The organism is Rhodococcus sp. EPR-147, from assembly GCF_001647185.1.
Taxonomy (GTDB): Bacteria; Actinomycetota; Actinomycetes; order Mycobacteriales; family Mycobacteriaceae; genus Rhodococcoides.
Map to the genome: position 1 here is coordinate 1 of NZ_LVCU01000208.1, position 48,342 is coordinate 48,342.

51 protein-coding genes and 1 tRNA gene are annotated in these 48,342 nt (G+C 64.6%); 32 read left to right on the forward strand and 20 right to left on the reverse strand.

All coding sequences use genetic code 11. The annotated features are described in order from the left end of the window. Positions 1-119 precede the first annotated feature (119 nt). The 4 genes from mscL to A2J02_RS10160 form a co-directional block, all read right to left on the reverse strand. Entirely contained in the window at positions 120-593 is a 474-nt protein-coding gene (mscL, locus tag A2J02_RS10145; RefSeq protein ID WP_068049748.1) for a large conductance mechanosensitive channel protein MscL, read from the reverse strand. 43 nt (positions 594-636) lie between these two features. Beyond that, positions 637-1,299, reverse strand: coding sequence for an SAF domain-containing protein (locus A2J02_RS10150; RefSeq protein WP_068049750.1), 663 nt, complete (start codon positions 1,297-1,299; stop codon positions 637-639). A gap of 89 nt (positions 1,300-1,388) precedes the next feature. Then, on the reverse strand, positions 1,389-1,733 hold the full coding sequence (locus A2J02_RS10155) for an FmdB family zinc ribbon protein (protein ID WP_068049753.1): 345 nt from the start codon (positions 1,731-1,733) through the stop codon (positions 1,389-1,391). Positions 1,734-1,886: 153 nt separating this feature from the next. Beyond that, positions 1,887-2,480, reverse strand: a complete 594-nt coding sequence (locus A2J02_RS10160; RefSeq protein WP_068049755.1) for a 5-formyltetrahydrofolate cyclo-ligase — start codon at positions 2,478-2,480, stop codon at positions 1,887-1,889. 107 nt (positions 2,481-2,587) lie between these two features. Here A2J02_RS10160 and A2J02_RS10165 point away from each other — a divergent pair, with 107 nt between their 5' ends. The 13 genes from A2J02_RS10165 to A2J02_RS10220 all read left to right on the forward strand — a co-directional run bounded on the left by A2J02_RS10165 (position 2,588) and on the right by A2J02_RS10220 (position 12,929). Beyond that, positions 2,588-3,541 (forward strand): UTP--glucose-1-phosphate uridylyltransferase, encoded by a 954-nt coding sequence (locus A2J02_RS10165; protein WP_037192236.1) that lies wholly within the window; start codon positions 2,588-2,590, stop codon positions 3,539-3,541. A 33-nt stretch (positions 3,542-3,574) separates the two neighbouring features. After that, a complete protein-coding gene (gene glp / locus A2J02_RS10170; RefSeq protein ID WP_032395737.1) occupies positions 3,575-4,834 on the forward strand; it encodes a molybdotransferase-like divisome protein Glp in 1,260 nt (419 codons plus the stop codon). Positions 4,835-4,939: 105 nt separating this feature from the next. Continuing rightward, positions 4,940-5,587 carry a GNAT family N-acetyltransferase gene (locus A2J02_RS10175; protein WP_068049757.1) on the forward strand — a complete coding sequence of 216 codons (648 nt, stop codon included), beginning with the start codon at positions 4,940-4,942 and terminating at the stop codon, positions 5,585-5,587. A 137-nt stretch (positions 5,588-5,724) separates the two neighbouring features. Then, complete coding sequence (sepX, locus tag A2J02_RS10180) at positions 5,725-6,594, forward strand: divisome protein SepX/GlpR (RefSeq protein WP_068049759.1); 870 nt, start codon at positions 5,725-5,727, stop codon at positions 6,592-6,594. A 55-nt stretch (positions 6,595-6,649) separates the two neighbouring features. Further along, a tRNA-Ala gene (locus A2J02_RS10185) sits at positions 6,650-6,722 on the forward strand. Between the two features lie 368 nt (positions 6,723-7,090). Beyond that, the gene (locus tag A2J02_RS10190) at positions 7,091-7,933 is read left to right on the forward strand and encodes a glycosyltransferase family 2 protein (RefSeq protein ID WP_068049761.1); all 843 of its coding nucleotides are present in this window, start codon (positions 7,091-7,093) and stop codon (positions 7,931-7,933) included. Beyond that, on the forward strand, positions 7,930-8,574 hold the full coding sequence (locus A2J02_RS10195; protein ID WP_068049763.1) for an acyltransferase: 645 nt from the start codon (positions 7,930-7,932) through the stop codon (positions 8,572-8,574). Before A2J02_RS10190 ends, A2J02_RS10195 begins: the two co-directional genes overlap by 4 nt. A 166-nt stretch (positions 8,575-8,740) precedes the next feature. Then, entirely contained in the window at positions 8,741-9,604 is an 864-nt protein-coding gene (locus tag A2J02_RS10200) for a glycosyltransferase family A protein (protein ID WP_176460589.1), read from the forward strand. Positions 9,605-9,972: 368 nt separating this feature from the next. Further along, the gene (locus A2J02_RS10205) at positions 9,973-10,425 is read left to right on the forward strand and encodes a GyrI-like domain-containing protein (protein ID WP_068049769.1); all 453 of its coding nucleotides are present in this window, start codon (positions 9,973-9,975) and stop codon (positions 10,423-10,425) included. A gap of 11 nt (positions 10,426-10,436) precedes the next feature. After that, positions 10,437-10,859: a GyrI-like domain-containing protein gene (locus A2J02_RS10210; protein WP_082899497.1), complete on the forward strand. Its 423-nt coding sequence runs from the start codon at positions 10,437-10,439 to the stop codon at positions 10,857-10,859. A gap of 188 nt (positions 10,860-11,047) precedes the next feature. Further along, on the forward strand, positions 11,048-11,722 hold the full coding sequence (locus A2J02_RS10215) for a ScbR family autoregulator-binding transcription factor (RefSeq protein WP_068049771.1): 675 nt from the start codon (positions 11,048-11,050) through the stop codon (positions 11,720-11,722). 58 nt (positions 11,723-11,780) lie between these two features. After that, positions 11,781-11,951, forward strand: coding sequence for a hypothetical protein (locus A2J02_RS28225; RefSeq protein WP_176460553.1), 171 nt, complete (start codon positions 11,781-11,783; stop codon positions 11,949-11,951). Between the two features lie 75 nt (positions 11,952-12,026). Beyond that, the gene (locus A2J02_RS10220) at positions 12,027-12,929 is read left to right on the forward strand and encodes an SDR family oxidoreductase (RefSeq protein ID WP_068049773.1); all 903 of its coding nucleotides are present in this window, start codon (positions 12,027-12,029) and stop codon (positions 12,927-12,929) included. On the opposite strand, the gene soxR is transcribed toward A2J02_RS10220, so the two are convergent. Beyond that, entirely contained in the window at positions 12,845-13,345 is a 501-nt protein-coding gene (gene soxR, locus A2J02_RS27215; protein ID WP_068283494.1) for a redox-sensitive transcriptional activator SoxR, read from the reverse strand. The genes A2J02_RS10220 and soxR overlap by 85 nt on opposite strands. Positions 13,346-13,409: 64 nt before the next feature. On the opposite strand from soxR, the gene A2J02_RS10225 reads away from it, so the two are divergent. Continuing rightward, positions 13,410-14,648 carry an arginine deiminase gene (locus A2J02_RS10225; protein ID WP_068049779.1) on the forward strand — a complete coding sequence of 413 codons (1,239 nt, stop codon included), beginning with the start codon at positions 13,410-13,412 and terminating at the stop codon, positions 14,646-14,648. Positions 14,649-14,652: 4 nt separating this feature from the next. Here the strand turns inward: A2J02_RS10225 and arsC are convergent, their stop codons facing one another. Next, a complete protein-coding gene (gene arsC, locus A2J02_RS10230; RefSeq protein ID WP_068049781.1) occupies positions 14,653-15,000 on the reverse strand; it encodes an arsenate reductase (glutaredoxin) in 348 nt (115 codons plus the stop codon). Positions 15,001-15,062: 62 nt separating this feature from the next. Between arsC and A2J02_RS10235 the strand changes: the two genes are divergently transcribed. The 3 genes from A2J02_RS10235 to A2J02_RS10245 all read left to right on the forward strand — a co-directional run bounded on the left by A2J02_RS10235 (position 15,063) and on the right by A2J02_RS10245 (position 16,599). Further along, positions 15,063-15,731, forward strand: coding sequence for an NAD(P)H-binding protein (locus tag A2J02_RS10235; protein ID WP_068049783.1), 669 nt, complete (start codon positions 15,063-15,065; stop codon positions 15,729-15,731). Between the two features lie 10 nt (positions 15,732-15,741). After that, positions 15,742-16,110: a GntR family transcriptional regulator gene (locus A2J02_RS10240; RefSeq protein ID WP_068049785.1), complete on the forward strand. Its 369-nt coding sequence runs from the start codon at positions 15,742-15,744 to the stop codon at positions 16,108-16,110. 66 nt (positions 16,111-16,176) lie between these two features. Further along, positions 16,177-16,599, forward strand: coding sequence for a DoxX family protein (locus A2J02_RS10245; protein ID WP_068049787.1), 423 nt, complete (start codon positions 16,177-16,179; stop codon positions 16,597-16,599). Between the two features lie 4 nt (positions 16,600-16,603). Here the strand turns inward: A2J02_RS10245 and A2J02_RS10250 are convergent, their stop codons facing one another. Further along, the gene (locus tag A2J02_RS10250; RefSeq protein WP_068049825.1) at positions 16,604-18,115 is read right to left on the reverse strand and encodes a dolichyl-phosphate-mannose--protein mannosyltransferase; all 1,512 of its coding nucleotides are present in this window, start codon (positions 18,113-18,115) and stop codon (positions 16,604-16,606) included. A gap of 107 nt (positions 18,116-18,222) precedes the next feature. Between A2J02_RS10250 and rsmI the strand changes: the two genes are divergently transcribed. Continuing rightward, positions 18,223-19,047, forward strand: coding sequence for a 16S rRNA (cytidine(1402)-2'-O)-methyltransferase (gene rsmI / locus A2J02_RS10255; RefSeq protein WP_068049826.1), 825 nt, complete (start codon positions 18,223-18,225; stop codon positions 19,045-19,047). A gap of 4 nt (positions 19,048-19,051) precedes the next feature. Here rsmI and A2J02_RS10260 read toward each other — a convergent pair whose 3' ends face one another. Both A2J02_RS10260 and A2J02_RS10265 read right to left on the reverse strand, forming a co-directional pair. After that, on the reverse strand, positions 19,052-19,480 hold the full coding sequence (locus A2J02_RS10260; protein ID WP_068049789.1) for an SRPBCC family protein: 429 nt from the start codon (positions 19,478-19,480) through the stop codon (positions 19,052-19,054). 14 nt (positions 19,481-19,494) lie between these two features. Then, the gene (locus A2J02_RS10265) at positions 19,495-20,514 is read right to left on the reverse strand and encodes an alpha/beta hydrolase (protein WP_068049791.1); all 1,020 of its coding nucleotides are present in this window, start codon (positions 20,512-20,514) and stop codon (positions 19,495-19,497) included. Between the two features lie 171 nt (positions 20,515-20,685). Between A2J02_RS10265 and A2J02_RS10270 the strand changes: the two genes are divergently transcribed. Continuing rightward, complete coding sequence (locus tag A2J02_RS10270) at positions 20,686-22,065, forward strand: WS/DGAT/MGAT family O-acyltransferase (protein WP_068049828.1); 1,380 nt, start codon at positions 20,686-20,688, stop codon at positions 22,063-22,065. A 71-nt stretch (positions 22,066-22,136) separates the two neighbouring features. Here the strand turns inward: A2J02_RS10270 and metG are convergent, their stop codons facing one another. Then, positions 22,137-23,681, reverse strand: a complete 1,545-nt coding sequence (metG, locus tag A2J02_RS10275) for a methionine--tRNA ligase (protein WP_068049793.1) — start codon at positions 23,679-23,681, stop codon at positions 22,137-22,139. A 21-nt stretch (positions 23,682-23,702) separates the two neighbouring features. Between metG and A2J02_RS10280 the strand changes: the two genes are divergently transcribed. The 3 genes from A2J02_RS10280 (at position 23,703) to rsmA (ending at position 26,754) form a co-directional block, all read left to right on the forward strand. Further along, complete coding sequence (locus tag A2J02_RS10280; protein WP_068049794.1) at positions 23,703-24,530, forward strand: TatD family hydrolase; 828 nt, start codon at positions 23,703-23,705, stop codon at positions 24,528-24,530. Between the two features lie 102 nt (positions 24,531-24,632). After that, the gene (locus tag A2J02_RS10285) at positions 24,633-25,760 is read left to right on the forward strand and encodes a resuscitation-promoting factor (protein WP_068049795.1); all 1,128 of its coding nucleotides are present in this window, start codon (positions 24,633-24,635) and stop codon (positions 25,758-25,760) included. 118 nt (positions 25,761-25,878) lie between these two features. Continuing rightward, a complete protein-coding gene (rsmA, locus tag A2J02_RS10290; RefSeq protein ID WP_068049796.1) occupies positions 25,879-26,754 on the forward strand; it encodes a 16S rRNA (adenine(1518)-N(6)/adenine(1519)-N(6))-dimethyltransferase RsmA in 876 nt (291 codons plus the stop codon). Between the two features lie 10 nt (positions 26,755-26,764). Here the strand turns inward: rsmA and A2J02_RS10295 are convergent, their stop codons facing one another. Together A2J02_RS10295 and A2J02_RS10300 are read right to left on the reverse strand one after the other, a co-directional pair. After that, positions 26,765-27,580: a DNA/RNA non-specific endonuclease gene (locus tag A2J02_RS10295; protein WP_068049797.1), complete on the reverse strand. Its 816-nt coding sequence runs from the start codon at positions 27,578-27,580 to the stop codon at positions 26,765-26,767. Between the two features lie 12 nt (positions 27,581-27,592). Then, entirely contained in the window at positions 27,593-28,582 is a 990-nt protein-coding gene (locus A2J02_RS10300; RefSeq protein WP_068049830.1) for a helix-turn-helix transcriptional regulator, read from the reverse strand. 182 nt (positions 28,583-28,764) lie between these two features. Here A2J02_RS10300 and A2J02_RS10305 point away from each other — a divergent pair, with 182 nt between their 5' ends. The 4 genes from A2J02_RS10305 (at position 28,765) to A2J02_RS10320 (ending at position 33,337) form a co-directional block, all read left to right on the forward strand. Next, positions 28,765-29,700 (forward strand): 4-(cytidine 5'-diphospho)-2-C-methyl-D-erythritol kinase, encoded by a 936-nt coding sequence (locus tag A2J02_RS10305; RefSeq protein WP_068049832.1) that lies wholly within the window; start codon positions 28,765-28,767, stop codon positions 29,698-29,700. Then, positions 29,700-31,496 carry an ABC-F family ATP-binding cassette domain-containing protein gene (locus A2J02_RS10310; RefSeq protein ID WP_068049798.1) on the forward strand — a complete coding sequence of 599 codons (1,797 nt, stop codon included), beginning with the start codon at positions 29,700-29,702 and terminating at the stop codon, positions 31,494-31,496. Before A2J02_RS10305 ends, A2J02_RS10310 begins: the two co-directional genes overlap by 1 nt. A gap of 113 nt (positions 31,497-31,609) precedes the next feature. After that, positions 31,610-32,293, forward strand: a complete 684-nt coding sequence (locus A2J02_RS10315) for a DUF4166 domain-containing protein (RefSeq protein ID WP_068049799.1) — start codon at positions 31,610-31,612, stop codon at positions 32,291-32,293. Positions 32,294-32,338: 45 nt separating this feature from the next. Beyond that, positions 32,339-33,337 carry an enoyl-CoA hydratase/isomerase family protein gene (locus A2J02_RS10320; RefSeq protein WP_068049800.1) on the forward strand — a complete coding sequence of 333 codons (999 nt, stop codon included), beginning with the start codon at positions 32,339-32,341 and terminating at the stop codon, positions 33,335-33,337. A 10-nt stretch (positions 33,338-33,347) separates the two neighbouring features. Here A2J02_RS10320 and A2J02_RS10325 read toward each other — a convergent pair whose 3' ends face one another. The 3 genes from A2J02_RS10325 to A2J02_RS10335 form a co-directional block, all read right to left on the reverse strand. Next, positions 33,348-34,007 (reverse strand): hypothetical protein, encoded by a 660-nt coding sequence (locus tag A2J02_RS10325; RefSeq protein ID WP_068049833.1) that lies wholly within the window; start codon positions 34,005-34,007, stop codon positions 33,348-33,350. 147 nt (positions 34,008-34,154) lie between these two features. After that, positions 34,155-34,808 carry a nicotinamide riboside transporter PnuC gene (pnuC, locus tag A2J02_RS10330; RefSeq protein ID WP_068049801.1) on the reverse strand — a complete coding sequence of 218 codons (654 nt, stop codon included), beginning with the start codon at positions 34,806-34,808 and terminating at the stop codon, positions 34,155-34,157. A gap of 6 nt (positions 34,809-34,814) precedes the next feature. Continuing rightward, a complete protein-coding gene (locus A2J02_RS10335) occupies positions 34,815-36,509 on the reverse strand; it encodes a peptide chain release factor 3 (protein ID WP_037192020.1) in 1,695 nt (564 codons plus the stop codon). A gap of 146 nt (positions 36,510-36,655) precedes the next feature. On the opposite strand from A2J02_RS10335, the gene A2J02_RS10340 reads away from it, so the two are divergent. Further along, entirely contained in the window at positions 36,656-38,290 is a 1,635-nt protein-coding gene (locus A2J02_RS10340) for a fatty acyl-AMP ligase (protein ID WP_068049803.1), read from the forward strand. Positions 38,291-38,383: 93 nt separating this feature from the next. Here the strand turns inward: A2J02_RS10340 and pth are convergent, their stop codons facing one another. The 3 genes from pth to A2J02_RS10355 form a co-directional block, all read right to left on the reverse strand. Continuing rightward, positions 38,384-38,986, reverse strand: a complete 603-nt coding sequence (gene pth, locus A2J02_RS10345) for an aminoacyl-tRNA hydrolase (RefSeq protein ID WP_231911432.1) — start codon at positions 38,984-38,986, stop codon at positions 38,384-38,386. A gap of 90 nt (positions 38,987-39,076) precedes the next feature. After that, the gene (locus tag A2J02_RS10350) at positions 39,077-39,754 is read right to left on the reverse strand and encodes a 50S ribosomal protein L25/general stress protein Ctc (protein WP_068049809.1); all 678 of its coding nucleotides are present in this window, start codon (positions 39,752-39,754) and stop codon (positions 39,077-39,079) included. A gap of 242 nt (positions 39,755-39,996) precedes the next feature. Continuing rightward, entirely contained in the window at positions 39,997-40,575 is a 579-nt protein-coding gene (locus A2J02_RS10355; protein ID WP_068049811.1) for a TetR/AcrR family transcriptional regulator, read from the reverse strand. A gap of 73 nt (positions 40,576-40,648) precedes the next feature. On the opposite strand from A2J02_RS10355, the gene A2J02_RS10360 reads away from it, so the two are divergent. Continuing rightward, entirely contained in the window at positions 40,649-41,581 is a 933-nt protein-coding gene (locus A2J02_RS10360; RefSeq protein WP_068049813.1) for a DMT family transporter, read from the forward strand. Here the strand turns inward: A2J02_RS10360 and A2J02_RS10365 are convergent. Next, positions 41,559-42,728 carry an aminotransferase class V-fold PLP-dependent enzyme gene (locus A2J02_RS10365; RefSeq protein ID WP_068049814.1) on the reverse strand — a complete coding sequence of 390 codons (1,170 nt, stop codon included), beginning with the start codon at positions 42,726-42,728 and terminating at the stop codon, positions 41,559-41,561. The two genes, A2J02_RS10360 and A2J02_RS10365, sit on opposite strands and share 23 nt — an antisense overlap. A gap of 147 nt (positions 42,729-42,875) precedes the next feature. On the opposite strand from A2J02_RS10365, the gene egtA reads away from it, so the two are divergent. Genes egtA through egtD form a run of 4 tightly spaced genes read left to right on the forward strand, consistent with a single transcriptional unit; the run spans position 42,876 to position 47,152 of the window. Beyond that, entirely contained in the window at positions 42,876-44,132 is a 1,257-nt protein-coding gene (gene egtA, locus A2J02_RS10370; protein WP_068049816.1) for an ergothioneine biosynthesis glutamate--cysteine ligase EgtA, read from the forward strand. After that, on the forward strand, positions 44,129-45,433 hold the full coding sequence (gene egtB / locus A2J02_RS10375) for an ergothioneine biosynthesis protein EgtB (RefSeq protein ID WP_068049817.1): 1,305 nt from the start codon (positions 44,129-44,131) through the stop codon (positions 45,431-45,433). The genes egtA and egtB overlap by 4 nt, the downstream gene beginning before the upstream one ends. Continuing rightward, positions 45,434-46,174: an ergothioneine biosynthesis protein EgtC gene (egtC, locus tag A2J02_RS10380; protein WP_068049818.1), complete on the forward strand. Its 741-nt coding sequence runs from the start codon at positions 45,434-45,436 to the stop codon at positions 46,172-46,174. Positions 46,175-46,183: 9 nt separating this feature from the next. Then, the gene (gene egtD, locus A2J02_RS10385; protein ID WP_068049819.1) at positions 46,184-47,152 is read left to right on the forward strand and encodes an L-histidine N(alpha)-methyltransferase; all 969 of its coding nucleotides are present in this window, start codon (positions 46,184-46,186) and stop codon (positions 47,150-47,152) included. A 104-nt stretch (positions 47,153-47,256) separates the two neighbouring features. Here the strand turns inward: egtD and A2J02_RS10390 are convergent, their stop codons facing one another. Beyond that, on the reverse strand, positions 47,257-48,114 hold the full coding sequence (locus tag A2J02_RS10390) for a DUF559 domain-containing protein (protein WP_068049821.1): 858 nt from the start codon (positions 48,112-48,114) through the stop codon (positions 47,257-47,259). Positions 48,115-48,342 lie beyond the last annotated feature (228 nt).

Genomic DNA, 48,342 nt, shown 5'->3' on the forward strand with positions numbered 1-48,342 from the left:
CTTCCGCTGTCGACGTTCACCAACTGAGTTCTGCTGGGTCACCCCCACAACGAATGAATGCGCCATTCACGCTGTCAGACAACGTGAATGGCGCATTCATTCGTCGAAGCAGACGTGCGTCAGTCCTTGGAATGTTTGCCGAGATCGGGGGCTGCGTCCATGGCCTCGCCGCTACCGCCGGTGGTGTCGGCTGCGGTCGACAATTTCTGTCCCGCAGCGGTTCCACCCGCGAGGATGTCGCGAATCTGCACCAGCACGTCGACGTCGCTCAGTTCCTTCTCCGGCTGGCTCACGAAGCGTTTCTTCGCCGTGTTCACCGGCAGGATCAGCACGAAGTAGACCACCGCCGCGATGATGACGAAATTGATGACCGCGGTGATGACGGCACCGACGTTGACGAACGATTCCGGCGACGACGTGATCTGAAACCCAAAGCCGTATTCGTTGCTGCCACCGAGAGCGGCGACAAGGGGGTTGATGACGTTCGTCGTGAATGCGGTGACGATAGCGGTGAATGCTGCGCCGACGACGACGGCGACTGCGAGGTCCACCACGTTGCCGCGGAGTAGAAAGTCCTTGAAGCCCTTCAGCATGAGCCCTTCTCCCAACGTTCGGTTTGTTCTGTCTCGAGAGACGTTAGTGCAGGGTGACCGTGAGCGCGCTGACCAAGGAGGCGGCCGCCACCGTCGTAGCGTCGTTCGTCGGTAGGGCCAGTAAGACGACTCGGTCTCGCTGCCGATTGCCACCGGCGTCGGCGGAGACGAGCACAACCATCGCTCCCGACGCCAGCACCCGTGCCGCGGGCACCGCATTCGGGTCGTCCTGAGCCTCGACCGTCAGCACGTCGACGCGATCACCTTCACGCAGTAGATCGGTCACCGCGGCATCGGCGAGATGTACCGGTACGACGCGTGCCTCGGTCCCCAGCGTCGTCGTGGCGGTCCGAGATCCGAGCAGGCGCACGTCGGTGAGCAGTTCGCCCGCTCGGACCGGCCCGGTGAGCGTCTGGCCGTCCACGGCCTCGGATTCGACGAGTGCGCCCTCGGGGACGTTCGCCCCGTCCCACTCTGCGACGGCGATATCGGCCTGCGTCAGTACGGTGCCGGGTGTCAGGTCTCGTCCGGCCGTGATCACCCGTACGCGGTCGTCGCCGGCGGCGTCGTCGAGGAACAGCACCAGTGCAACCGCGACCAGAACCCCGGCCGCGATCCGCCTGAATTTCGTGGATCCGACCCATGCCGGACGCAGGGTGACGCGATCGAGCAGCGTCGAGTCGAGTCGATTCTTGCCTGCAGCCATGGCGCTAACGGTATCGGTGGCCGAGCCGGAACAGGCACCGAAAAGGCCGGGCTGTGGATAACGGCCCGGCCTGTGGATGAAGCGGAAAACTACTGGCTGGCAGCAGCTTTCGTGGTCGAAGACGAAGAGGAACTGCTCGACGACGTCGAATCCGAAGATTTCTTCTCGGCGGGCTTCGAGTCGGTCTTGCTGTCCGATTTCGTGGCCGCCGCATCGGACTTCTTCTCGCCTGCGCCCTCGCTGGAGGTGCTGGAGCCGCCGCGGCTGTCGGTGCGGTAGAAGCCGCTGCCCTTGAAGACGATGCCGACGGAGTTGAACAGCTTGCGAAGCTTGCCCGAGCACGCGGGGCACACCGTCAGTGTGTCGTCGGTGAAGGACTGAACGATGTCGAAGCGGTTGTCGCACTCGGTGCATGCGTATGAGTAAGTGGGCATCGTGTTTCCTCCGCGCTGTTCACCGAGGAAATTCGCCGCTCTGCTGGCCGAGGCCGAACACCGCCGGTGTCTTGTCTGTTCGTCGAAACTGTCGAAACTGGGGAGAGCATTAGCACTCTACAGTCAGGAGTGCCAACGAATCGAATCCTAGCGTTATTCCGTACTCAAGCGTACGAGCCCGCCGGCGGTGAGCACGTGTGTCACCGGTCTGTCGTGCGATTCGGCAGGTAGACGATCGACCACTTCGCTCTCGCGCACCACCGCGACCAGCATCGCGTCGGGTCTGCACAGGTCGAGTGTTCGATCGTAGAAGCCCGCGCCTCGGCCCAGCCGGTTTCCGTTCCGGTCCACGGCCAGCGCCGGAACGAGAACCAGAGTGCACTCCGACACCGCGTCGGGATCGAGCGTCGGTCCCGACGGTTCCAACAGACCGAAGGGGGCTTTCACCAAAGATTCACGCCCGCCGTATCGAGCCCAGCGCAGGGGACCCGGCTCGTGCGCACTCGGAAGCAGAACGGCCGACCCGGCCGCGGCCATCGCGTCGAGCATCTCGATCGAACCCGGCTCCCGGCCGACCGGAACGTACGCGGCGACGACTGGGTGTTCGGCAGCCAATTCGCCGAGGACGTGACAGAGTGCAGAGGACTCCATTGCGCGTTGCGCACCGTCGAGCAGTCGGCGTTCGGCGAGAACATACTTTCGCCATCGATCCTTGGGCGTGTTCTCCGTGAAATCGGGAACGGTCACAACGATTCGTCCTCCCTTCCTGTGCTGTCGTTCAACGATATGCACTCGGGGGTAAAACGCAGCACACGGCGAGCAGATCACCAGAAACCATGGATAGGGTGAGCACCATGACAGAAGCCGTTACAGCGACGACCGCCGCCACGCCCGTGCATTTCCGCACGGCCATCGTTCCCGCAGCGGGCATGGGTACCCGGTTCCTGCCGGCCACGAAAACCGTTCCGAAAGAACTGCTTCCAGTGGTCGACACTCCCGGTATCGAGCTCGTCGCCGGCGAAGCCGCAGATTCCGGCGCACAGCGACTGGTGATCGTCACCTCCCCCGGCAAGGACGGCGTCGTCGCCCACTTCGTCGAAGACCTCGTCCTCGAGAACAAGCTCGAGGCCAGCGGCAAGCTCGAAATGCTCGAGAAGGTGCGGGTTGCCCCCGGTCTGCTCGACGTCCAGTCGGTCATTCAGCACGAGCCGCTCGGACTCGGACATGCCGTCGCCTGCGCCGAGGAAGTTCTCGACGACGACGAGGATTCCGTTGCCGTTCTGCTTCCCGACGATCTGGTGATGCCCCGCGGTGTGCTCGACGTCATGGCCCGCGTCCGCGCCAAGCGCGGAGGCTCGGTGTTGTGCGCCATCGAGGTTCCCGACGACAAGGTCTCCTCCTACGGCGTCTTCTCCGTCGAGATCGTGCCCGACGCGGTCAACCCGAACGTCCTCAAGGTCACCGGTATGGTCGAAAAGCCCAAGCAGGAGGACGCCCCGTCCAACCTGGCCGCCGCGGGCCGGTACCTGCTCGACCGCGCGATCTTCGACGCTCTACGACGGATCAAGCCCGGCGCAGGCGGCGAGCTGCAGCTCACCGACGCCATTGCGCTGCTGATCGAAGAAGGCCACCCCGTCCACGTGGTGGTGCACCGCGGATCGAGACACGACCTCGGAAATCCCGGGGGATACCTGCGCGCTGCGGTTGACTTTGCTCTACAACGTGACGACTACGGTCCGGCGCTGCGTGAATGGCTGAACGAACGCTTGAGCGACAGCTGGGCACCGGAACTGACCACGTACGAATAGCATCGCGGGTCGATGCCATAGAGGAAGGGCCAGATGCGCTCGGTCGAAGATCAGCAGACCAGGGTGACCGCCGCGGCGGTGGCTCCACGGCCTGTTCGGGTCGCCATCTCGGAAGCACAGGGCCTGCTGTGTGCAGAAGAAGTGGTCACCGAGCGTCCCCTTCCCGGTTTCGACCAGGCAGCCATCGACGGCTACGCGGTACGGAGCGTCGATGTGGCGGCCGCGGGCACCGACCTGCGCAACGAGGACGACGAACGCATCGACCTGACGCTTCCCGTCGTCGGCGAGGTGTCCGCCGGATCGCGTCAACCCATCCGGCTGCAGCCACGTCAGGCTGTGCGAGTCGACACCGGCGCACCGCTGCCCACCCTGGCCGACGCGGTGTTGCCGTTGGATCGAACCGACAGCGGTCGCGCCCGCGTCAAGGTGTTCCGTCCCGTGCGCTCGGGCGACTACGTCCGAAAGATCGGCGACGACGTACAGCCCGGTGATGTGGCGGTGCGCGCAGGCACGATCATCGGCGCAGCTCAGGTGGGACTGCTCGCAGCCGTCGGGCGCGACAAGGTGCTGGTGCATCCGCGGCCGCGGCTGTCGGTGATCTCCGTGGGCGGCGAACTGGTCGACACCGATCGGACCCCGGGGCCCGGTCAGGTGTACGACGTGAACTCCTATGCGCTGGCCGCCGCGGCGCGCGACGCCGGAGCAGACGTCAACCGCGTCGGGATCGTCAGCACCGATCCCAAGCGACTGCGCGAAGTGGTCGAGGGTCAGTTGATCCGTTCCGAGATCGTGGTCATCGCCGGAGCGGTCGGCGGCGGTGCATCGGACGGTGTGCGTGAGGCGCTCGGCGAACTCGGCGACATGGAAGTGGAGCGAGTTGCCATGCACCCCGGCTCCGTTCAGGGGTTCGGCCAACTCGGACGCGACGAAGTACCAACCTTTCTGTTGCCGGCCAACCCCGTCAGCGCGTTGGTGGTGTTCGAGGTGATGGTGCGTCCGCTGATTCGCATCGCCCTGGGCCGACGGCAGCCGATGCGACGGACCGTGACCGCCCGAACCGTCGCGCCGATCACCTCGATCGAGGACCGCAAGGGATTTCTCCGCGGCCAGCTCATGCGCGACGAGGGAACCGGTGAATACCTGGTTCAGGCTCTCGGCGGTGCACCCGGATCGTCCTCGCATCTGTTGGCCACGCTCGCCGAGGCGAACTGCCTGGTCGTCATCGATCCCGAGGTCACCGAAATCCGAACCGGCGAGGAAGTCAAGGTCTCGTTCCTCGCTCAGCGAGGCTGATGCCATGTGAGCGCGGGGCCTGCCGGTCGTTCCGCAGGCTCCACTCCCGCCTCGACTTCTGCTACGAGTTTTCGCTCACTTGCGCGCAGCGCATACGATCGACGGATGCCGCGAACGTGGTCGAGCCACCCAGGTTGGCCGGCGAAATTGGGTCCAGTGCGAGTGGCCGGCGGAACTGTCACGTTGCGGCCGGTACGGATGCGCGACGCGGCCGCGTGGAGTCGGATTCGTACTGCGGATCGCGCCCACCTCGAACCCTGGGAGCCCAGTGGTGAGGGCAGCTGGAATTCGCGACACCACATCTCCTCGTGGCCGACCTTGTGCTCTGGCCTGAAGTCCGAGGCGCGCAAGGGACACATGCTGCCGATGGTCATCGAAGTCGACGGCGAATTCTGTGGCCAGATCACCACCGGAAACATCGTGCGGGGCGCACTGCGTTCGGCCTGGATCGGGTACTGGGTCTCCAAGGAGGTCAACGGCAAGGGTGTGGCCACCGCGGCGCTGGCACTCGGTCTCGATCACTGCTTCGGCCCGGTCGGACTCCATCGCGTCGAGGCGACGGTGCGGCCGGAGAACCTGGCCAGCCAAGCAGTGCTGCGCAACGTCGGCTTTCGCGAAGAGGGACTGCTCTACAAGTACCTCGACGTCGACGGCGAATGGCGCGATCACAAGCTCGTCGCGATCACCTCGGGTGAGGTGCAGGGAACCGTCGTCGATCGGTTGGTTCGCGCGGGCCGGGCTGCGTGGGCCTGACGGCCGACCGCGTCTGATGTTGTCAAAGTGACAGGAGTGTAATTCGGGTCGGCGCGTCTGCATCGTTCTCGCGCCTCCTCCCCATAGCCTGATGACGTCACAAGTGTCACCGTTGCCCAGGGAGGAGAACATCGCCGATGCCGAACTCGATCATCTGGATCGGTCTCGTAGCCGTCTGGCTCTTCGTTCTTCTGCCCATGCTGATGACCAAGCGTCCGCAGATCATGCAGACGACCGACGCAGCGCTCGCGACCCGCGTGCTGCATCGGGGTGGCACTAAGCGAAAGCAGCGCGGCCCCGCGACCGGGCACCGCAGTGATCCCCACTGGCGACCGGAGGACGACCTGCGAGTCTCCGCGCCGGCCCGAGAGATCTTCGGCCCCGCGATTGCGACTGTTCGTCCAGACTCACCCGATCTACCCGGTACCGCGGAGGACCCGATGGACACTCACGCAGCAGACAGCGACCTCGAGCGCGATGCACCCGACTCGGAGGCATCGAGTGCAAGTTCGCCCGCGCACGAACCCGGTGTCGTCGACGACGATTTCGTCCCTCGCCGACGCGGCCGCGGCGGTTTCGACCCCGAGGCCGATGCGATCGCCCGTGCCGCGCGGTACGCGTTTCGACAGCGCGCAGTTCTGGGGTTGGTATTCGCGGCGATCACCACTGCAGCTCTGGCCTTCATCATTTCTCCGACGGTTTGGTGGCTGTGCGGACTGTCCGTCGCCGTCCTCGTCGGTTACCTGTACTACCTGCGTCGTCAGGTGCAGATCGAGGAAGAGGTCCGTCGACGTCGGCTCACCCGGATGGGCCGGTCCCGTCTCGGTGTGGAATCGGAGACCGACGACGAACTCGAGCTCGTCCCGCAGCGGTTGCGTCGCCCCGGTGCGGTGGTGCTCGAGATCGACGACGAGGATCCCGAATTCGAGCATCTCGATCACTACGAGGAGCCGTTCCAGGCACGTCGTGACGAGGACCGGGACATGCGCAGAGCCCAGGGCGCGTAGCTGCCGCCCGAAGCGGCTTTGCTAGAGTTACCCAGCCGGTCGACATGACGGCGAAGGGGCTGTGGCGCAGTTGGTAGCGCGTCTCGTTCGCATCGAGAAGGTCAGGGGTTCGATTCCCCTCAGCTCCACCCCAGCCGAGAACCGTCACTCACACGAGTGGCGGTTTTTTCGTTGTCCGGTAGCAGTTGTCCGATAGCGACGGCGGCGAATATTACCGCGAAGTGAATTCCGAATGGATTTGTATCGACCGAACTAGGTGGTCGGTTCGGGGGTTCATTCGTGATGGCGGGTGCTGGATAAACCCCAACTGCACTATCGGCGCGCAAAACCTTCGATTCGATTGTTTGAAGCGTCGTGGCCTGTCTTCGGGAATCTTTCGGACCCGTGAGCTGCGGATATGCAATTCGGACATCTTTAGGCAATTACCGGGACATGTCGTAAGTTCTAAGAGGTTGCTGTGAAGAATTGAAATGTCGAAATTTGTCAGGGGATCGAAATGAACACGCTCAGTGTGGTAATTCCGGTGCTCGACGAGGTCGATCATCTGGGCGAATGCTTGACGCTGCTGCTCGATCAGGGCGACGACATCGACCGCATCGTCGTGGTGGACAACGGGTCCACCGACGGAACGCTTCAATTGGTGAACAACGTTCGCGCGCGGACGAACAAGGTCGTGCTGGTGCACGAACCCAATCGCGGCGTGGTCCATGCTCGCAACACCGGATTCGACCTGGTGGACTCGTCGATCATCGGTCGAATCGACGCCGACACCCGTGTACGACCCGGGTGGGCGCGCTCGATCGTCGATTTCTTCGACGAGCATTCCACCGTCGCTGCCACGGGTGGCCGGACGTTCTTGTACGAATCACCCTGGGCCCGACCTCTGGCGTGGATGCACTCGCGCGCCGAGCGACGTGAGCCCTCGGTGCGCTCTGCGCTGGCGGTATCGGGTAACAACTTCGCGATCCGCGCATCGGCCTGGCGCACGGTTCGCGGTGCGGTCAGTGAGCGAACCTGCGTACACGAGGACATCGACCTGTGCCTGTGCCTGGCCGCCGAGCATCTGCCCGTCGCCCAGAACGGATGGATGAAGGCCGCAGTGTCCGGTAGGCGCGCGACCACATCGCCGGTGAAGTACATCCACTATGCGTTGGCCGGCTACCGGTCGTACGAGGAGCACGGTCTCGCGTCGCGCAAGCTGGGTCGCATCGTGGCCATGGATTGGCTGATGCACACACTGCGCTGGCCCATCTCGCGACTGTTCGCAGTCGTACCGTGCCGGGCTCTGCCGGTCGACGATCGTGCCGAGTCCGACGAACGGATGCGAGCTGCCGCGTGACGGCTCTCTCGCGTGTCCGCGACTGGATGCGTGACCCGGGGGACGTCCGCTGGGCCCTCGTGCAGATGCGTCAGGCGACCGTCGTTTCGTTGGCGAACGTGCCGTTCCTGCCTGCAGTGCTGCGCGCATCCGTTCTGCGGCCTGCGGGTCTACGGACGACCGGTCCGTGCCTGATGTACGGCGGTTCCATGATTCAAGGACAAGCATCGGTTCGGTTGGGAACCGGCGTGTTCGTGAACTTCGGCTGCTATTTCGACACTGTTGCCGACATCGTGATCGGTGATCATGTCTTCATCGCCGATCACGTTCGCATTCTCACCAGTACGCACGAGACCGGGCCGTCGCGGCGTCGAGCAGGCGCACTGCGGGGAGAGTCGGTGGTGATCGGTCCAGGAGCGTGGATCGGGTCCGGCGTGGTCGTGATGCCGGGTGTGCGCATCGGTGCCGGATGCATCATCGGGGCGAACTCGCTGGTGACACGAGACTGCGAACCGGATGGCGTGTACGTCGGGTCCCCGGCGCGCCGGCGCAGAGAGTTGAACGCCCCTCCCGTAGCGGAGCAGTGGATCGGGGACAAGGCCGGTTCTCGTGATCGGGAGGCGATGCGACGATTGATACTTCCTCCGAATTCCGAATTCTGAACCATAAAGTCCGAATAATTCGACGGGTTCTTTTCTTGAAGTAATGATGTAGCATCGTCAACGTCAGCGGCTCGGAATCGAATGCATTCACCGTGTAAGGATACCGGGCTACACGATTGCCAAAAATGTGTCAGGGGTTGGCGTTGTGAATACTCTTTCCATTGTTGTGCCTGCGTTCGACGAGTCGGCTCACATAGGCGAATGCCTGGATGCTTTGCTCGTTCAGCGCGAACGCATTCACGAGATAATTGTCGTCGACAACAATTCGACCGACGACACCGCGGCCATCGTCACCGAATACGCGCGGCGTTTTCCGCAGGTGGTTCTGCTGCGAGAGTCCGAGCGCGGCGTCGTGCACGCCCGCAACGCCGGTTTCGATCACGCTCGCGGATCGGTCATCGGCCGCATCGACGCCGATACCCGGATCGAGGCAGGCTGGGTCGACTCGGTTCTCGACTTCTTCGAGCGCCGCCTCGACTACGTCGCAGTCACCGGGCCGATCTACCTCTACGACTCCCCGTGGGCGCGACCGTACCGGGCGTTCGTCGACCGTTCCGTACGGAAAAGGCCCTCTGAGCGTTGGGTTTCCGCAGCTTCGGGCAACAATTTCGCCATCCGCAGATCCGCGTGGGAAGCGGTTCGCGCTCGCACGAGTCTGCGTACCGATCTGCACGAGGACATCGATCTGTCGCTGTGTATCGACAAGGTCGGTTTGCGGATCGCGCAGATCGAGCCGATGCGCGTCGAGGTGTCCGGACGTCGTTTGCTGACGCCACCGCTCGAGTACCGGCACTACGTCCGGAGTTCGTATCGCACGTGGGCTCATCATGGGCTGGCCGGCGGTTGGTTGCGCAGATTGCTGATTTCGGACCTGGTTCTGCACACGATGCATTGGCCCCTGACGCGAATTCTGTCGTCGTGCGAATCTCGGATTCTTCCGGTGTCGCATTCCGGAGCGGGCACTTCATCTGTGCGTGAGCTGTCCGGTATTCGCGACGAGAGTTACGCTGCCGCAACGCGCGGAGAGTGAATCGTTCGACATTGTTCTGTGCCCGATTCGCAGTCGGGGGAATATAGGACCGCGCTGTGCGCGGGGACCGTCGATCCGTACCGGTTTCACGTATCGATTCTTCGACAGGTGCAGGCACGGCCGGAGTTGACCGCGGAATCGAGCGCGTCCGGTCGACGGGACAGGGTGGGACGCGGTAACCGATGCGGCTTCCGGATCTGTGGAGAAACCGTCGACGACGGCTGTTGCGGCGATCGAAACGGGTGCGAAGTACGGTTGATCGATTGACGATCCACCTACCAGTCGCGCCGGTAGATTGACGGGCGATATTGTGAACGGACCGGTTCCGAGCACAGGATCTGCCCCTGCAACTTCTCTACGGAGTGTGAATGTCGTTCGAGATCGTCGACCTCGCTGAAACGTGGGTCGCGGGTCTCCCCGTTCGCAGCCCCAAACGGGCGCTCGGCCGCCTCGACGACCCGGCTCTCGATCAAGCGTGGTCCGCAGTTCTCAATCAGGAGACCTCGGGTCCGCTCGCGTCCATTTATACCGACTTCGCCCCCGGTATCGGCTCGTACAATACGCAGGTAGTCGGTTATCAGTGTTCTTCGCTCGATCGAGTTGCGCGCGGACATCTGGTGGCAAAAGTGCCCGCGGCGAAATACGCACGGTTTTCTGCGGTGGGGTATTTCCCCGACGTTCTCACCCGATTGTGGAACCAGATCGATCATGCCGAAGAGCAGGGCGAGATAGTGCGATCGTTCACCGGCGACTACGAGTGCTATCCCCACGCCTACAAGATCGACCTCTATCTGGCGATCACCGCGCCCGGCGGTTCGTGATGACCTTCCGGGTGACCGCACGCAGTGCAGAGCTGTTCAGTGGGTTGGTGGCACCGCGAGTGGAGCCCGGCGCGGAATCGAGCGGCAGCGAATGGATGCGATTCCTGCGAGATCGTCTGCGCGAGAAGCATATCGACGCGCATCAGGTGTGCACGGTGTACGTTCCGGATCCCCACGGTACGGTCAACGCGGGGGTCGCCGTCTCGGTGGACTCGCCCGGCGACGTCGCGGTGGGGGATGTCTTCGTGTCGGTACCGACCGGCGTGTTCGCGGTATTCACGCCCACCGGAGCATTGGCGGATCCGATCGAGGACGTGTGGGCTCAGGTCGAAGAGTGCGTTATGTCCGGATCGATATTTCGCGCCTACAAAGAGGAAGTCGAAGTCGTTACGAATACCGGAGAAGTGGAACTTTTCATTTCAATCGTTTTGTAAACGAGCCGTTCTTCATGCAATTGTCACTTTCGAATCACAAAATCGCCACCGAACCGGTTACTATTGTCGAGCGCTGGCAGCCCGACAGGGCGAAGTGAATTCCACGTTCACCTCGATCGGCCTACGGGTAGGCAGTGGATACAGAGCGTCGATGTCATGCAAGGTCGACAGAGCAGGGGTGTTCCAACATGGTGAGACAACTGAGAGCAGAAGCAACGCGAGCGGCCGCACTGCGGGCTGCAGCAGATCTCTTCCTCGAGGTGGGGCATGCGAATGCCACGCTGAGTCAGGTGTCAGCGCAGTCCGGTGTGACCAAAGGTGCGTTGTACTTCCATTTCGCGTCCAAGGAAGAACTGGCGCGTGCGATCGTCGACGAGGGGCACGATCGCGTGTCCACTGCGTGCGCCGGCTTGGTCGACAGTCGCAGCCCGGCTCTCGAGTCCGTCATCGGAATCTCGTATTCGGTACTCGAGCTCGCCGCATCGGATCCCCTGGTGCGCGTCATGTACCGGTTGCAGATGGAGATCGACGGATCCGACACCGCCCGCGGCAGTGTGTTCGGTACCTGGGGAAACATCTTCGAGCACCTCTTCGAGCGGGCAATCGAGCACGGTGACGTCGCCGACCATCTGGATGCGGGCAACGCGGCGCTGCTGGTGTGCGAGATGCTCGCCGGAGTTCTGATGGTGTCCGAGGCGCAGTCCCGGCTGGAGGATGCCCCCTCGCGCATGGAGAAGGTCTGGAACACGGTCCTCCCGTCGCTGGTGCCCGCTGACAAACTTGCCTACTTCCGCGAATTCGCGGCGCGGAGTCTGTCCAGTTTCGTGCGCGAGAGCATCACGTCGGCATCTGTCACAGTCTGAAAATTCCGTGATCTCGGGGTGCTTGCCGCACACCCGGTTGCCGGGCACACTGTGTGACATGGAACACACTGTGCACCGGCCTCGGATGTCGGACAACGAACTCCGGAAAGCGATCGGAACCCTGCAGCAGCGCGCGGACGACGCACGCAAACAGGGTGCCGACGACGATGCTGCGCGAATCGAGCGCACCATCGCCGACTACCGAGACGAGATGTCGCAAAGATTGTGACAACCCTCCCGGTAGTCACCGCGTAGGGTCGAAGTCGAACTGACACGTGGCAACCGGTGGGGGTTACAAGCTTCGATGGCTACATACGATCTGCGCGGTAAGAAGACGTTGATCACTGGAGCAGGCAGCGGAATCGGTCGGGCAACGGCCATCGCTGCTGCAGGAGTGGGAGCGGAACTCTTCCTGACCGATATCAACGGCACCGGTTTGGCGGAGACGGTGGACCTGGTCGGTCGCGCGGGCGGTACCGTCAGTCACTCGTTGCCCTTCGATGTGTCCGATTTCGAGGCCGTCACCGCGTTCGCGGACGACATTCACGCCGAGTTCGGCAGCCTGGACGTCGTGATGAACGTTGCCGGAATCTCCGCATGGGGAACCGTCGAGAATCTCGAACACCGGCACTGGAAGTCGATGGTCGACGTCAATCTGATGGGCCCTATTCACATCATCGAGAAGTTCCTACCTCCGATGATCGACGCCGGACGGGGTGGCCATCTGGTCAACGTCTCGTCCGCCGCCGGATTGATTCCCCTTCCGTGGCACGCTGCCTACAGCGCCAGCAAGTACGGTCTGCGCGGAGTCTCCGAAGTGCTCAAATACGACCTCAAGCGCCACGGAATCGGCGTCAGCCTGGTGGTACCCGGTGGCGTCAAGACCGGTCTGGTGCAGACGCTTCAGATCGCCGGCGTCGATCGTGACGATCCGCGGGTACAGAAGTTGCAACATCGGTTCGAGAAGCGTGCCGTGGAACCCTCGGTTGTCGCCGACGCCATTCTCGCCGGAATTGCCAAGCGCAAGTACCTCGTCTACTCCTCCAACGACATCCGATTCGGGTACTGGGTCGCCAGAAAATTCGCCCCGCCCTACGAATTCGTACTGCAGAAGGCGAACGATCAGTTCTCCAAGCTGCTCGTGCCGCGTCGAGTCGAGGGTTCGTCGAAATCGACGTCCAGTGTGCGCGCACCGGGCCCCGAGTAGGACAGTTCGTCGTGTGGGTTGACCAATGCGCAGCCGGCCAGCGACAGGCAGCCGCACCCGATGCACCCGGTCAAGTTGTCCCGAAGCCGGATCAATTGCTCTATCCGAGAGTCGAGTTCGCGATGCCACTGCGTCGAGAGCCTGGCCCAGTCCTCGCGTGTCGGAGTCCGCTCGTCCGGTAGTTCGCTCAACGCCTGCCGGATGTTCGCCAGTGGGATCCCGACCTTCTGCGAGATCCGGATGAAGGCAACCCGGCGCAGAGTTTCGCGATGAAATCGGCGCTGATTTCCCGAGGTTCGGCGACTGCTGATCAGCCCCTGTTTCTCGTAGAAGTGCAAGGCCGAGACCGCAACTCCGCTGCGCTCGGACAGCTGGCCGGGAGTCAGTTCTCGGACGTTCCACTCGGGCATCGGCACGACCTCGACAATACTTCAGGTCCTGATCCCAGCGGCGGCAGGCGAATGGGATTACCGTTCGTTCATGAGTGTCGATGCGGTTGCGGGCCCGTTGGGTGCCGACTCCGAGGTAGGGGTGCTGCGCACCGTCATGCTGCACCGGCCGGGAGACGAGCTTCGACGCCTCACACCGCGCAACAACGATCAGCTGCTGTTCGACGGTCTGCCGTGGGTCGATCGCGCACAGGACGAGCACGACGCGTTCGCCGATCTCCTGCGAGGTCGAGGGGTCACGGTGCTGCTCCTCGGCGAACTTCTCACCGAGGCCATGACGGTCAGCGGCGCAGCGCGAATGCAAGGTATCTCCGCCGCCGTCGATGCCCGACGGCTCGGCCGGTCGCTCGCCGAGGACCTCGCCCAACATCTGCGGGGTGTGCCCGCGGCCGAATTGGCGCAGATCCTCATGGCGGGAATGACTTTCGACGAGTTGCTCGAGGCGGAGACGGGGGACCCGCAACCGAGCGGGGCATCGCTGGTTCGGCGAATGCATCACGGTGGGGACTTCGTCATCGACCCGCTGCCGAACCTGTTGTTCACCCGCGACTCGTCGTTCTGGATAGACGATCGAGTGGCGATCACCTCGCTGGCGCTGCCTGCCCGTGTGCGGGAGACGTCGCTGACCGATCTGATCTATGCATTCCATCCGATGTTTCGCGGCGTGCGGCGCGCGTACGAGTCGCGGACCGCTCCGGTCGAAGGCGGCGACGTGCTGTTGCTCGCTCCGGGTGTGGTGGCAGTCGGAGTCGGCGAGCGCACCACACCCGCAGGCGCAGAAGCGTTGGCGCGCAGCCTGTTCGAGGACGATTTGGCGCACAGTGTGCTGGTGGTGCCGATCGCGCAGGAGCGCGCGTCCATGCATCTGGACACGGTGTGCACCATGGTCGATACCGACGCGGTGGTGATGTACCCGGCGATTCAGGACACGTTGTCCGCGTTCACCATTCACCGCGAAGATGCAGGGGTCACCATCCGCGGCGGTGACCCGTTCCTCGAGGCGGCCGCCGATGCGATGGGCATCGGCAAGCTGCGGTTGATCGATACCGGACTCGATCACGTCACCGCCGAGCGCGAACAATGGGACGACGGCAACAACACGCTCGCCATTGCGCCGGGAGTCGTCGTCGCGTACGAGCGCAACGTCGAAACGAACGCACGGCTGGAGGCGTCGGGCATCGAGGTACTGCGGATCTCCGGATCGGAACTGGGTTCGGGGCGAGGCGGCCCCCGATGCATGTCGTGCCCGGTGTCGCGCGAGAGGTTGTAGCGCTCTACAGCACGGTCTGTACTTTGTCGGCCGGGCGGGCGAGCACGGTGCCCTTGTCGGTCACCACGATCGGGCGCTCGATGAGTATCGGGTGCTGGACCATCGCCGCGATCAGCGTGTCGGCGTCCGCGCCTGCCAGCCCCAGTTCCTTGTAGATGCTCTCGCGAGTTCGAATGGCCTGACGCGGTTCGAGTCCGGCGTCGGCAAGCAGAGCGCGCAGTTCCTCCTCGGTGGGAGGCGAGTCGAGGTACCGAATCACCCGCGGCACCACACCGGTTTCCTCGATTGCTTTGAGGACCGTACGAGAGGTGTTGCACCGGGGATTGTGGTAGATGGTCGCCGAGCCAGTCATGTTTGCAATCCTGCCACGCGGGTAGCCACTCCGACAGATTCACGTCAGGAACGGGAGTGGTTATGACCGACAAGCGCATTGTCATTGCAGGTGGCCACGGCCAGATCGCGCAACATCTGACTCAGGTGCTCACGGCGCACGGAGATCGTGCGGTATCGCTGATTCGTAACAGCGACCACGTCGATGCCGTCACCGCGCTGGGCGCGCTGCCGCAGGTGATCGATCTCGAATCGGCCTCCGTCGACGAGGTTGCTGCCCTGCTCGCCGACGCGGACGCGGTGGTGTTCGCTGCAGGTGCGGGCCCGAACAGCGGTCCCGAGCGCAAGGACACGGTCGATCGTGCCGGCGCAGTGCTGCTGGCCGATGCGGCAGAGAAGGCAGGCGTTCGGCGCTACGTGCTGATCAGCTCGTTCGGTGCCGGGGAGCCGGTCGCCGAGGATCTCGATGCCGGCTGGAAGGCGTACATCGAGGCCAAAACTGCTGCGGAAGAGGATGTTTCGGCAAGAAGTGGACTGGACTGGACGATTCTGCGTCCGGGCAAGTTGACCGATGAGGACCCCACCGGCTCGGTATCGCTGACCGAGCCGCCGCTGGACTCGGGTGAGGTGACCCGCGCCGATGTGGCCGCGGTGATCGCGCAGTTGCTCGATACCGGCTCGGCCGTGCGCAAGACGCTGATGTTGACGTCCGGGCCGACTTCGATCGTCGACGCAGTCGACGCGCTCGGATAAGGCATCGACCGTGCGCGTACACATCGATTCGTCGAACACCACCCCGGTGTTCGAGCAGCTACGAATGCAGATTCTGGGGCTGGTGCGATCGGGCGATCTCATCGCCGGTACCAAGATCCCGACGGTCAGAGGTCTGGCCGAGGAACTCAAGATCGCACCGAACACGGTGGCGAAGACCTACCGGGAGCTCGAGCAGCAGGGAATCATCGAGACGAGGGGCCGGTCCGGTTCGTTCGTCGCGTCGGGCGGCGATCCGTCGCGCGACATCGCGGCCCGGGCGGCGACGGAGTTCGTCAGGACGGTCCGGTCCATCGGGCTGGACGACGATCAGGCTCGCTCGTTCCTCGAATCTGCCCTCAAGGGTGCGAACGGCAGTTAAGTTGACGCTTCAACCTACTTCTGTCAGGGTAGGGCTGCCCGTGTAGCCCTGTCAGAAGGAATTGTCATGAACTCCACCGTCGTACGCGACGTCGTTGCCCTCGTAGCTCGAATCGGCCTGGGTATCGTTTTCATCGCCCATGGCTGGCAGAAGCTCAACACCTACGGCCTCGACGGCACCGCAGCAAGCTTCGAGATGATGAACATTCCGCTGCCGACGGCGTCCGCCTACTTCGCCACATTCGTCGAACTCGTCGGCGGCGGTGCGCTCGTGCTGGGCATCTTCACTCCGGTCGCCGGCCTGCTGCTGTTTCTGAACATGCTCGGTGCGGCCGTCTTCGTGCACTTCGAGAACGGCGTGTTCGCTGCGGACAACGGCTACGAACTGGTCGTCGCTCTCGGGGTCGGCGCGCTGCTGCTCGCCGCTTTCGGTGCCGGACGCATCAGCATCGACGGACTCACCAAGGGCAAGACTGCGCTGCTTGCATAATCGCTCAGCGCCAGCTCGGCAGCCACAACTGTTGCTGCCACATCTCCGGCGTGATCGGCATTGCGGTCAGAATCGGCCATAGCCACACGAAGTTTGCGATCACCACGGCGAGGTACAGGGACACCAGTAGCAGTCCGGTACCTCGCCGTTCGGCCGATGCGGTGGCTTTGCCGATGATGTCGCCCAGCACCAGTGCGAAGCCCATCACCATGAACGGTGCGAGAGCCACCGCGTAGAAGTAGTACATCTGTCGGTCGAGTGTGGTGAACCACGGCAGCAGTGCTGCTGAGTACGCCACGAGCACTGTGGCGTAACGCCAGTCGCGTCGGACGAACACCGACCAGATCACCCAGGCCAGCATCGGCAGGGCCAGCCACCACATCGCGGGCGTGCCGATCAGCATGATCGCTTTGACACACGAGGACGCCGAGCAACCGGACACGTTCTCGCCGTCGGCGAAGTAGTACAGCATCGGGCGCAGACCCATCGGCCAGGTCCACGGCTTCGATTCCCACGGGTGTCGGTTGCCCGCCGAGTTCGTCAGTCCCTCATGGAATTGCAGCACGCTGCTGCTGTAGAACCACAGGGACCGCAACGCGTCGGGCACGAACGAGAACGGACCTCCCGCTCCGACGCCACTGCCGACCTCGTGTCGATACACGCCGGTCTCGGAGGTGAACCACGCCCACCAGGTCATCAGATACACGGCAATCGGAACGACCACCAGCGCGTACAGGGCAGGCCCGATGTCGCGCAACGCCGTTCCCCGCCACGGGCGTCGAACTCCGTATGCGCGGCGTGCCGCCACATCGAATGCCACGCTCAACAATCCGAAGAATGCGATGAAGTACAGACCCGACCACTTGGTGCCGCAGGCGAGTCCCAGCATGATGCCGGCTCCGAATCGCCACCACCGCACTCCCATTCGCGGACCGAGCACGCTGACGTCCATTCGACCTTCGGCGCGCACCCTCGACAGACGCTGTCGCATGTCGTCGCGGTCGACGACCAAGCAACCCAGCGCAGCGGTGACGAACAGCGCGAGAAAGATGTCCAGCATGCCGATGCGGCTGCTGACGAACGTCACGCCGTCGACGATGAGCAGAATGCCTGCGATAGCCCCGACCAGTGTCGATCGGGCGAGGCGTCGCACGATTCGAATGACCAACAGCACCAACAGGGTTCCGGCCACGGCCGAAGAGAAGCGCCAACCCCAGCCGTTGTAGCCGAACAGCGCCTCACCGATGGCGATCAGTTGCTTGCCGACCGGCGGATGCACCACCAGCCCGTAGGCCGGATTGTCCTCGAGCCCGCCGCCGGTGAGTACCTGATAGCCCTGCGGGGCGTAGTGCTTCTCGTCGAACACCGGGGTTCCGGCGTCGGTGGGGTATCGCAACATGGTGAAGCGCGTGATCGCGCAGATCACGGTGATGACGATGGTGACGATCCACCCGCGGCGGGCATCGGTGTCGTGGAACCAGTCGCGCGCGGCAACGGTGGGCCCGGGACTGACCATCGACCGGTCGCCGGAGCGCTCAGAGGTCAGCAAGGTCACGTACCGATCGTAGGCGTTGATCGGCAGTGCCCGGCACGCCGCTGCACAGCGTGCGGGACACTGGAGGCATGCTCATCCTTGCCGCCACCCCGATGGGCGACGTCGGTGATGCCTCGCAGCGCCTGCGTGATGCCCTCGGCACTGCCGATATCGTCGCCGCCGAGGACACCCGGCGCACCAAACAACTCGCGTCCTCGCTCGGCGTGGTGATCGCAGGAAGAGTGGTCAGCTTCTACGACCAGGTCGAAACCGCCCGCCTTCCGGCTCTCGTCGAGGCAGTGGGCGAGGGCAAGACGGTGTTGCTGGTGACCGACGCGGGGATGCCGTCGGTGAGCGACCCCGGCTACCGCCTCGTGGCAGCCTGCGTCGAGGCCGGTCTGCCGGTGACCTGTCTGCCCGGGCCGAGCGCGGTCACCACGGCCCTCGCGCTGTCCGGTCTGCCCGTCGAACGCTTCTGCTTCGACGGATTCGCGCCGCGCAAGCAAGGACAGCGACGCACCTACTTCCGAACCGTGCTCGCCGAACCGCGTGCCATCGTCTTCTTCGAGGCACCGCACCGTCTCGTCGCGTGCCTCGAGGACGCCGTCCACGTCCTCGGCCCCGACCGCCGCGCCGCGGTGTGCCGGGAGCTCACCAAGACCTACGAGGAGGTGCGCCGCGGCGGCCTGGGGGAGTTGCTCGAATGGGCGAGGGACGGGGTGCGCGGAGAAATCACCGTCGTGCTCGAAGGAGCCGTCGCCGTCGCCGAAGAGCCCGAGGATCTCGTTGCCGACGTGGAAACGCTGGTGGCGTCGGGCATGCGGTTGAAGGACGCCTGCGCTCAGGTGGCGGTCGACGGCGTCTCCAAACGTGAGGTCTACGAGGCCGTTCTCGCCGCACGTAAGGAGCAGTAGGGGCTCAGCCCGTCACTTGCTGACGCAGACCCTCGGTGGCCGCTTCGAGGATCGTCTTGGTTCCTTTCTTCACCAGGAAGCCAGGGAGCGGGATCTTCGGGTCCACGGTCAGCTCGAACTCGACATGGGTGCCGTTGCCCCTGGGCGTCAACGTGTATCGGCCGTCCTGAGCCTTCTGCTGAGTGCTCTCGACGAGAGTCCACGACACCTCGTTCTCCGACCACGTGTACTCGACGAGCTGCTCGTCGTTGACGCCGATGATCGAGACGTTCATCTTGACGTGGTGTGGCTTGCCGTCGTCGAACCGATCGACGACCTCGCACTTCTTGTGGACCGGGGACCACGAAGGGATGCCCTCGACGTCTGCGAGTACGTCCATTATTGCCGCTGCGTCTGCGTCGATGTCGACGGACTTGTTCGCTGTGACTGCCATGGGGAGAAGGTATCTCAGCTTTCTCTGCGGGGGCTGACGTTCCGCGCGAACTCGCCGATCGCTCTGAGCGCGCGGCGGGCCTCGGGAACGAAATCGGCTGCCTGGAACACGTGGACCTGATCCTCGTACACCTGAAGTTCGCACTCGACTCCGGCGACAGCGAGACGCTGAGCCATGAGTTCGGCGTCGGCATAGACCATTTCGGTGGAACCGACCTGGATCAGCACCGGCGGCATGCCGGCCAGATCACTGTCGACGGGTGAGACGCGCGGGCCCCGTTGGCCCTCTACGACGATGCGCGCATCGACGCGATCGGCCAATGCGGTCAGTGCGGGAACGGCGTTGGGCGGAAAGATCGAACACTTCGACGCGTTCTCGTGGTCGAGTTTGCCGGAGGGGTCCATGTCGGTCAGCGGGGACATGGTGAAGATCCCTGCGGGGGCGGGCAAATCGACGGTGCGCAGCGCCAGCGCGACCATGAACGCGAGATATCCGCCCGCCGAATCACCGCCGAGGACGATCTGTTCCGGGCGGTAACCGGAGTCGAGCAGGAAGCGGTACGCGTCGACGCCGTCCTCGACCGCGTGGCTGATCGGATTGCGAGGCATCATGCGATAGTTCACCGACAGCACCGCGCCGTCGATGTTCTCGGAGACGCGCGAGGTCATCCGGCGATGAGTGCGCAGGCCGCAGCAGACGAATGCGCCGCCGTGCATGTACAGGACGACGCGATCGCTTCCGGTGCCCTCGGCGCGAATCCATTCGGCCTCGCACTCGGCCAACATGACCCGGCTGCGGGTGGTACCGCTGATCTGCGGAACGAGCAGGCCTGCGTAGTCGACCAGCCCCATCGGCCACGGAAGCGACGGTGCCTGTGCCCAGACGGTCAGGAACGGTCGCACCGTGAACTGCAGGGACTTGGACAGAATCTGTGACTGCACACTCGCGCCACGGATATCGCGCCTGCGTGCGGTGGCTGTCGGGTCGGTCGATTTCACTACGGTGAGCGCCGGATTCATAGCCGTCGCCTCCATCCCCGTTGTCGTTGCGCGGCGCGTGTGCACCGTGCGTTGGAACCCCGCTCTATTTGGAACCCCTGGTAACGGACAATAGCGGGTAGCTTTTCGTGACCAGACGTAAGGTCGTGTTCTGAGTCACATTCGGTGCCGTACCGTGACCTAAAACAAATGGAAAAGGGACAGCTCATGGCACTCATGCCCATCACCGAATCGATGTTTCTGATCGCCGAGTCACGGGAGCACCCGATGCACGTGGGCGGTCTGGAGTTGTTCGTCCCGCCCGGCGATCCGCACGACTTCGCCGAGGAAGTGCACCGCAAGTTCACCACCGGTGAGGTGCACGAGCTCTTCCGCAAGCGGCCGTCGCGTCCGGTGCAGATCATGGGCAACCTGGCGTGGGCATTCGATCAGGACGTCGACTTCGAGTACCACGTTCGACGAACCGTGTTGCCTCAACCGGGACGCATTCGCGAGCTGTTCCAGTTCCTTTCGCTCAACCACAGCGCACCGCTGGACCGCTACCGGCCGATGTGGGAACTACACATCATCGAGGGATTGGCAGACGGCCGAATCGCGTTGTACACCAAGGTGCATCACTCGTTGGTCGACGGTGTCAGTGCACTGAAGCTGATGCAGCGCACGCTCACCACCGATCCCGACGATCGAAACGGCGTCGCAACGTGGGATCCGTCGCTGTTCGGTAGGCGCAAGAAGCAGGTCGCCGTCGAGCAGCCCGGGCGGTTGGCGCAGCTGGGCAGTGGGCTCTCGATGGGACGCAAGATCGTCGGGGACCTGGTGGATTTTGCGCCGGCGTCGGCTCGAATCGGATTGCGCGCGTTGAAGAAAGAGGGCGCACAACTGCCGTTGCAAGCGCCGAGGACGATGTTCAACGTGCCCATCGGAGGAGCCCGCCGTTTCGCCGCCGAAAGCTGGTCGATCGAGCGCATCCGCACGGTCGGGACTGCGCTCGACGCCACGCTCAACGACATGGTGCTCGCGATGTGCGCCGGGGCCCTCCGTGCGTATCTGATCGACCAGAACGAACTGCCCGAGGAACCGCTGATCGCCATGGTGCCGGTCTCGCTGCGCAAGGAGGGCGACGACAAGGACGCCGGAAACTCGGTGACGACCATCCTGTGCAATCTCGGAACCGACGAATCGGATCCGATCCTGCGGCTCGAGCGGATCAAGGATTCGACCGTCAAGGGCAAGCAGATGATGAGCGAGTTGAACACCCTCGAAGCGCTCACCGTCGGTGCGATCACCATGGCCCCGTTGCTGTTCGGGCCGGTGCCTGGATTCGTCGACTACACCCCGCCGCCGTTCAACGTCATCATCTCCAACGTGCCCGGATCGAAGGAAGACCTGTACTGGAACGGCGCGAAACTCGACGGCATCTACCCGGCGTCGATCGTGGCCGACGGGCAGGCGCTCAACATCACCGTCGCGAGCAACGGTGATTCGTTGAACTTCGGTCTCATCGGATGCCGACGCAGTGTGCCGCATCTGCAGCGCATGCTGACGCATCTGGAGAACACGTTGGAGGAGCTCGAGAAGACCTTGTGAGAGCGGCTTCGCCGCACGTGAGCGGAAACTCGTAGTGGGGGTCGAGGTTTCGCTCACGTGCGCGGAGCGCTCTACTCGTACTTGGGGAACACCGGCGTCGGGGTCGGCAGTGCAGTGCCGGGTACCGAACGTGTTGCGATGTCGGTGAATTCGCGGTTCGACGCCCCGAGCAGGTCGAGGATGCGCGACGCGGAATCGGGCATGACGGGTTGCGCCAGGATGCTGACGATGCGCAGCACCTCGATCGTCACGTACAGCACGGTGGCCATGCGATCGGGATCGGTCTTGCGCAGCACCCACGGCTGCTGCAGCGAGAAGTAGCGGTTGGTCTCGCCGAGTACCGACCAGATCGCCTCGAGCGCGGAATGGATTGCCTGCACGTCGAATTCGCGTCGGCAGATCTCCAGCAGCGCGTCCGCGCGAGCCAACATCGCCTCGTCCTCGGCGGTGAACTCGCCCGGGGTGGGGAGCTTTCCTTCGAGGTTCTTGGCGACCATCGTCAGCGAACGCTGCGCGAGGTTGCCCAGTTCGTTGGACAGGTCGGCGTTGACGCGCGCAACGATGGCCTCGTGGCTGTAGCTGCCGTCCTGACCGAACGAGACCTCGCGGAGGAAGAAGAAGCGCACCGGATCGAGACCGTAGTTCTCCACCAACGACTTCGGGTCCAGCACGTTGCCGAGGGACTTGGACATCTTCTCGCCCTTGACGTTCAGGAACCCGTGCACGAACACCCGCTTGGGTAGCTCGATGCCCGCGGACATCAGGAATGCCGGCCAGTAGACGGTGTGGAAGCGCGTGATGTCCTTGCCGATGATGTGCAGGTCGGCAGGCCAGAACTTTCGGTACGACTCGGATTCGGTCTCGGGATAGCCGGCACCGGTGAGGTAGTTGGTGAGCGCGTCTACCCACACGTACATCACGTGCTTCTCATCGCCGGGGACGGGAACGCCCCAGTCGAACGTGGTTCGGGAGATCGACAGATCCCGCAGGCCACCCTTGACGAAATTCACGATCTCGTTCCGGCGCGTGTTCGGAGCGATGAACTCCGGCGACGCGTCGTACAGCTCGAGCAGTTTGTCCTGGTACTGCGACAGTTTGAAGAAGTACGACGACTCCTCGGTCCACTCGACGGGAGTGTTCGTCTCCGTCGCGACGCGCGAGCCGTCCTCGGCGAGGGTGGTCTCGGCCTCGGTGTAGAACGCCTCGTCTCGCACCGAGTACCAGCCGGAGTAGGAATCGAGGTAGATGTCGCCGTTCGCCTCCATCCGCTTCCACAGTTCCTGGCTGGCGGCGTGGTGATCGGCGTCGGTGGTGCGGATGAACCGTCCGTACGAGATCTTCAGCAGGTCCTGCGCAGCCTGGAACGCGTCGGAGTTGCGCGCGGCGAGCTCGCGCACGTCCACGCCCTCGGTCTGTGCGGTCTGCTGCATCTTGAGGCCGTGCTCGTCGGTGCCCGTCAGGAATCGCACGTCGTAGCCGTCGAGGCGCTTGAAGCGCGCGATGGTGTCGGTGGCGATGTACTCGTAGGCGTGTCCGATGTGCGGAGCGCCGTTGGGGTACGCGATCGCCGTGGTGACGTAGAAGGGTGGCCGTGAGGCATCAGCTGGCGCAGTCATGGTGCGCCTACTCTAACTAGCGTGAGCAGAGACCGTCCCGCACCACCTTTGCCCGAGCCCGTCGGCACTCTCGTCGACGCGCACACCCACCTCGATGCGTGTGGGGCGACCGACGCGGCGAGTGTGGCCGCGATCGTGGACAAGGCCGAGTCCGTCGGTGTCACGCGCGTGGTCACGATCGCCGACGATCTCGATGCCGCTCGCTTCGCGGTCGACGCGGCGTCCTGGGATCCTCGGGTGTGGGCCGCGGTTGCGATCCATCCCACGCGCGCGAACGTGCTCGACGACGCGGCCAAGGCCGAGATCGAGCGGTTGGCCTCCGACCCTCGGGTGGTTGCCGTCGGGGAGACCGGGCTGGACTACTACTGGCCCGGCAAGCTCGACGGGTGCGCCACGGTGGCCGAGCAGCACGACGGATTTCGGTGGCACATCGATCTGGCGAAACGACTGGGTAAGCCGCTGATGATCCACAATCGCGAGGCCGACGAGGATCTGCTGGCTGTTCTGACGGCGGAGGGTGCTCCCGAGACGGTGATCTTCCACTGCTTCTCCGGCGGTCCCGAGACCGCGAAGGCGTGCGTCGACGCGGGCTACGTTCTCAGCTTCTCGGGGACCGTCAGTTTCAGGAACGCGCACGCCCTGCGGGAGGCCGCGGTACTGGTGCCCGACGAGCTGGTGCTGGTGGAGACCGACGCACCGTTCCTCACTCCGCATCCCTTCCGCGGTGCTCCCAACGAGTCGTACTGCCTGCCGTACACCGCGCGGGCGTTGGCCGAGATTCGTGGCCAGGATCCGGCGGAGCTCGCTGCGCACGCCACGGCCAATGCGGAGCGCGTGTACGGCCTGTAGCTGCTAAAGTTGCGGCGTGGGTACTAATTCGTTACCGTACCGTGACCGAACTCGGGCGTTTCTACGCCGAAGTCACGCTCGCAACCGCCAGGAATACGAAACTTGTCGACTATCAGACGCCTCAACTCCGCCCGTTCGACCACGCTCTACCTGGTCGTCGCGGCCCTGTTGATGACGCTCGTCGCCGGTGGCGTGATGGCCGTGAGCCGTCACAAGACCGTGACCATCGACGTCGACGGCGACATGATTTCGCTGAGCACGATGAAGACCGACGTCAACAGTGCTCTGGCCGACGCCGGCTACGCGCCGTCGGACAAGGATCTGGTCGTTCCTGCGCCGGACTCCGATCTCAGTGACGGCGACACCGTGGTCCTGCGCCGCGCCCGTGAAATCACGCTGAACGTCGACGGGCAGCCCGAGAACATCTGGACCACCGCCCTGACCGTCGAGGAAGCTCTGCAGCAGACCGGTCTGGCCGAGGACGTGCACGTCTCCGCCTCGCGCTCCGAGCGACTGCCGCTCGACGGCACCGAACTCGATGTGGCACTGCCCAAGCAGGTCTCGCTCCTCGACGGTGGAGCACCTGCCGCGCCGGTCACCCTGGCCGCACCGACCGTGCGTGAATTCCTCGAAGCAGCGGGTGCGCCGCTCGAGGAAGCCGACACCGTCAGCCCCGATCCCGACGCAGCCGTCACCGACGGCGCCGAGATCGTCGTCACGCGTGACCGCACCGTCACCAAGACCGAAACCACGGACACCGATGCTCCTGAGCAGCGCATCGAGGATCCGACGATGAACATGAGCCGCACCGTCGTCGAGAACCCGGGTGCGCCGGGGGTCTCCGACATCACCTGGAAGATCAACATGGTGAACGGCATCGAGGTCGGTCGCGAGAAGGTCGACGAGACGGTCAAGGTACCCGCGCAGCCGAAGACCGTTCGCGTCGGAGCGAAGCCGGGTACCGAGGTGCCGCCGGTGGAGAACGGTGCGATCTGGGACGCGCTCGCGCAGTGCGAGGCCACGGGCAACTGGGCGATCAACACAGGCAACGGCTTCTACGGCGGCGTGCAGTTCGACCAGAACACCTGGGAACGCCAGGGCGGCCTCAAGTACGCACCGCGCGCCGACCTCGCCACCCGCGAGGAACAGATCGCCATCGCGTCGGTGACACAGAAGTCGCAGGGCTGGGGCGCATGGCCTGCCTGCACCTCGCGCCTGGGTTACCGCTGACTGTCCCGGGTCGTTCCGCGGGCTCCACTCCTGCGTTTCTGGGTCGTTCCGCGGGCTCCACTCCTGCGTTTCTGGGTCGTTCCGCGGGCTCCACTCCTGGCCCCGTAGAGTTTCCGCCGTGTCCGAACATGTGAGGGGATCTGCGGCTCTGCTCGGTCCTGCCGAAGTCCGCTCCCTCGCCGCCGAGCTCGACGTGCGCCCCACCAAACAACTCGGGCAGAACTTCGTGCACGACGCCAATACTGTTCGACGCATCGTCGCCTCCGCGGGTGTGGGCCCGCAGGACACGGTCCTCGAGGTCGGCCCCGGCCTCGGATCGCTGACACTCGCGCTGCTCGATGTCGCCGAGGCCGTCATCGCCGTCGAGATCGACCCCAAGCTCGCGAACCGATTGCCCACGACGGTGGCCGACCGGGCCCCCACTCTGGCCGATCAGCTGACGGTGATCGAGGCCGACGCGCTGCGCGTACGAGCCGCGGACATTGCGGGGGAGCCGACCGCTCTGGTGGCCAACCTGCCCTACAACGTTGCCGTTCCCGTACTGATCCATCTGTTCTCGGAATTGCCGAGCCTTCGCGTCGCCGTGGTGATGGTCCAGGCCGAGGTGGCCGATCGACTCGCCGCGGTACCGGGAAGCAAGATCTACGGCATCCCCAGCGTCAAGGCCAGATTCTTCGGGGACGTCAAAAGAGCAGGCGCAGTGGGCCGTTCGGTGTTCTGGCCGGTACCCAAGGTCGAGTCGGGGCTGGTCCGCATCGATCGGTACGCCGAGCCGCCGTGGCCGACCGACACCGCGCATCGCAAGGCCGTGTTCGCGGTGATCGATGCCGCCTTCGCGCAGCGACGCAAGACCCTACGAGCAGCCCTGGCCGGGTGGGCAGGCTCCCCGGTTGCCGCCGAACGGCGGCTGCGTGAGGCCGGGATCGACCCCACTGCTCGCGGCGAGACCATCGACGCCGCAGCCTTCGTCCGTTTGGCCGCCACCGAAGCCTGAGGCCCTCTCTCTACAGGTGGATGTCCGTCAGGGCAGTCAGCTCGGTCCACGTCGACGCGCCCTCGCGGGCAGCAGCCACCGGCGCGTAGCGGTCGGCGTCGATCAGAATGCCCACGTCCAGGCCTGTCATCGACGCGATGTCGCCCACCGGAACCTGATAGGTCCGATACGGGCCGAGAGGCGGGGGATCGGTCTCGAGCCGCAGCGGTTTGTCGAGGATCGGGTCCAGAGACGGCGACTGGTCGAGAACGTATCCGGTGCATGCTGGAGCCGAATCCTGCGACCAGGCCGCGATCTTGAAGAACTGCCGCGGAATGGCGACGCCCCGGTAGATCGGATCGTCGTCGGCGAAGATGCAGCCGCTGAAGACCGAGAGCTTTCGGTCGTACTGCTCGGCGTTTCCCAGCACGTAATCCTCGAGCCCCAGCCACAGTGTCTTCGACTGGTTCAACGTGGCCGTCTGCGGAGCGCACACGGTGTAGTGGAACGTGTCCTCGTTGGCGCGCTCGGCCACTGCACGCTCACCCCACACCGGATCTCGCCGGCGAACCAGATGTCCGCGATCGAGGTCGTTGTTCCGGTACAACTCGTTGCCGGCCTGCTGCGCTGCCGGTAGCCGATCGTCGAGTCGCCAGTTGTCTCCGCGCCCCACATCCTGCAGGCTCGCGCCGTCGATGTTGACGCCGGTGACCGCGGCGAGGCGTCGGGCAGGGTCGATGGACACCGAGAAGTGCGTGTACGGAAGAACCACCACATCGGCGCGATCGGGCAACGGAACGTCGATGTCGGCCAGGAACTTCGGGTCGAAACCGAGTGGTGTCGTCATCTGCCCATTGACTCACGTACCGGTTACCGGAGGGTGAACCGCCGCCAGGTATCGCTCGTTCAGTCTCGCGTGCCGCTCGGCCACGATGCGGCATTCCTCGCGTAGTTCCGGTGGATCGAGCACTGTGAAATCGGTGTCGAACGCTGCGAGCCACCGCGCGATCGAGGGCAGCGAATCTCCGGCCAACACCACCGCGCAGGTGCCCTCGTCGATGGATTCCATTGTGCCCCATTGCTCGTCGATCATCGGGGCGATCTGCTCGATCGGGGCGTGCAACGCGATCCGCGCCTGAACCTGAGTGAACGCACGATCGATTCCCTTCGAGACGAAAGCCGCCGCACCGCCAGGCGGCAGCTCCCGCGGAGTGAACCGCGGGCCCGTCGGAATTTTCGGATCCAGGCGATCCACTCGATACGACCGCCAATCCTCCCGCAGCACATCCCAACCCAGCAGATACCAGCGTGCCCCCGCCCGCACCAGGCTGTACGGCTCCACCTCGCGCCTGGACTCGGAACCGTCGTGCTTGCGGTAGTCGAACCGCAACCGCTCGTGGGCGTGACATACCGCCGCCACCGTGGACAGCACCGACGCATCCACCGCCGAACGCGAGGTCTGCTCCACCACGTCGATCCGCAACGCGTCGAGCCGATGCTGGATGCGCGACGGCATCACCTGCCGCAACTTCGTCAACGCCCGCAACGACGCCTCGCCGATGCCCGCCACCGAGCCACCGGCCGCCGACTGCAACCCGAACGCCACCGCCAACGCCTCGTCGTCGTCGAGCAACAGCGGCGGCATCTCGGCACCGGGACCGAGTTGATAGCCGCCACCGACTCCCGGCGTCGCATTGACCGGGTAACCGATGTCGCGCAGCTTGTCCACATCGCGCCGCAGCGTCCGAGGAGTGACGTCGAGTCGCTCCGCCAGTTCTGCGCCCGCCCAATCACGACGTGTCTGCAGCAGAGACAACAGCCGCAGCAGCCGAGCCGATGTTTCCTTCATGACGTCACGATGCCACGCATTGCGGACAACTACAGTCCGCATCGGCCGATCGTTGCGGCCCCCGAAGTCCACTGAATGTGACATTGACCCCCGAAAAGGTCACTGAATGTCACATCGACTACCCACCGGAGGCCGCCCTGGTGGTGAACTCGGTCGCTGTTTCTCCACTACTGTGGTTACTCGTGCTGTCTGTCGTTCCCACACCCGTCGTCGTTCGGGCCCCGTCGAAGGTGAATTTGCATCTGTCGGTCGGTGACCTGCGTCCCGATGGCTTTCACGAGCTGACGACGGTGTTCCAGGCGCTCTCGCTCTCGGACGAACTGTCGGTGGTTCCGGCCAAGACGCTCTCGGTTCGGGTGCGCGGCGACGACGCGAGGGTGGTTCCCACCGATTCACGGAATCTGGTGTGGAAGGCCGCCGAGTTGCTGGGCCGTCGGGTGGGGCGAGAGCCGTCGGTGGAGATCACCATCGACAAGGGAATTCCGGTGGCCGGTGGCATGGCAGGCGGAAGTGCCGATGCTGCTGCGACTCTGGTGGCCTTGAACGCGATGTGGCATCTCGAACTCTCGCGTGACGAGCTCGACGAGGTGGCGGCTCAACTCGGCAGCGACGTGCCGTTCTCGTTGCACGGCGGAACCGCGGTCGGAACCGGTCGCGGGGAGAAGCTGCTTCCGGTGCTCTCGCGCAACAGTTTTCACTGGGTTCTGGCGTTGGCGAAGGGCGGTCTGCAAACGCCTGCCGTCTACAACGAGCTCGACGAACTGCGTGCCAAGGGTGATCCGCCTCGCCTCGGCGGCACCGAGGATCTGATGCATGCGTTGGCGTCCGGGGATGCGCGTGCACTCGCGCCGTTGCTCGGCAACGACCTGCAGGCCGCTGCGGTGTCGCTGATGCCGCAGTTGCGTCGCACGCTGCGTGCGGGAGTCACCGCCGGGGCGTTGGCGGGCATCGTGTCCGGCTCGGGCCCCACCTGCGCGTTCCTGTGCGCCGACGCCGACGCGGCGGTGTCGGTGAGCGCTGAACTCTCCGGTGCAGGCGTGTGCCGCACCGTCCGTGTTGCGAGTGGACCGGTTCCCGGTGCTCGTGTTGTCACTAGCGAATCGATTGGTTTTTCCTGATGGTCAATCTCGTCAATCTCGAAAACGTCAGCAAGTCCTTCGGCGTCAAGCCGCTGCTCGACGGTGTCTCCCTCGGCGTGCAGGAGGGCGAACGAATCGGCATGGTCGGCCTCAACGGCGGCGGTAAGACCACCACCCTCGAGGTGCTCGCGGGCATCGAGCCGCCCGATTCGGGACGCGTCAGCCGGGTCAACGGTCTGCGGATGGCAGTGGTCACGCAGCGCGGCGTGCTGCCTCCCGGGTCTACCGTCGGCCAGGTGGTCCTCGACCCCCTCGGAATGGCCGAGCACGAGTGGGCGGGCGACTCTCGGGTGCGAAACATCCTGACGGGCATCGGTATTGCCGATCTCGGGCCTGCAGGTAGTTCGGGACTCGACGCGCCGATCGACAACCTCTCGGGCGGCGAGCGTCGACGAGTTGCGTTGGCAGCGGCCCTGGTTCAGGATCTGGACCTGCTGGTGCTCGACGAGCCGACCAACCACCTCGACGTCGAGGGCGTGCAGTGGTTGGCTGCGCACCTGGTCAGCCGTCGCAGTGCGCTGGTGGTCGTCACCCACGATCGCTGGTTCCTCGACACCGTCGCCAATCGCACGTGGGAAGTGGTCGGTGGCGGCGTCGAGGCCTACGAGGGTGGTTACAACGACTGGGTGTTCGCCCGGGCCGAGCGGTCCCGTCAGGCCGACGCGTCCGAGGAGCGTCGACGCAACCTCGCGCGCAAGGAACTGGCCTGGCTGCGCCGCGGTGCCCCGGCCCGTACCTCCAAGCCGAAGTACCGCATCGAGGCGGCCGAGGCTCTGATCGCCGACGTTCCCGCCCCGCGTGACTCCGTCGCGTTGTCCTCGTTCGCTCAGCGCCGTCTCGGCAAGGTCGTCATCGAACTCGAGGACGCGCGCCTCGAGACCCCCGACGGCCGCGAGCTGGTGAAGGACTTCACCTGGCGCCTGGCTCCCGGTGAGCGCGTCGGTCTCGTCGGCGTCAACGGTTCGGGCAAGACGACCATGCTCCGCACGCTCGCCGGTGAACTGCAGCCTGCTGCCGGCAAGCGCATCCAGGGCCAGACCGTCAAGATCGGTTGGCTGAAGCAGGAATTGGACGACCTGCCCAAGAAGCTGCGTGTTCTCGACGCGGTCAAGGAAGTGGCCGAGCGGATCACGCTGGGCGACAGAGAGATTTCTGCCGGGCAGCTCGCGGAGCGGCTCGGCTTCACCCCGGCGCGTCAACGCACCCCCGTCGGAGATCTCTCCGGTGGAGCGCGTCGTCGGCTGCAGCTCACTCGCGTGTTGATGGCCGAGCCGAACGTGCTGCTGCTCGACGAGCCCACCAACGATCTCGACATCGACACCCTCCAGCAGCTCGAGGACATCCTCGACGGCTGGGCGGGCACTCTCGTCGTCATCAGTCACGATCGGTACCTGATCGAGCGAATCTGTGATTCGACGTGGGCACTGTTCGGCGACGGCAAGCTCACCAACCTGCCAGGCGGCATCGAGGAGTACCTGCGCAGGCGGGCCGTCCTCGCCGCCGACGCGACGCCGGACTCGCTGACCACCGGAAGTGCGCCGCGCAAAGCCACCCGTGATGCGGCCTCCGAGCGTGCGGCCCGTAAGGAACTCAGCAAGCTCGAGAAGCTCGTCCTCCGGCTCTCCAAGCGTGAGGTCGAACTGCACGCCGAACTCGTCGACGCGTCCACCGAGCAGGGCAAGCTCGTCGCCCTCGACACCGAACTCAAGCAGGTCCTCGCCGACAAGGATGTCGCCGAGGAACGATGGATGGAACTGGCCGCCGAGTTGGAGTAGTGCGGCGGAGCCGCATGTGACTAGCTGAGTAACGGGTCGTTCCGCAGGCTCCACTCCTGGCTCGTAGCCTGCTACGAAGTTTCGTGCACGTGCGCGCAGCGCATACTGGGGTCATGACATCGGTCGTCGCGGAAGTACTCGGTTCGGATTTTGCCCGTCTGCATCCCAAGGTTCAGTGGCGCTTCGGATTGCAGTCCTCGGACGATCTCGCTCAGTTCGGAGTGGGCGTGATGGAGGAGATGACGCATTCTCGGCTGGTGCCGCCGCCGTTGCTGTGGGCCGGACGCAAGCGCGGTCTCTTTCCCGCCGGTGTCGGCAAGGACGTGCCGTTCACCATTGCCAACTATGCGTATGTCGACGAATTGGGCCGCGAGACAATGTCTTTCGTGCGTCGCTTCGCTTTCGCGGGTCGCCCGCAGGGGATGAACTCGGTGATGGTGTCCTCCGCCGAGTCCGACGCATATGCCCTGGACTATCTGGGTTTCTCCTCGGACATGGTGGTGCACACCAGGTGTGAGGTCGATGCAGATGGCGGGCTGATCCTCGAGAGCGAGGTGCCGCGATTCCTGCTCGGCCCGCTGGCACCGAAGTTGCCCAAGGTGGCGTCGGCAGTGACGATCGGTCGGGAGTGGTGGGATGCGGCCGAGGAGCGGCATCGCATCGAGATCGAGGTGAAGAGTCCGGTGCTCGGACAGCTGTTTCTCTATCGAGGGTGGTTCACTGTGGAAGAGCGGCCCTGTCTCGCCGCCGACATTCCCGATGACGCGCGTCCGCGGTCGGTCGAGTCTCGCGAATAGCGCTACTGTTACGCGTCGAACGATCTGCGTGTGAAGGAGTCAACAGTGGCCGTTGTCGAAGCCGAGATCGTGGGCGGCGTAGGGCATATCGTCCTGAACCGGCCGGAGGCTCTGAACTCGTTGAACGGTGCGATGATCGAGGGCATCCGCACCGCACTCGACGCGTGGCGAGACGACGATGCGGTCACGTCCGTTCTGGTGACGAGCAGTTCACCCAGGGCATTCTGTGCAGGCGGAGACATCAAGGCGATTCGGCAGGCCGTCGTCGACGGTGACAACGAGGCCGGCCCGGCGTATTTCGCGGCGGAGTACGACCTCGACGAACTGATCGCGAACTACCCCAAGCCGTACATCGCCGTGATCGAAGCCGCGGCTTTCGGCGGCGGCCTGGGCATTTCGATTCACGGCAGCATCCGCATCGTCACCGAGAACGCCGTGTTGGCCATGCCGGAGACGGCGATCGGTTTCGTGCCGGATGTCGGGTCGAGCTATTTTCTGTCGCGCCTGCCGGGCCATGTCGGACGGTACCTGGCGCTGACGGGAACTCGTATCTCCGGATCCGATGCGCTCGCACTGGGATTGGCGACGCACTTCTGCCCCAGTGACTCGGTGGAGAGCCTGAAAACAGACATACTCGCCGGCGTTGCCGTCGACGAGGTGTTGAATCGATACACCACTGCGCCGTCGACGACCGAGCTGTCGTTCGACGCGGAGGCGGTGGCAGCGGTGTTCGAAAAGGAATCGCTCGTCGACATCATCGACGCACTGGTGTGCGACACACCGTGGTCGCGGACGACGAAGACCCAGTTGGCGACGCTGTCGCCGACATCTCTGATGGCCACCGACGCGCTGATCGCACGCGGAGCCGGCAGCACGTTGCGTGAATGCCTCGATCGGGAGTTGCGGATGGCGACGTGGATCATCACCGAACCGGACTTCGCCGAGGGTGTTCGTGCAGTGTTGGTCGACAAGGACCGAGCGCCGCAATGGAAGCCTCTGGTGCTCGAGATGGTGCGACCAGAGGCATTCCAGCAGCTGCTGTGACCGGTACGGGTCAGCGGTAGCCCTTGGCGGGGTTCTGCAGGTCCAGCACGATGGTCTGGCCGTTGGAGCGCACGTGGATCTCGGGGTTCTGCAGGCCACCCGAGACGAGGTATTCGCCGAGGAGCTGGAGCAGCTCGTCGGGGCCGACGGAGGTGTCGGGGGTGCGGATGTCGCCGGTGCGGCTGCCGAGCTCGTTCTGGGTCAAGCGTCCCGCGATGCGTACCGAGGCGACACCCATGGCGGTGCGACGGTCGGGTCCCTGGCCACGACCGAGCGACGGCGAGGCGGTGGAGCCGTGAGACGTGGAGCGGCCGTTGGTGGGCAGGCCGTGTTCTGAGATCTGATCGCTTGTAGTCACTTCAACCTCGTTCGATTCCGTGGCGGGCTTCTCTGGACGACGTCGATCCGCGCGGGGGGTCGTTGAATCCGTGTCGGACGACGTTGCTGGTGCAGGCGTTGTTGCGGACGCCTTCTCGGTGGACGTGACCACTGCCTCCGACTTCTCGGTGGACGGGGTCTCGACCGCCTTCTCGGCGGGCGCTGCCGCCGAAGAATCGGTGCGGCCACCGGCGGGTGAAGCGGAGTCGGACTTCGGCGGCGTCGCCAAACGATGCGCGGGAGCGCCACCGACCTTGATCCCGGCCAGTGGGTAGTTCGATCCCTTTGTCATGTCGTTTTCCACTTCATCGTGATTCCCAGGTGGTTCCGCGCCGAGATGTCACGATCGGGTATCGATCAGGACGGGCTACTCGGCGTCGAGCACGCAGAAACGTACTCGAAGTTTGTTCGGACAGGCTGAGAGTAGCATCACGATTGTTTACGACGCTATTTTTTGACCGAAGTTCTTGTTCTGGATCCTGAACCACACAGCGAATCCCCAGGCCACGAACGCGGCGTACACAAGGTAGAGAACCGCGGACGGATAGAACCCGGCGACGATCAGCAGCGGAACGCCCACGATGTCCACCGCTATCCAGATCAGCCAGAACTCGGTGAGCCCACGGGCCATTCCGAAAGTAGCCAGCATGGATCCGGTGAAGATCCACGCGTCGGCCCACTTGCCGAACGAACCGAGGTAGCCGAACAGTTGCGCGAACACCACCGTGCCGACGATCGCGACGAGGAGCATCGCCGTCCGCTCCCGCGCCGTGCCCCATCGCGGCAGAACCGCGGCCCCGGACCGCTTCGAATCGCGCAGCCAGCGCATCAACCCGTAGACGCTCACGGCGATGAACATCAGCTGTCGCCCGGCCTGGCCGTACAGATCGAGTGCCTGCGGAGTATGGAACACGCCGCCGAGAAAAACGGTGAACAGCAGTGCATTTCCGATGATCCCGACCGGCCACGCCCACACGACGCGTCGCATTCCCCCGATCGCCGAGAGCAAGCCGAAACCGTTGCCGACCACCTCACGCCACAGAATCGGGTGCCCCAGAACGGAGAATTCTGCGTCGAGCAGATCGATCAGCACGGGTTGCTACTGATCACCCGCGGCGACGAGCGGTTCGAGGGTGAGCTCGGGCATCTCCTTCTGGATGTACTGCAGACGCCACTTGTCGCTCACCAGTGCCAACAGCGCGCCGTCGGTGCGAGTGAAGACCTCGACACCGCGTTGGCGACCCAGTTCGACGGCCGAGGCTGCATCGGTGCGTCGAGCAAGGGAGTATCCGAGCGGTTCCATTCGAGCGTCGACGCCGAACTCGGTCTTCATGCGTGCGGTGACCACCTCGAACTGCATGGGTCCGACGGCGGCGAGCACGGGGGACGCGTCGCCGCGAATGTCGTTGCGCAGCACCTGAACGACGCCCTCGGAATCGAGTTGCTCGACGGCGCGGCGGAACTTCTTGTACTTGTCGGCGCTGTCGACGCGCAGTGCCGAGAAGTGCTCGGGTGCGAACGACGGAATGGGCGGGAACTCGACCTTCTTGTCGGTGTAGAGCGTGTGCCCCGGGGCGAGCGCGGTCGCGTTGACGAGGCCGACGATGTCTCCCGGGTAGGCGTTCTCGACGGTCGTACGATCGCGACCGAACACCGTCAACGCGTACTTGGTGGTGAACGGCTTCTTGGTTTGCGAGTGGGTGACGACCATGCCGCGCTCGAACACTCCGGAGACCACGCGCATGAATGCCAGTCGGTCGCGGTGCGCGGTGTCCATGCCCGCCTGCACCTTGAACACGACGGCGCTGAACGGGTCGGTGACCTCGCGTACGCCGCCGGAGACGTCGTCACGCGGGCCGGGTGACGGCGCGAGGGCCACGAGGGTGTCGAGAATCTGCCGAACGCCGAAGTTGAGCATCGCGGAGCCGAAGATCACCGGCGACGTCTGGCCGGCCAGGAACATCTCCTGATCGTGCTGTTGACCGCTCGAGATCAGCAGATCGCTCTCCTCGACGGCGGTGTCCCAGTCGACACCCTCACGTTCGGCGGCGGCCTCGGCCGTCATGAATTCCTCGGGAGCGATGGTCGCGCCACCAGCGGTGCGGGTGAAGCGTATGTAGCTGCCGTCCTGCACGTCGAGCAGGCCGCGGAAGTCACCGGCGATCCCGACGGGCCAGTAGAGAGGCGTCGGCGTCAGGCCGATTCGCGACTCGATCTCGTCGAGCAGCTCGAGCGGCGACTGGCCCGGGCGGTCCCACTTGTTGATGACGGTGATGACCGGGATGCCGAACTGGCGGCACACCTGGAACAGCTTGAGGGTCTGCGGCTCGAGGCCCTTGGCGGCGTCGATCAGCATGACGGCCGCGTCGACGGCGGTCAGCACGCGGTAGGTGTCCTCGGAGAAGTCGGCGTGGCCGGGCGTGTCGACGAGGTTGATGACGTTGGTGATCTCGGCGTCGGGGGAGGTCTGGTAATTGAACTGCAGCGCAGTCGAACTCACCGAGATACCGCGGGCCTTCTCCATCTCCATCCAGTCGGAGACGGTGGAGCGGCGGCCGGCCTTGCCGTGGATGGCACCGGCCTCGGAGATGACACGTGCGTGCAGGGCGAGGGCCTCGGTGAGCGTCGACTTACCGGCGTCGGGGTGCGAGATCACCGCGAATGTTCGACGCCTCGCGACCTCGGTCTCGAGCTCTTTGGCCTGGCCTCGGGTGGTCCCGGACTCGTCGAGCGCAGCCGGTCCGGACCCTTCGAGCGTTGCGTCGACGTCGGGGGTGCTGGACGGGGTACTCACGAAGACCTCATTCTCGTAGCAAGGGCGGCACCGAAAGAGTGGCCGGGGCAAAATCAAAGGATACGCGGCCCGTTGTTCCCCTCGGTCGGGGCGGGAGTGCCTACTGTGAACGGTAGGCCGGGAGATCCCTCACGAGGAGACGTGCGTTGAGCAAGTTCACCGAAGAGATGTTCGAGACCGCGAGCACCAGCAAGCACGGTCTGGTGACCGGCGAGCCCGACGAGGCGCTTCGGCAGTCCTGGGGTGAGATCCACGAGCAGGCGCGGCGAATGGCCGGGGCTCTGGCCGACGCAGGCGTCGAACACGGGGACGCGATCGGGATTCTGGCCGGTCAGCCGGTGGACATCGCGCCGGCGTGCCAGGCGACGTGGATGCGCGGGGGATCGGTGACGATGCTGCACCAGCCCACTCCGCGGACCGACCTCGCCGTCTGGGGCGAGGACACCGAGACCGTCGTGCGGATGATCGAGGCCAAGGCCGTGATTCTCGGGGCACCGTTCGACATCGCCGCACCCGTGCTCGAGGAGCGCGGAATCACCGTGCTGAAGATCGAGGACATGAAGACCGGTCGCGATATCGATCCGGTGCCGACGGCCGAGTCCGACATCGCACTGCAGCAACTGACGTCCGGCTCGACCGGTTCGCCGAAGGCCGTGCGGATCACACACGAGAACTTCTACGTCAATGCCTACGCCATGATTGATCGCATCGAATTCGATGTCGATTCCGATGTGATGGTCAGCTGGCTGCCACTGTTCCACGACATGGGGATGGTGGGCTTTCTGTCGGTGCCGATGCAGGTCGGTGCCGAGGTCGTCAGCATCACTCCACTGGACTTCCTGCGTTCGCCGCTGTTGTGGGCCAAGCTGATTCACAAGTATCGCGGAACCGTCACCGCAGCACCGAACTTCGCGTACTCCCTGCTGGCGCGGCGGCTGCGTCAGGCCGAGGACGATATGGATCTCGATCTGTCCACTCTGCGCTATGCCTGGAACGGAGCCGAGCCGGTCGACCCGGACACCATGACCGCGCTCGCCGAGGCCGGGGCCCCGTACAAGCTCAACCCACTCGCTCTGGCCCCGGTCTACGGAATGGCGGAAACGACTCTCGCAGTGTCGATTCCGGATCCCGATCAGGGACAGGTGATCGATGTGGTCGACGCGGACCTGCTCGAGACCCTCGGTCGCGCCGTCCCGTCGACCCGCGGCAACACCCGTTCGCTCGCGACGCTCGGCAAGTTCGTTCCAGGATTGGAGGGACGCGTCGTCGACAAGGAGGGGCAGGTGCTCACTGCCCGCGGCGTGGGCATCATCGAGGTGCGGGGCAAGGCCGTCACCCCCGGCTACATCACCGTCGAAGGCCCGGTGTCGACGCTCGACGCGGACGGCTGGCTCGATACCGGCGACGTCGGCTACATCACCGAGGACGAACTGGTGGTCGTCTGCGGACGTATCAAGGACGTCATCATCATGGGTGGTCGCAACATCTATCCCACCGATATCGAACGGGCCGCGGGCACTGTTGCCGGTGTGCGGCCGGGCAATGCCGTCGCCATCCGGCTCGATGCCGGTGAGAAACGCGAAAGCTTCGCTGTGGCAGTGGAAACCAACGACATCGACAAGCCGGACGAGGTCAAACGCATCGAACGGGAAGTGATCCACGCGGTGCACTCGGAGGTGGGTGTGCGACCGCGAACCGTTGCGGTGTTGGGGCCGGGCAGCATTCCGAAGACGTCGAGCGGCAAACTGCGACGGGCGAATTCGGTGTCGCTGCTGAACTGACGCGAACGGCGGGACCTCACACCCTTTCTGCGGGGTGCGCGCCTTCGTTCGGACGCGAGAACAGGCGCGCGCTTCGCAACAGCGGTGTGAGGTTCAGCGCGGGTGCACCCGGTTCTGTGCCGCTTCCAGTCCGGCCGACAGCAGCAGCTCCGCGGCGTCCGCGGCTTCCTCGACGACGACGCCGAGATCCTTGCGCTCGGCCGCCGAGAACGGCTTGAGCACGAACGACGCCGGATCCATTCGCCCCGGGGGTCGCCCGACGCCGACGAGCACGCGCAGGTAGTCCTTGGTGCTCAGGTGCTGGGAGATCGAGCGGAGTCCGTTGTGGCCGCCTTCGCCGCCGCCGAGTTTGAGTCGCAGAGCACCGAAGTCGATGTCCAGCTCGTCGTGCACCACCACGATGTTCGCCGGCTCGATCGAGAAGAATCGCGCCAACGCAGCCACCGGCTGGCCCGAGAGATTCATGAACGTCCGCGGCTTGGCGATGATCACCGAGCGAGCGCCGAGGCGGGCCTGGACGACGTCGGAATTGGACTTCTTGTGCGAGGAGAACGCCCCGCCGATGCGTCCGGCAAGAGCGTCTGCGACCATGAAACCGACGTTGTGGCGGGTCTTTTCGTACTGCGGGCCGGGATTGCCGAGGCCGACGATCAGGGCAGGCGCTGTACTTTCGGCACTCACGGGGTCAACACTCACGCTCGTCATTGTCGCATCACGCCTTCGAAACGAACGACGCGCTGTTCCCGGTGTGGGAGCAGCGCGTCGTACGCGGTCGGTGGAGCGAGATCAGCTGTCGCTGTCCTTGCTCTCCTCGTCGGCCGAATCCTCGTGGCTCTCGGCCTCTTCCTGAGTTTCGGCCTCGCCCTCCTCGGAGATCGGCTCGGTGCCTTCGCCGTCGGCTTCGAGCTCTTCCTCGGACGGTGCCTCGGTGACGTTGACGAGCAGCTGCTCGGGGTCGGACGTCAGGGTGACGCCCTCGGGCAGCTCGACGTCCTTTGCGTAGTACTGCGTATCGATCGGGTTGTCCTCGACGGAGATGACGAAGTTCTCCGGGATCTCCAGGGCGTCGGCCTCGATCTCGATGTAGGTGGAGTCGGTGACCACCAGGGTGCCGGGCGCGGCATCGCCTTCGACGATGATGTTGACCTCGACGGTGACGCGCTCGCCCTTCTTGAGGACGAGGAGGTCGGCGTGCTCGATGCTGCGACGGATCGGGTGCACGACGATCGACTTGGTCAGCGCCAGCTGCGACTTGCCGTCGATGTCGAGGGTGAGCACGGCGTTGGTGCCGTCGTTACGCAGCACAGCTGCGAACGCGCGAGCGTCCAGCGCGAGGTGCTGGGGGTCGGTGGCGTGTCCGTACAGAACGGCGGGAACGAGTCCGTCGCGACGTGCGCGGCGAGCTGCGCCCTTGCCGAATTCGGTGCGGACCTGCGCGGTGAGATTGTTTACCTTCGATGCCATGGTGCTACATGCTCCTGATAACTGTGGTTCGTGCGGCGTACTTCGTCGGGCGGTCAAGCTCGTCGGGGCGGACACGAACGAGCGCGGCCAACGGGGCCGAGCCGCGTCGATAACGGTGGATCCGGAACTATTCGGATCTACCCTCGCCGAGACAACCTGGGAAACAATACACGACCACGTCTTGTGCGTGGAAGCTCGACCCCTGCTACGAGCCCGGAGTGGAGCCGGCGTAACGACCGCAGTTACTGCCGTGCACCTGCGAGCGCAGCGAGCAGATCCGACGCGATGCCCCGCGCCACCACGATGGCGTCATCGCGAGCTCCCGCCGTCCCCATGACCACCGCACCCTCGTGCAGCACCGACAGTCGGGTTCCCAGCTGTTCGGCATCGGGGTATCCCGCTTCGGTGGCCAGTCGCGCGAACAACGATCTGGTCCAGGCTTTCTCGGACTCGATGATCGCGAGCACCGGGCTGTCGGTGCCGCCGAACTCGGCGAAGGCGTTGACGAATCCGCAGCCGCGATGGTTGTCGCGCATCCAGACGTCCAGGGCGTCGTACACCCCGAGGATCCGGGTGTCACCGGGTTCGAGGGCATCGACGAATTCCGTCACGTGATCGCACCACAGAGCGTATCGACGGGTGAGGTATCGCTGCACCAGGCCGTCCTTGGAGCCGAATCGGTCGTACAGGGTCTTCTTCGTGGTGCCTGCCTCCTCAGCGATCAGGTCGACTCCGACGGCTCGGATGCCGCGCGCGTAGAACAGCTCGCTCGCGACGGTCAGGATGCGTTCTCCGGCGGGGGTGAGGGGCTTGTCGAGCATGGTTGCCTTCCGAAAGCGCTGGTGAGAAGCAGGTGCACTGCAAGTATACAGACCTGTATGTTTACATCGCAGCATGAAAGCGAATGTCGACGCCGTCGCAGGTACGGCCCTGGTGGTGCTGTGGAGTTCGGGGTTCATCGGAGCCGAACTCGGTACAGCCGAAGCCCCCGCGCACACTCTGCTGGCCTGGCGTTATGTCGCGGCTGCGGTGCTACTGATCGCCTGGTGCCGATATCGCAGGCTGACCCCCACCTGGCGTGCCATCCGAATCCACGCAGTCCTCGGCCTCTTCTGTCAGTTCCTGTACCTCGGTGCCACGATCACCGGGATCGGGATGGGAGTGCCGCCTGGAGTCGCCGCATTGATCGCCGCACTTCAGCCGCTGGTCGTCGCGACGGCGTCGAGCAGGATCTTCGCCGAACGCGTCGGAGGACGGCAGAGTCTGGGGCTCGTCGTCGGCATCGCGGGTGTCTCGCTGGTAGTGCTGGGGGACCTGTCCGGTGCCGACCTCGCCTGGCCCGTCTATCTACTACCGGCGGCCGGAATGCTGGCTCTGTCGATGGGCACGATCGGTCAGCGAGTGCTGGCACCGAAGGAACCGATCGCACTGTCGATGGCCATCCAATGTTCCATCAGTGCAGTCGGTTTCATGACGTGGAGCGCGTTGGCCGGTGATGTCGCACCGCCCATGACGACGGGCTTCTGGGCGGCCGTGGCGTGGACGGTCGTGCTCTCGACCTTCGGTGCGTACGGCGCGTACCTGTTCGTGGTGCGTCGCAACGGGCCCACCCGCGCCAGCGTGTTGCTCTACCTGACCCCGCCGACGACGATGGTGTGGGCCTGGATCATGTTCGGCGACGCGATCACCTGGCTCGGACTCGGTGGGCTGGTGATCTCCGCAGTCGGTGTGGCCGCCTATGTGAGCGGAACGTCAACCCCTGCTACGAGCCCGGAATGGAGCCTGCGGAACGACCAAAAACCGGTCACGCACCTGCGAGCGCAGTGAGCATCGTGTCCAATTCGGCGAATGTGACGAAATAGTGGGGAGATGCACGAACGACCGCGTCGAGCCCCCGGCCGGTCATGTCCAGGCGGGTCGAGCTGCGGTGGCTGACGGTCACGGTCACCCCGCGCTCCCCGAGTCGGTCGCGCACGGCCACGGGATCTTCGCCGTCCACGGTGAACGAGACGATGCCGTTCTTGCGGTCGCCGAGGTCGTGCACGGTCACTCCGGGGATCTTCCGGAGCCCGGCCCGCAGGTATTCGGCACGTTCGACAACGGCCTCCTCGACCTGGTCGACGCCGAGCTCGAGGAGATAGTCGACGGCCGCCCCGAGCGCGAGCCTGGCCGCGATGTCGCATTCCCAGAACTCGAATCGCGTGGCATCGTCGGCCATTCGGTACGTCTGTCGGTCGACCCATTGAGCGCTGTGCAGGTCGAGGGCCGGCGGATGCAGTGTCGACGCCAATCCCGGTCGCAGGTAGAGGAAGCCGGTTCCGCGGGGGCCGCGCAGCCATTTGCGGCCGGTGGCGGAGAGAGCATCGACTCCCAATTCCTCGACGTCGATGCGCATCTGCCCGATGGACTGGCAGGCGTCGAGCAGGACCAGTGCGCCGTGGCGGTGCGCGAGATCGGCGACAGCACGGGCAGGATTGATCAGACCGCCGTTGGTGGGGGCGTGCCCCACCGAAACCAGTTTCACCCGGTCGTCGAGCATCGATTCGAGTGCGTGCACGTCGATGCGTCCCGATTCGTCACTCGGGACGATCTCCACCGTTGCGCCGGTGACCTCGGCGCGGTGGAGGGCGGAGATCGCGTTGCTGGCGTACTCGGCCTCGCCCAGCAGTATTCGATCACCGGGGGACAGCGGCACCGAGTAGAAGAAGTCTGTCCAGGCCCGGGTCGCAGAATCGCTCAGTGCGATGCTCGCTGCCGGGGCTCCGATCAAGGTTCCGATCGAGGTCTTGACCGCGGCGAGATCGTCGAGTCGTTCGTTCGCGGCCCGGTACCCACCGATTTCCGCTTCCCGGCGCAGGTGTTCGATCGCGGTATCGAGGACGACGGTCGGAGGTAGAGACGATCCGGCGCTGTCGAGAAAGACCCGGCCCGACGCACCGGGGGTGTCGCGTCGAATGCGGTCGTGATCGAGCATCGGTCGTCCTTTCGGTAGCGAACTCTCGGGCACCAGAGTTCCACAATCGGTAGCCTCGATCAGACGAGGGATCGCGGCGTTTTCGATCCCCGCGGCTGGGTACGTACTCCGAGCGGAGAACGTGTTGAGTGCGGAAAGAAGGAATGAGTGTCGTCCAACGAGAAGTCTCTCGGGCTGAGCTCGCGCCCAGCAGCAGAGGCATATGTATCGAAGGTGTGTTTCAAGCTGGGGCCACCGGCTCTCATCGGTGCCGAACTCGAGTGGCTCACCGCCCTCGACGACGGAACGCGTCCGACCCTCCCAGCTCTGGCCGCTGCGCTCGGTGTTCACTCCCCGCGCAGTATCGATCCCGAGTCACCCGCCCTGTCGTTGCCGGGCGGCAGCATCGTCACCGTCGAACCCGGCGGTCAGGTCGAATTGTCCAGTTCGCCTTATCTATCCGTTTCCCAACTCGCACCGATGCTCGACGCCGATGCGCGGTTGCTACGGGACATTCTCGGTAAGGCCGGCATCGACATCGCGTCCGTTCCGGCGGATACTGCTCGGGCACCCGAACGTCTCCTCGTGCTACCGCGGTACTGCGCGATGGAGAATCGGTTCACCACCATCGGCCCCTTCGGAAAGCTGATGATGTGCAACACCGCAGCGGCTCAGGTGAGCGTCGACGCGGGTCGTGATCGCGCCGAGGTCGCCGCGCGTTGGCACATGCTCCACGTCATCGGTCCTGCCTTCGTGGCTGCGTTCGCTCGATCTCCCGAACTTTCCGGTGCACCCGCGGGACGCTGGGCATCCCAGCGGATGCGGACCTGGCTCGAACTCGATTCCAGCAGAACGGATTCCAGCAGAACGTCGGTGCCCAACACCGGCGACCCGATCACCGACTATGCACGGTGGGCGCTCGACGTTCCGTTGCTCTGCATCCAGGGCGTCACGCAGAACTGGGAAGCGCCGCCGGGCACCACGTTCGCGCAGTGGGTGGACGATCCCGCCATCGTCGGACGCCCGCCGACCTTCAGCGATCTCGACTATCACCTGACCACCCTGTTCCCTCAGGTGCGTGCCTGCGGGCACTTCGAGATTCGCTATCTCGACGCGCAACCGGACGGGCAGTGGGTGGTTCCGGCGGCGGCGTTCGAGGCGCTGCTGTCCACACCCGAACTGGTGGCCCGAGCCACCGAGCTCGGCGGCGGTACGGCGGGACGGTGGCTCGACGCGGCCCGCGTCGGGCTGGCAGATCGCGAGCTCCGCACAGCCGCAACCGAGTTGCTCGATCTCGCAGCGGAGTTCGGTGGCGAATTCTCCGACCATTTGTCGGCAGCCTCTCGCCGGTGCAGTGCCGGCGCGACGCCCAGCGCACTCGACACGGCGGCACGGGAACTTCGGACTCGAAAGGAATCGGTGTGAGCGCCGAACAACTCAGGAGCAAAATAGAAACGGTCCTCACGCGCAGCCGAGCCCGCAGTGCGGCGCTCACCGATTGCGTGGACGAAACCGAACTGATGTCGCAGCATTCGCCGTTGATGAGCCCGCTGGTCTGGGATCTCGCCCACATCGGTAGCCAGGAAGAGCTCTGGCTCGTTCGTGATGTCGGGGGTCGCGATCCCGTGCGTCCCGACATCGACGAGCTGTACGACGCCTTCAAACACTCGCGTTCCTCGCGTACGTCGCTTCCGTTGCTCACTCCGGACGAGGCACGCGTCTACGTCCAGACCGTCCGCGACAAGGCCTGGGATGTGCTCGATCACAGCACTTTCGAGGGTAGGCCGGTCGAGAAACATGGCTTCGCATTCGGCATGATCGCCCAGCACGAGCAGCAACACGACGAGACCATGCTCGCGACCCATCAACTGCGTTCAGGACCTGCGGTTCTGACCGCTCCTGCGCCTCCCACGTCGGCCACACCGGTGTCGGGTGAGGCCGTCATCGCCGGTGGATCGTTCTCGATGGGGACCTCGCTCGATCCGTGGGCTCTCGACAACGAGCGACCGGCCCACACGGTGCACGTGCCGACGTTCGCCATCGACCGAGCCCCGATCACCAACGCGCAGTTCATGGACTTCATTGCCGACGGCGGTTACGAACGCCGCGAGCTGTGGACCGACAAGGGGTGGCAGCATCGCGTCGACGCGAACCTGACCGCGCCGCAGTTCTGGGAGTCCGACTCCGACGGCACCTGGTGGCGTCGGAGTTTCGGAGTGCGCCGTCCGGTGCGACCGCATCAGCCCGTCGTGCACGTGTGCTGGTTCGAAGCCGACGCCTACGCGCGGTGGGCAGGCAAGCGTCTGCCGACGGAGGCGGAGTGGGAGAAAGCTGCGCGATTCGACGCCGAGACCCGCACCAGCAACGCCTACCCGTGGGGCGACGCCGAACCCACTGCGGTACATGCCAATTTGAATCAACGGCATCTGGAACCGGCAGACGTCGGCGCGTATCCCGACGGTGCCTCTGCAGCAGGCGTGCACCAACTCATCGGTGACGTGTGGGAGTGGACCTCCTCCGATTTCGAGCCGTACCCCGGCTTCGAGGCCTTCCCGTACGCCGAGTACTCCGAGGTGTTTCTCCGTGGCGACTACAAGGTGTTGCGCGGCGGGTCGTTCGGCACCGACGAGGTGGCGTGCCGGGGCACGTTCCGTAACTGGGACCACCCGATCCGCCGCCAGATCTTCAGTGGGTTCCGGTTGGCCCGAGACGTCGAGCCCAGCTGAATGTGCCGTCATCTCGGGTATCTCGGCCCCCGCACGTCCGTCGGGGGAGTGCTCACAGACGGTGAGCACAGTCTGCGTGTGCAGGCGTATGCCCCCAGCGACATGCGCGGCGGCGGCACCATCAATGCCGACGGATTCGGTGTCGCGTGGTGGGACGGCGACGCAGCCGCGCACAGCTACCGCAATCCCATGCCCATCTGGACCGATCCGGCGGTGGACGATGTTCTGCCGCAGATCGATTCGACGTCGGTGATCGCGGCGGTGCGATCGGGGACCGTGGGAATGCCGGTGGAGCGCACCGCCTGCGCCCCCTTCACCGACGGCCGTTGGGCGTTCAGCCACAACGGTGTGGTGTTCGGTTGGCCGCAGTCGATGGCCGACCTGTGGTCGGAGGTGCCGTCCGTCGACGCGCTCGCATTACCTGCGCCGACCGATGCCGCCGCTCTGTGGGTCGTGCTGCAGAACCTGCTGCGCACCCACGATCCCGAGTCGGCACTGCGCATGCTGGTCCGCAGGGTTCTCGCAACCTCGTCCAAGGCGCGCTTGAATTTTCTGCTGTCGGACGGCCAGAGCATGTACGCCACGGCGGTGCATCATTCGCTGTCGGTTCTGCGGACCGAGGATTCGGTGACGATCGCCTCCGAACCCCTCGACGATCGACCCGACTGGATTTTCATCGACGACCGACGCATGGTCGTCGCCACGACAACCGATCTCACCATTTCCAGCCTGGAATCATAAAGGAGCGTCATGAGCACGGTGGACGTACATCTGGCCGACACAGCATTGCTCGACGAGTTGCGTAAGGACGTGCGGGACGGTCTCACTGCCGACCCGAAGTGGCTCTCGCCCAAGTACTTCTACGACGCGCTGGGCAGCGAGCTCTTCGAGCAGATCACGGTGCTGCCGGAGTACTACCCGACGCGTACCGAGCGCGCCCTCCTCGAGGAGCACGCCCTGGACGTCGCCGAAGCAACCGGATCGACGATGTTGATCGAGCTGGGCTCCGGCTCGTCGGAGAAAACGAAAATCCTGCTCTCCGCCGGGGTGAAGCATGGATCGCTCGAAACCTATGTACCGCAGGATGTATCCGTCACGGCCCTCGAGGGTGCCATCGAGCAGATCTCGCACGAGTTCCCGGCGCTCGAGGTGCGCGGCATCGTCAGCGATTTCACCGACACGCTGCACAATCTGCCCAGCGGCCAGGCACGGACGATCGCATTCCTGGGCGGAACGCTCGGCAACCTGATCCCCGAGGAACGCCGGGAGTTTCTCGGCGCCATCGCCGACGCCCTGGATCCGGGCGAGTATCTGTTGCTCGGTGTCGGTCTGGTGATCGATCCGAAGGTTCTCGTTCCGGCCTACGACGACGCCGCTGGAGTGACTGCGAAGTTCAACCGAAACGTGTTGTCGGTGATCAACTCTCGCCTGGGCGGCAACTTCGATCCCGATGCCTTCGAGCATGTCGCGCTGTGGAATGCCGAGCAGGAGTGGATCGAGATGCGGCTACGCGCAAACGCGCCGCAGGAGGTGTACCTCGCCGACCTCGATCTGCAGGTGCACTTCGACGCCGGTGAGGACCTCCGCATCGAGATCTCGGCGAAATTCCGGCCGGAGGGCATCACCGAGGAACTCGCGGCGGCGGGATTCGGCGTCGACCATCTCTGGTCCGACGCCGATTCCCGCTTCGCACTCATTCTTGCGCGGAAGGACGGGTAGCGGATCCACCGGAGTGGGCACCAGTGCACACAACGATCGCCGATCGACGGAATCCCGTCGATCGGCGTCGATAGGGTGCAACCCTGCCCGCTGCAGCCGCGTATTCACGGGAGTCGACGGTCGGTCGCTGCGATCGACTTCCGGCGACGCCGCACCACGGTGATGATTTCGTCCACGACGCGATCGAGGTCGGCAAGCGCTGTGGCCGCCGAGTAGCGCAGCACCAACCATCCATCGAGCACCAACTCGTTCTGGCGTCGACGATCGTTGTTGAACGTGGCGGGATCCGTGTGGAACTCTCGGCCATCGATTTCGACGATGACTCGTGCGGAAAAGTCGACCAAGTCGCCGTAGAACTTCCCGACGCGCGCATTGATCTCCATCGTGAAGTTGCGGGCTGTCAACGCCCGCGCTACTACGCGCTCCGGCTCTGATCGTGTTCTCGGGCAGCACGTTCGAAGCTGCTTCCGGACGGAAGCCATCCCGTGCATTCCCTTCGACGTGTCACACAGTGCGGCAACCCGTCGCCACGGCAGATGATGGTCGATGGCGTCGTCGAAGAATTTCTCGAGATCGGGCGTCGACAACGAGGTCGCGACGTCGACGAATGTCTGCTCCAGCGACACCACTCGAAGGCCTCGGTGGAGCTGGACCTCGACGAGGCGTCGGCGATGAACTCGAACCCACGGCACCGATCTCGACTGGACGTTCGGGGCCACCGTGACGGAGACGAGTCGCGGTTCGTAGTCGATCAGTCCCCACAACCAGGCCGCACTGTCGTGGCTCAGCACGGCGTCCGGTTTCCACAGAAGCGCACCGGTGCACAGTCCGAGGTAGTCCGGTTTCTCCGTCGCGTAGACCTTCGGCAGTAGGCACACGAGCTCTCCCGACTGCGATCGTCTCGAAATGGCGCTCGTACTGAGCCCTTGCGCCATCAACTGCTGCACCGTGTAAACCCCCATTGGTACACCGTTGCGGCTGGGGAGCCCGTGCAACAGTGGCAATCTCGCAATTGTGGATAACTCGATGACGTTATCCACAGGCAGTGCCCGGCAGAGTGGGCACCAGTGCACGCTACGGACGCCGATCGATGGAATCCCGTCGATCGGCGTCGGTAGTGTGCAACCCTGCTCGGCCGTCGTCGCCCAGCAATGGCGACATCGGGTTCAGGCATCCGCCAACGCGACCAC

Bases quoted from the DNA above. Each gene is read 5' to 3' on its own strand.
- mscL (WP_068049748.1), bottom strand. From the start codon at position 593: ATGCTGAAGGGCTTCAAGGACTTTCTACTCCGCGGCAACGTGGTGGAC.
- A2J02_RS10150 (WP_068049750.1), bottom strand. From the start codon at position 1,299: ATGGCTGCAGGCAAGAATCGACTCGACTCGACGCTGCTCGATCGCGTC.
- A2J02_RS10155 (WP_068049753.1), bottom strand. From the start codon at position 1,733: ATGCCCACTTACTCATACGCATGCACCGAGTGCGACAACCGCTTCGAC.
- A2J02_RS10165 (WP_037192236.1), top strand. From the start codon at position 2,588: ATGACAGAAGCCGTTACAGCGACGACCGCCGCCACGCCCGTGCATTTC.
- glp (WP_032395737.1), top strand. From the start codon at position 3,575: ATGCGCTCGGTCGAAGATCAGCAGACCAGGGTGACCGCCGCGGCGGTG.
- A2J02_RS10175 (WP_068049757.1), top strand. From the start codon at position 4,940: ATGCCGCGAACGTGGTCGAGCCACCCAGGTTGGCCGGCGAAATTGGGT.
- sepX (WP_068049759.1), top strand. From the start codon at position 5,725: ATGCCGAACTCGATCATCTGGATCGGTCTCGTAGCCGTCTGGCTCTTC.
- A2J02_RS10190 (WP_068049761.1), top strand. From the start codon at position 7,091: ATGAACACGCTCAGTGTGGTAATTCCGGTGCTCGACGAGGTCGATCAT.
- A2J02_RS10205 (WP_068049769.1), top strand. From the start codon at position 9,973: ATGTCGTTCGAGATCGTCGACCTCGCTGAAACGTGGGTCGCGGGTCTC.
- A2J02_RS10215 (WP_068049771.1), top strand. From the start codon at position 11,048: ATGGTGAGACAACTGAGAGCAGAAGCAACGCGAGCGGCCGCACTGCGG.
- A2J02_RS28225 (WP_176460553.1), top strand. From the start codon at position 11,781: ATGGAACACACTGTGCACCGGCCTCGGATGTCGGACAACGAACTCCGG.
- A2J02_RS10220 (WP_068049773.1), top strand. From the start codon at position 12,027: ATGGCTACATACGATCTGCGCGGTAAGAAGACGTTGATCACTGGAGCA.
- A2J02_RS10225 (WP_068049779.1), top strand. From the start codon at position 13,410: ATGAGTGTCGATGCGGTTGCGGGCCCGTTGGGTGCCGACTCCGAGGTA.
- arsC (WP_068049781.1), bottom strand. From the start codon at position 15,000: ATGACTGGCTCGGCGACCATCTACCACAATCCCCGGTGCAACACCTCT.
- A2J02_RS10235 (WP_068049783.1), top strand. From the start codon at position 15,063: ATGACCGACAAGCGCATTGTCATTGCAGGTGGCCACGGCCAGATCGCG.
- A2J02_RS10245 (WP_068049787.1), top strand. From the start codon at position 16,177: ATGAACTCCACCGTCGTACGCGACGTCGTTGCCCTCGTAGCTCGAATC.
- A2J02_RS10250 (WP_068049825.1), bottom strand. From the start codon at position 18,115: ATGGTCAGTCCCGGGCCCACCGTTGCCGCGCGCGACTGGTTCCACGAC.
- rsmI (WP_068049826.1), top strand. From the start codon at position 18,223: ATGCTCATCCTTGCCGCCACCCCGATGGGCGACGTCGGTGATGCCTCG.
- A2J02_RS10260 (WP_068049789.1), bottom strand. From the start codon at position 19,480: ATGGCAGTCACAGCGAACAAGTCCGTCGACATCGACGCAGACGCAGCG.
- A2J02_RS10265 (WP_068049791.1), bottom strand. From the start codon at position 20,514: ATGGAGGCGACGGCTATGAATCCGGCGCTCACCGTAGTGAAATCGACC.
- A2J02_RS10270 (WP_068049828.1), top strand. From the start codon at position 20,686: ATGGCACTCATGCCCATCACCGAATCGATGTTTCTGATCGCCGAGTCA.
- metG (WP_068049793.1), bottom strand. From the start codon at position 23,681: ATGACTGCGCCAGCTGATGCCTCACGGCCACCCTTCTACGTCACCACG.
- A2J02_RS10295 (WP_068049797.1), bottom strand. From the start codon at position 27,580: ATGACGACACCACTCGGTTTCGACCCGAAGTTCCTGGCCGACATCGAC.
- A2J02_RS10300 (WP_068049830.1), bottom strand. From the start codon at position 28,582: ATGAAGGAAACATCGGCTCGGCTGCTGCGGCTGTTGTCTCTGCTGCAG.
- A2J02_RS10310 (WP_068049798.1), top strand. From the start codon at position 29,700: ATGGTCAATCTCGTCAATCTCGAAAACGTCAGCAAGTCCTTCGGCGTC.
- A2J02_RS10315 (WP_068049799.1), top strand. From the start codon at position 31,610: ATGACATCGGTCGTCGCGGAAGTACTCGGTTCGGATTTTGCCCGTCTG.
- A2J02_RS10325 (WP_068049833.1), bottom strand. From the start codon at position 34,007: ATGACAAAGGGATCGAACTACCCACTGGCCGGGATCAAGGTCGGTGGC.
- A2J02_RS10350 (WP_068049809.1), bottom strand. From the start codon at position 39,754: ATGGCATCGAAGGTAAACAATCTCACCGCGCAGGTCCGCACCGAATTC.
- A2J02_RS10355 (WP_068049811.1), bottom strand. From the start codon at position 40,575: ATGCTCGACAAGCCCCTCACCCCCGCCGGAGAACGCATCCTGACCGTC.
- A2J02_RS10360 (WP_068049813.1), top strand. From the start codon at position 40,649: ATGAAAGCGAATGTCGACGCCGTCGCAGGTACGGCCCTGGTGGTGCTG.
- A2J02_RS10365 (WP_068049814.1), bottom strand. From the start codon at position 42,728: ATGCTCGATCACGACCGCATTCGACGCGACACCCCCGGTGCGTCGGGC.
- egtC (WP_068049818.1), top strand. From the start codon at position 45,434: ATGTGCCGTCATCTCGGGTATCTCGGCCCCCGCACGTCCGTCGGGGGA.
- egtD (WP_068049819.1), top strand. From the start codon at position 46,184: ATGAGCACGGTGGACGTACATCTGGCCGACACAGCATTGCTCGACGAG.
- A2J02_RS10390 (WP_068049821.1), bottom strand. From the start codon at position 48,114: ATGGGGGTTTACACGGTGCAGCAGTTGATGGCGCAAGGGCTCAGTACG.